This is a genomic window from Bacillus sp. 2D03 (assembly GCF_003946765.1).
Classification (GTDB): domain Bacteria; phylum Bacillota; class Bacilli; order Bacillales; family Bacillaceae_G; genus Bacillus_A; species Bacillus_A cereus.
On the sequence record NZ_RPSJ01000015.1, the window covers coordinates 57,672 to 115,342 of the forward strand.

The window sequence follows — 57,671 nt, forward strand, 5'->3', positions numbered from 1 at the left end:
AAAAGACCACCATTTGTGAAGTGCACCCCAATTGTTAGACACATAATTAACAATTGGGGTACAATTTCATATTGGTAGTCTTTTTTGGGTAGTTTTAGAAATTTTAATTATAACATCTAAATATATTATTTTCAACATACTATATTTTTTATAATTCTTGATTTCTCACTCTTCATTGCATGATAACTTTCCCTATAACGAGTAACAAGTAACATTAAAAAAACAATCTACATCTGCAGTTTTTACATGATAGCTGTGTAGAATGGGCATCCATTTCTAGAAAATCACGGATTGCAGTAAATCGATAACTTTTCCCTCTAAAGCATCTCTCCAATAAAAAAGGAAATCTCGTATACATCCATTGAAATAGACATGATACAAATAGATTCCCCCTTTTTTATTTGTATACCTAAATCTAAAGACCTTTTTACAAATGATTCCTAACTTGAAGACAATACAAAAAGGGCTTCTTCAAGTCGATTAAAAATGTGCATAGCAAAATAAGCTATATATACACTAATCGACTCAAAAAGCCCTTTCATAAATGAAACAAGACGCAACTTGCTTCTACAACTCAACCACAAAACAATAAGGTGTGGGAATAAACGGAATCAATTAAACAATAAATATAATTCCATATTAATGAATTCATACAAAAATTTCAATAATTTTATGTTTTCTTAAGATACCCTGCTCATTTTTTTAAATTCATATGCTTTATCACTACCTTGTTTTCTTCATCAAATGATATAACTCCCTCCACGATAATATTTAATTTAATATTGAAATTCTCTAAAACTCGATGTATTATATTTTTGTGTTTTTCTCAGTTCCCAAGCCGAGAATACATCATCACTTCTGAAAGGGCCCGAACTCCAGCTTGTTCTTTTTATTTACTTGAACTCATTTTCGAATTATTATATTATATTTTCGGGTCTTGCTCCATAAATCATTATCAGGAGAATCTGCAGGTTTGCAGGTTTTTTTTATAAAATAAAAAAGCAGCTGTTAGGCTACTTAAAGTTTGTCTTATCACCAAATAAAATGATATATATATTCTCCCGTTATACTTTCATCAACTCCTGCAACTCTAGCAAATCTCACTATGTCCGCCCCATGAATGAAATACATTGTTAGCATGACTGGCACCCGCGACCACATAACACGATAAAGCTCATTCACTCTTTGCCTAGTCGTAACAATTAAATCATTTGCAGGTCCATTAATCCATGCAGTTGTTCTAACTGAAGTAAACGGAAGATCTATCCCATTAACAACTATTCTTGCAATACTTTGCGTTATATCCACATCGATCCCCTCATTCCAAGAATTAAATATGTTTCCCATATTTACATAAGTATTCTTAGTTATAAGAAATGTTTAAAGTGAATTCTTTATAAAATAAAAAAGAGTGCTATTAAGATATGCACTCCTTCAAAAGACTTTACCAATCTCGATGTTCACCATGATCATGATCACGATTGCGGTCATGATCACGTCTACGACGACACTCATCACAATCGCAATCGCGTCTACAATGACAGTCGTTAAAATCGTTTCTTCTACGTCTACGACCGCATCCACAAAATACTAAATCATCCCAAAATCTATTACAATCTCGAGAATGTCCAAAATTATTATTCCATCCCATAGATATGATTCCCTCCTCTAAAAATAGAATTCATCATATTCTATGATTAAAAGGTGAAAACAGCTTGTTTATTAGTCTATATTTTATGTTTTAGACTAATAATATTTCAATTTGCAAGTCTATTTCATCCTTTATCTTTCCTTAACAACAAACAAGACGCTACCCAGATCACGGCAGCGCCTACGATAATTGCTATTGGTTTAATCATTAACAAGTATATCTGGTCCCTTCTTCAACATGTACGAGAAACCCGAAATAAATACAACACTAAATATAATAATAGAAGACCACATATTAAATTGATATTCTTTACCTGCAACTAAATTATATATGTTATGTACCAAGAAATTAGCACCTATGATAATCCCACCTAAAAATGCACTAATTAATATGCTCATTAAATAAAATTTAAGTTTCTGAAACATTTTTCCTCTACCCCTTTTCTAAAATAAACTTTATTTAAGTTTATTTAGAAAATTATACCATTTAGTTTTCAGGTATTATTAAATCCATGGTTAAATTAAGGTTATTTTAAGGATATGTTTTCTATTCAAATGTCCATTTTGTTCAATAAAAAAAGAACACTATAAAGTGCCCTAAGCTTCTGAGTATAAAATATACGACAATGCCTTGCCCGTTCTAATGGCGCAACCTAAAAGAGCTTTATAGCGGAATATATATAGCTCTCGGAAAAGGAATAAGTTGGTTGGCATTGACTCAATATTGTATGATGAAAGCCTCCTTATGTGCAAGCAAAAGAGAGCACTCCCCCTATAAGTGCTCTCGCTTAAAAAAATATAGGGAAACATGTTGGACACCGTTCAGTATCATTATATGATCTCATTCCCAACTATGCCTAAGTCATGTATTAAAGGGGCTAATGTGTAATTTCTATATAACAAAGAAAAAAGCACCCGCATGGATGCTTAAATTAAACTTATTCATTATCAATATCTCTACTTTCATCATTAACTGATTTCGGGTCTAACATGATTCCTATATCCGGCGGCAAAATTAACTCTATACCAGCTACTGGTTGATTGTCCTTATTAAAATAATACTTCTTTATCTTATTCAATTCTTCCTTTTTCTTATTTTCACTCATATTATCCCGCCTTTTATGTATGATATTAAAAACTTTTCTTAATATGTACATTGAGAAAGATAATATACTATTTATCAACTCTCACACAACTTTTGAACTATCCCCACTTTCACTTCGTTTAGAAGTGAGGGATTCCTAAGTAAAGAGTTCTACTGAACTCTAATTGATTAGGCTAACCCCGCAGTCCTTGCGGTTAGAAGCCTTATCGCTTCATTCTTTATATTGATACTTGCGTTAATATCCCTATCATGGTGTGTACGACAAGAAGGACAGTCCCATTCACATAGGCTTAGATTTTTAACGTCTTTATTTTGATATCCACAACAAGAACATAATTGGCTGGAAGCAAATGTTTTCGATACGACAATGACTTGTTTGCCATACCATTTTGCTTTATATTCCAACATTGTTCGAAACTGTGACCAAGATACCTCACTAATTGCTTTTGCTAACTTATGATTCTTTAACATATTCGATACTTGCAAATCCTCTATACCGATAACATCGTGGTTTTTGATGATTTCAGTTGAGATTTTGTCCAAGTAATCTTTTCTAGCATTTGAGATGTATTCATGAATTCTAGCTACCTTGACTCGTTGTTTATTCCAGCGAGAAGATCCTTTCATTCTTCTAGAAAGAACATGCTGTGCTTTCGCTAACTTATCTTCTAATGCTCGGAAAAACTTCAGATTTTTATAAGGTGTTCCATCTGACAAAATGGCGAAATCTTTTAGTCCTACATCTATTCCAATGTAAGAATGTGTTTTCGGAAGTTCTTGTACTTCTGTTTCAACTAATAGTGACACAAAATATCTGCCAGAAGGGTTCCGTCTAACTGTAGCATTTACAATACGTCCCTCTACTTCACGACTTTTGGCAAATCGAACAAGGCCTAATTTCGGCAACTTTATTTTGTTCCCTACAACGACAATGTTTTCATTTGTTTGTTTTGTGGTGTAAGATTGTACGTTGTTCTTCTTAGATTTAAAGCGCGGTGCGCTGTTTTGTTTTTTTAAAAAGCGCGTATAAGCATCGGCAAGGTTGCGAACAGACGACTGAATCGCAATACTATCCACTTCTTTTAGCCAAGCAAACTCTTTCTTCATGGCAGGGAGTTTGGCAGAGCATGTACCATAGGTCAAGCCTTTTCCTGTCTCTTTGTATGCGTGATCCCATAAGGATAGGAAATGATTGAATACAAAGCGAGAACAACCAATCGTTTTGTTAATTAGAATTGCTTGTGCTTGATTTGGATAGACACGAAACTTATAGGCTTTATTAATCATCATTTGATTCACCTCCATTTCGTATATGACTATTATACACAAAACGTACGTTCTATAGATAGTGGAGTAACACTTTCTGTATGCCGAACAATTAAGATGGTTTCCTGCCATCCCATGTTCGAAGCCAATCCATCTCCCACCTACTCACTAAGCTTTGGTCCTTCACGCTCCTTGAGGAAGAAGTCTTCTTGGCTAAAATGTTAAAATGTTTACATAATAAAAGAACACCCATAATTGATAGGTGCTCTGATATATAAATTGGTTTCTATCCGCACATTCCAATATATGCTCGTCCATCTCGAAAGATGCAAACAAAAAGCACCTAAATAGGTGCCTTTTCGAAACGTATTAACGCGAGTAGCGAACACAATGAATTCTTCTCGGTGTCATTACCATCTTATGTTCGAAATTCTTAAATATGCCTAATCGTTAAAACCTTTATTATGAATTCACTACCTATCTACCCTTTATTTTTTTACTAGTTTTAACAATAGGAACTTTTTTTGCTGGTATGAAAGGATTTTCTAAAATAAATAATTGGGTTGCGATGCTTAGAAACATAGCAACCGTTCTACTAATACTTTTATTATCAGTGTTTTTAACACTAACTTTGACCGTTGGCTATGCATTAAGTTAAACGTAATTCTTCACGAATAAAAACCAATATTCCGTCAATACTGTAGACAACCCATTTCGAACCATATTCCATTACCTGAGCAGTTAGCTTTTGCTAGCTGCTCTTTATTTGTACAAGTTACTCAATTGACTGCGCACATATAATATTCTGAGTTCATTTCTTTATAAAATAGTCGTTATAAAATGAGGCTCGTCACGAGAGCACATTACTAAGTACTCTTTTTATATTCCAACTTAATACAAATTGAAATTTTTGTGATGTTTCTCTACAATCCAATACACTTTTTCCTATCTACTATCCTTAGTGAAAAACTTAAACCTTACTAACTATATTTGAAAGTGTTATAATTTAAACATTTCCAACATTTCGATTACGGAGGATTAGAGAATGAAAATTTCAATAGTCTGTTTCGATAACTTTACTGATATAGATGTTTTTTTACCATGGGATTTATTAAATCGTGTACGTCTAGTTGGTGGTATTTCTGATTGGGAGGTCCAACTATTAGGAACAGAAAAGACTCATGTATCCATGTCTGGTTTACGTATACCCATGACAGGAAGCATATCCGATATCCCTTCTGCTGACGCTGTAATATTTGCAAGTGGTAAGGGTGTACAAGATTTATATAAAAATCAACAATATCTTAATAAAATCCATGTAGATCCTCAAAGACAATTAATAGGCTCTATGTGTTCTGGTTCACTACTACTAGGAGCTAAAAAATTGTTAACTGGCAAAAAAGCAACTACATATCCATCCGTAGTTGAACAACTTAAAGAGTTTGATGTAGACGTTATTGAAAAAAGTTTCGTAAACGAAGGCAATATTTCGACTGCTGCAGGTTGCTTTGCTGCACAAGACCTCTCAGCTTGGATTATAAGAACATTAATTAATGACGAAATGGTTGATACTGTGCTAGAAACTGTTCAGCCAGTAGGCAAAGGTTTATATTTTTAATTTCAAATCAAATCAGATATTTATTTCTGACTTGATTTTTTTATACAATAGCGTTTTTGTTGCATTTTTATTGAGTTCACGTTGACCTTTTGTTGATTTTTTCTTCACATTTAAAGGAAACAAACATACGCTTTTGTATGTAGTCTCTCCGCTCATAGAGATCTACCTTTCTTATCGAAGAGCATACTTACATGTATGCTCTTTTTGCTTACTACGAGATAACGGTTTTGTCTAAACCTACACATATCTAAAAGACATACATACAATGGAATCCTGAGCATCTTTATCAATATAGTTATTGGCCATAAAGCGCCTTAAAATCGCTCTTTTTGTTGAAAAACTACACAAAGAGAAAAAACACATACAATGTAAAATGTACCCTATAGAATAGACTTTTTTCTAGTGTCAATTCTATAGGGTACATTTTATTATTTTCTATCTTTTTTATTTACCTTAAAGTAATCCATTCATAGCTTGCCCACTCTTTTGGTTTCTTATCGTACTTAATACGACCAGTCGTACAAAATGAAGCAATCATCCATTGTATAAGGTTCATCTTGGCGTATGGATCAACACACTCCTCAATTTTTTTCAATTGATAACCGGTACTATTTTTCTGCCAAATTGTATATAAACGAAAATGAGTTGTCGTAACAAGTCTAGCTTTTGTTGTAACTTGCCATTTAGAAATTTTCGTTAAATCCTCTTTGACTTTTCTCTCATACTCTTGTTTTATCACTTTATAAGTCTTATCTTTTTTAATTAATCCATTAGAGATTGTAAAAGGCATTTGATGCACCTCATAAACTGTTCCTTCTTCATCTCCTAAAATATTTGATTCTACTAGAAACATATTTTTTAGTTTTAACTGTTCTGTTAATTCTTTTCCGCTCCGATAAAATGGCTTCTTTATCTTCTGCAACAAGATAACCTGCACAATTAATCCTATTAGTAAAGGATATGCTAATACAAACAATATATTAATAAACATGTTTAAAATAATAACGCCTATTAGAGCAAAAATTGTAAAGTAAATATAGGTTTCTCTTTGATGAATGATTCTACTGTTCAAGCCAAGATACCTCCATTTTGATAAATAGTCAAAGCAATATACACAATTGCTCCTAATAAAATAGAACAAGCCCCTGGAAAGCTCTGTATCAGCTGTATTTCTTTCTTTGGTAGTTTTGCCCCAAATATAGAAGCAGCATGCTCCAATTGGTCTTTAATCGCTCCTACAAACCCTAGAATTTTAATTAAACGATACACGCTAGCAATCCAAAAGAATAGTAAATGGAAAGCTGTTAATGTAATAGCGGTAAGCATAGCCGATTCCTCTGCTACATCGCTAACATATAGAGCTGCCACCACAAGCATTTTCGTATCACCGGGTGAAGAAAATTTAAATGTCTCTAACAATAAGCCACATACTAAGGCCATAGTTAGTACAATTACAATCTCTTTTCCCGTTCGTATTCCAGCAAAATACGTGATACCTAAACCTACTACTAAAAAAATGAAATGCCATATATTTTTTGTTTTTCTATACTTTAAGTCGGTAAATACATTAAGTACCATATAACTTAGAAATAATCCCATGATATACAGGCTCATTTTCTTTACTCCCCTCTTAATTTCATATAAAAATACTGTGTAAAAAAGGGAACCACTTTTAGAGTAGCCCCCTCGTTTATTTTTATATTTATTTTTTGTTCCAAGAATCAACATCTGCATTGCTTGATGCTTTTGTGAATCGAGCTAGAATTGTATCATAACCACCTTGGATTGCTTTCCATACGAACGGGCCAATTACTAATACAATAATCACCGCTAACGCGATTAACATACCGTTTTCTGATGATAATTGTGAGTCTTCGTTTTTTAACCAACTTTTCATTTTTGCTAACATTTCATTTCGTCTCCTTTATATATCAATTTTAAGTATCTACTAAAATTAGAACTTATCTATTTAAATCTTTAATTACTTATTCCAAGAATTTACGTCTGCATTACTTGATGCTTTTGTGAATCTTGCCAGGATCGTATCATAACCACCTTGGATTGCTTTCCATACAAACGGGCCAATTGCTAATACGATAATCACCGCCAAGGCAATTAACATACCGTTTTCTGATGATAACTGTGAATCCTCATTTTTTAACCAATTTTTCATTTTTGCTAACATGATTGAATCTCCCTTCTCCATTTATTTGAGCTATACGTAAAAAACATCATTAATTTAAAACTTTTATTACTTGTTCCAAGAATTCACATCTGCATTGCTTGATGCTTTTGTGAATCGAGCTAGAATCGTATCATAACCACCTTGGATTGCTTTCCATACAAACGGGCCAATCACTAATACGATAATGACCGCCAAGGCGATTAACATACCGTTTTCTGATGATAATTGTGAGTCTTCGTTTTTTAACCAATTCTTCATTTTTGTTAACATGTGTATTACTCCTTTTCCTATTCCATTTTTAGTAATGTCTTCTATAAACTTGCAAATCCTTGCATTAAAGATTGAATAACAATCACCATCGGATAAATAACAATACAACCAATAACAGCAACGTTAAATTTATTCATTTCCATCGGCTTATTTTGAATGAGACGGTTATAGTTCTCATGTTTTAACTCGCGCATCATTTTAATTTGTGCGTCCATAATGCGAAGACTCTGTACCTTGTCTGTTTTTTGTGCTTGTTGCAATGCAATCGTAAAGGTATTTACTTCTGGACTATTTAAAGCAGCAGCAAAGTTTCGAAATGGTTGATCCGAGCCCGCATACATTTCTAATTCCGCAGTAAGTGTAGATACATACGGACGAAGATGTCTTCCAGCATATATCTCTGCCTTTTTTACTGCTTCTAATGTTGTATGTGTTTTTAACAACTGCAACATTGGAATTAGATACTCTGGTAATTCGAACTTCCTAGCTTCAATCGCCTGTTTGCTTCTTTTCTTTAATAGATAATCAGGATAGAAATAAAGCAATGGTGACATTAGAGCACCTACTTTAAATAAATAGTAATCATGAAATACAGTACATATTAAGAAAACAGAGGTAAAAATGATGGGATATGCTACCTTCATTTTCAGATATTCTTCTGGTCCCGTATCCAAGCCAGCTTCTTCTAACTTGTTCTGGATCTGCTCTTTTTTTTCTTCTGTCAGATACTTATGTGATAACGACTGGAAGGGAGCAAGCATCATTTGATTTAAATTCTTCTTTTCAATTCGTTTTGCATTTTCTACATAGTTCGTAAGTAAGCTACCGCTGTCTTTTTTACTTTGTAGAAAGGTAGAGAATATCCAGTACATGACAACGAATACCACTACAGCTAAAATCGTAGACACCTTATTCCCCTCTTTCTGTTGGGTTATAATTTGCAATCTTTTCTACACGGGTTGCTAGAAAAAATACAATCAACATATTTACCGCTAACGCAATTTTCCCCATCATAGAACCTGCTAAAAATCCATATGCTTCTTTTGACATCAGCACAATAACAATCGGCATAGCGATGACGATTAAGCAGTTCTGTACAAAAGCACGTTGTGCTTGCGACAAACTAGAACGCAATCTTGCCAGGTATAGTTTTTGTTTTTCAAAATCTTCTGCAATATCCAGTAAGACTTGTACTGAATTTGTTCCACCTTCTCGACTGCACACTTCCAACATTTCATGGAAGAAAACCAATTCTCTAAAGTTAAACGTTTCATTGAATTCTCTAAATGCACGATGCATTGTGGTTCCACCTTCTAATAAAAGAGAAACTTTTTCTATTTCTTCTTGAATGCTTTCATGCATCATTGGTTTCACCTGAACTAACACCCGTTTTGCATTGTTACTAATTTGAAGTGCATTTGCTACTGCCTTCATGTAAATAGAAAGACGGTCAATGACAATCAAGTAGTAACGTTTTTTTCTTTGATAAAGAAGAAACCTTGGAACTAAAAATCCAGATAAAACAGTAATCAGTGTAAAAGGATCTCTACCAAAGGAAAAATAGAATACTGCTGCAATACTCATTCCGGAAAGAATCGTATATACCCAGTACATGCTTTTTGTCAATTTCCACTCGTACTTTTGGGCTTCTTGGATAACGGATTGTGGCAAATACATCCGTATCCCTTTAATATTCCTTAATTCCAAGCGCCTTTCTTCTTTCTCGTTTTCTTGTACAAATTGAGAGAGAGCAGAACCCTTAGATTTTGCAAAAAGTAAAACGAGCAATACTACACTAATAAATATCAAGAATATGCATCCATAGGCTAATAAACTACGCATATTGCACCTCCTGTTTTGAAAGGAATGGTGCATAAAGAGCTGGATTTACAGTAGAAGAACGGAATTTCTTCTCCATATCAGCTGATATTCTTCCTGTAATAATATGTTGGCCATGAATTTTCCCTATTCTTTCATTCATTTCATCTTGTTTCTCATATGTTGGCATAAACTGAGACAATGGATTAAACTGTATATCTTCCTGATAATCCAATAGTTCAATCATCTCTGTAATATAACGATTTCCATCATCTTTCTTTTCCAAAAAGACAATTACATCAAATGTCTGTGAAATCAATTCATATAAATACTGGGCATCAATATTCGCACCACTTTGCAGACACATAAGCATTAAACGCCTAACTGCTTCTTTTGCACTTCTTGCATGGACAGAGGTGAAACCAGGATGTCCTGTTTGGAAAAAGTTAATCATTTTTAACGCTTCTTTCCCCCTCGATTCCCCTACAATTAATCGCTTGGGCCCTTGACGTAAAGCATTTGTTAACAATCTATCAAAGTCGATTGCATTTTCTTCTACTTCCGATGCCCTACACTGCATCGGAACAAAATGATGTTCTGGAAAAATGCGATGCAAATATAATTCAGGGTTATCTTCTACTACAAGAGTACGTTCTTTTTTCTTTCCTTTCGGAATGTGAGAAGCAAGATATTTCATAAACTCTGATTTCCCTGTACCCGTAGCTCCAGCAACTAAAATATTCATTTTGGCTTTCACAGCTGCAGCCAAAAAGTTCAACATTTCTTTCGATGCTTGATTGGTAGATAACATCCGCTCTTCAGAAGCACGAAGGTGATCCGCATTCTTACGAATCGTTATCGTTGTTCCGAGTCCCCCAAGTTCATCTAACGCAATATTGATACGTATATACGGAAATACGCAGTCAACATATGGCTTTGCTGTATTTAATGACTCTGATGTACTGTTTACCATCTTATAAGCTAGGGCTTTCACTTCTACTTCTGTCTCAAATCGGTAAGGAAATGTACATTCTCCCTCTCCGATTTTTTCGTAAATGATTTCTTTTGTGCCATTGATATAAATATCAGTTACATCCTTATCTTCTTTTAAAGGTTCTATAATCCCAAATCCAACAATTTCATCACACACCATATTTAGTAACTGTTCTGAAGGTACATCTGAAACGACGACTTGATTGCTTAGTAAAAAGCCTTTAATAATTTGCTCCACAGCTGTTCTCTTCTCTTTATTCATAAAGGATTCGCTTAAGATATCACGATGTTCTTTTACTAAAAATGCACGAATTTCATCTGTAATATCTTTAATTTGTTGAGCTGTAGTTGTTCCTAACTTTCGCACCGATTTAGAACGAATCCTATAACCAAAGTGATATAAATCCACTCGATTTCGCTTTAAGGATACTTGTTTTCCCTGTAAATAGCCCCACATACTACTTGCCACCTTTTTAATTTCGTAAACCAAAGAGACCCTTTTTCATAGAGGAGTGCTGGGATGGAATATTAAGACCAGCTGCTTCCATAATATGATGGACCTTTGCATTAATTTGCGGGGAACCAAATTGCATCCCCCATTCATAACTCGTACGATCTCTGTCATACGGAATTGTCACTGCAATGTTTTGGGAAGAAAGCTTTTCAATATCTTCTACATAGTCCTCGTCTCCCATATTCAAAACATGAATCATACGAGGCAATGTTAGCTTTGCTTCTTCTATTAGTTGTAATTCTCTTTTAATTGCTAACGCACCACGAGGGTTGCCATTTAGCACATGAACAACAAGGTCTGATTGGTATAGAATTGGGTAACTAAGCACCTCGGATAATTCAGTTGGTACCGATAGAATGATGTAGTCATATTCTGTATCTACAAGTGATTCGATAAATGTCGTTACAAACAATTCTTTGTTTTGAATCTCTGGGAATTGATTTAAGCTATAACCTGATGGAAACACCAGAAAATCCATCTTATCGTGTAATTTTTGCGTCAGCCTTGGATTCACTTTTTTTTCTAGTAAATCTTGCTTGGTACAAATATATTGCAAGAGATTGTATTCATTTTCTTTTCTTACAAGCCCTAGCATGTTTTTACTCTCATGGCTAAGACCTGTTCCAACCGCGAAGTTTGGTCTTACTTGGTCCGCTTCTACATAAAGCACCTTTTTCCCTAAATGAGCTAACTCATTTGCCATCGCAATACTTAACGTACTTTTTCCTACGTTTTCGTTTGTCGCATAAAAGGCAACCATTCTTACTTGCCGGTCCATCTTAAAAGCCCCTTCCTTATTTGGATTCGTTCAGATACTGTGCAACATATTCTTTTACACTTTTAGATATGGGATTGGTTGAATGCTTCTCTACATAGTCTAAAATATTTTTCTGGTCAGATATTTGCGAGAATCCTTCTGCTGGTTCTAATTCTTTCCCTGTTTGTTCTACCTTTTGTCCAACTGCAACAGGAATTACATCTCCAAGTGTTTTCGCACGGTTTAGATATTGAAGTTGTTCTGGTGAAACAGCCAATGTATATAATCGCGTTACCTTTGGCTTTTGTTTTCCTTCTTGTTCCTCTTTTGATTCTTTCTTTTCTAGTACAAATGCATCTTCTGTATTGCTATCCTTTGCAGCCGTAACACGTACACCTTGGAAAAGACCACCGAATACTACCTTCTCATTGTCCCCGTCCTTCACAACCTGCTTGAAATACAAGTCCACATAAGTGTTAGGGATGATACTATTACCTGAACTTGTTTCCAAATCAACGAGTAACGGGAATGCAACTTCTCCATCTTTCAAATTTAAAATTGCAGAGTCAGGTAACTCCTCTTTCTTTACTACTTTATTTTTAAAAAGATAGCTATTTTCGGTGATGGGCTGTCCATCATTTGTCCACTTACCTATAACCTCTTTTTTACTTACGCGTAATGCATTTGGAGGAATCCCATCACCAGGTAATGTTCGTTCCACTAGCATTTCTTCTTTAATCTCTGTATGCGCAGGTATATCCTTTGCAGCTACAACAACTTTCGTTGGCTTTACTGCATTTTCTACTGCAAAATGATTGTATCCATAGATACCCGCTACTGTTATAGCAGCTAAACCTACCGCTGTAATCTGCTTCTTTTGAAACTTAGACGGCTTCAATGTTTATATTCCTCCTTATGTAGCCTTTAAACGCAAAAAAGGACACACCTATGGCGTAAAACGCCTTAGGTGTGTCCTTTTAGCTAATCTAAAGTCTATATGAAAATGTTGGATTTATTTTCTTTAATATTACAATCTCAATATTATGATATATATAGTTTCATGTCAATCATTTCTAAAAAATATCTGTTTTTTCTATTTTAAAACACGTAATCGATAATTAACCTCGCTCCAAAAACCCTGTTATAACAAGGTTTCTAACCTATTAAGCGTCCCAAAAATATGTTGTAATTAATCTAACACAACTGAATATTCCAAGGTGGTCGGTTGCTATCCTTTCTCTTTCATTTTATGGAGAAAAGAAGAGATCATTTGGAAATACTGTTCACAATAGTTGATGCAAGAGGCAAAATTATTATTAAAATGAAATCAATTTTGTTCCTGTTTCAAAATACTTTGCAGGAGCATAACTTTTCCCATTCCGATCCTGAAATTCACTTCCAATATATAACGATGCAATCATTACGATAATTCCAATGAAAATTACACGTTTCATACGTTGTTTTTTCTTTTTATCCATTCAATATTCCCCTTTCTACAAAAAAAAGACACATCCCATTAAGGGATGTGCCTTTGGTTTATCCATTCAGCTACTAGTTTAAGAAGGATATCTTATTGTGTCGATTCATCTAATTATACTATATTTTATTCTCATTTCCTATTTCTCATGTAATACCAATCTTTTAATTTATAAAGTACGTCTTCCTTACCAACCCAATTCCAACCAACTCCACTTCCTCCAGGGAATGGATCGTCAGGAAATACTCTTCTTTTTATGAAATCATCATACGCAACACCCTTAATCTCTACTTGCTCAGTTAAACATAAACTCATTTCATTGATACCTGCTGGAGCTGTTTCTACATTAAAAGTGTATACACCATCTTTTGTCTTCAGTGGTGAATACCATTTTTGGCCACCATCAATGATTTTCTCTTGTCCATCCCAATATAAAGACTTAGTTGGTCTTTTACTATCAAAAACATGTCCTGTTGCTTCAGATAAATACATATTTTTAGGTAGGAATTTTGCTGTAGTATCTTTAAGTTCTTTCTTCTCTAAATCTTGAGTAGACTTTAATCCTTCGTCTGCAAATGGGTATTGTGCCTTAGCAGCAGTAAATACACCAGAGTAATTCGCATTCCAATCATTTTTGTACTTACCGTTTACTTCATACGAAAATCCATAACCAGAATGTAGCTTAGAAGGAGCTAAATTACCAATACTCCCTGTCAAAGTTTCATAATACATTTCCCCAGTTATATCTTCTTTTGATACACGTTCACTTACTGTTTCTACTACACCTTTTACACTCGTTACACCACACATTGCCTTTTCTTTTGAAGGCTCATAGATTGCTGTTTTAATAGGATTATTTTTGTACGTAGTTTCCTCAATGTCTATACGATTACCAGCAGGGTTAATTTCCGCTTGAATTGTTCCTTTACCTTTATGTTGCCAGTCAAGGTTCAGGGTTTTCTTTTCTCCCTCAGTTAATCTTACCTTTTGTAAAGCTACTTGTTGTCCGTTATGTTTTAACACAACTACTGTTTCAGGATTCATATATTTTTCTTCTAATACATCTAACTTTTTAATTTTATTCTTCTCTTTTTCTAGTTTCTGCCTTGCATTATCTAGCCTACTTGCCGCACTATCTAGTTTATTTTCTTCCCAAGAGCAGTCTCTATCATAATAGTGGTCCTTTCCCTCGGCATCTACTTCATGAATTGGATTACGACGACAATAACTTAAGCTGGATTGTGCACTATCTCTATCAGATTCAGCGCTGTTTATTTCTTGCTGGGACTTATTAATATTATTATTTACCTTTGCTCTATATTGATCACGCTCTAGTTTAAAATTATTACGTGATACATCTACTCTTGTTTTGATATTCTTTCCTTCTCTTGCTGTTGCTCCTTCAATTCTATCACTAGAAAAGTCAATTTTATATTTAAAGTCGCCTTCATCTCCTGGATTCGGGTTAGGTGTAACCTCTGTACCACAGTTACCTTCTACAGTAAAGTTTACAGTCTTCTCATTTGACTCTCTTTGAACACCATCAAGCACCTTAATTTTCGCAGTATACCGACCACACAAATGTGGTTGCCATCTTACATCTTCTTTTGAAAATCTACCGGCATCGCCTTCATTTGATTTTTGATTATCTTTTTGTGGATTCGAACGAAGATAATTCTCTTGATGATGCACTATTTCGCCATCTTTTATAATATCTAGCATCCATTTCACACGATTTCGTTCACCAGCTGCTGCTTGATATGGATTTACTGTTGTTCCATCTGGATCTCTATCGTTGTATCCTTTTCCTTTACTTACATATTCAAAACCGTTAAATGTAAAATTCACAGAATTATCCTTTGTATCACTAGAGGCTTTAATGTCTTTTATTTCAGGTTTACTTGTACGTACATACCACAAGCTATACTTATTAACACCTTCTACACCACCAGCACCAGCATAACCACCCGAAAGGTAGGCTATATCTCGAATCCAATAAAACTGACCATACATCTCATTTGTTTTAATATTTTTAATAACATGCTCCTTTATGTTTCCCAATACAAATTCAGGGTTTCCCCAATACTTATTAGAAACTATTGGCTCTGTTACACGTTCTATTTCTGTTATCATTCTATCACCAACTGCCACAGATCTATTAAAGTATCCTTCATTTGAGATACGGATATACGGTTCAGAATTGTCATTTCCCTGTATCAAGTTTTCTTTGGGATTACCCCAATTAAATGAACCATTATAAACTGCAGGATAATGTATATCTCCTTTATACGCTAAGTCAGTACCTGGTGGTGAATAACTACCAGGTCTAAGATATTTTCCTGGCATTTGTAATTGGGGAGATTTCAGAAAAGTATCGTCGTTTCCATTATAAAATGGAACATCGTTATTTTTTGCATTTACAATACTGGGTGTCGATAATAAAACTGAAGTACAAAGGATGAATATCCTCTTCTTAAATTTCATTTCTTTTCCTCCTTAAACAAAAAAGGACACACCTGTACCGTTAGAATGGTACGTAAGGTGTGTCCTTTACGTAAATTTTAATTTATATATTCATTTAAACACATCACAAAAACCAATATATTTAAATCAAATGATATTATTTTTTCTTCACTTGAACGTACATCATTTTATCAGCAGTGGAATGCCCCACACGAACTTTATGGTTCTCTTTCACATAATTATTAATAACTTGCGCGTCAACTGTTTCTTGAATCTCTTTATCCAAATTCAATGTAGGATTTAATAAAGCCACCCATCTTTTAGCTAATTCTACTGTTGCCTCATTGTTATATAAGAAAACAATTTCAAAATTATTCTCATCTATTGCATCAACATAAAATTGAGATTTTAAAGAACCAGCAGGTAAATACATGTTTTTATCCACTAGACTAATAGTCCCACTTAAATCAGAATACTTTAATTCTGTGCCATATTTATTATTTACAGAGTGGAGCACATTTTGTGCTTCAGGCGAAATAGAGTTTTTCGCAATCGGAGTATTATCCATCGCCACTTTATTGTACTCAACATCTTCTGCAACTAGCTTCTTATCTATTTCCACTGGTAATTTTTCCTCTGGTTTTGTTTCAGGTTTTGGATCTGGCTTCACTTCTGGTTTTTCCTCTGGTTTTGTTTCAGGCTTTGGATCTGGCTTCACTTCTGGTTTTTCTTCTGGTTTTGTTTCAGGCTTTGGATCTGGCTTCACTTCTGGTTTTTCTTCTGGTTTTGTTTCAGGCTTTGGATCTGGCTTCACTTCTGGTTTTGTTTCTTTTTCAACTGCATTAATAGAGTTATATAGGAACTGACTATACGCTTCACGTGTTACAAACATTTTTGGAGAATACATATTACCTCCTGTACCAATAGTAACGCCATTTTCTTCTAATGCGCTGATTGCTTTTAGTGCCCATGAGTTTTTATCAACATCTGTAAATGTTGTTGTTTTCGTTGCCTTAAATTTAAAAGCATTTGTAAGTACTTGTGCCATTTGTTCACGAGTTAAAATATCATCTGGACCATACTTCCCATCACCAAATCCATTCACAAGTCCTGCTTTAGCAAGTGCTAAGATTTCTTTTTCAAACAAATGTCCTTTAATATCAGTAAACGGATTTTTGAAGCTAGCATCTGCATCTGCTGGTTTTAGGTACATATAAATCATTCGAGCAACTTGCCCACGAGTTACATTGTCACCAAAGCCAAAGATATTATTTCCGTACCCTTGCACTACTTTACGATTTGTTAAATCATAAATTGCTTTTGTAGACCAGTGATTTGCTGGAACATCATTGAATTTTAATGAGTCTGTGTTATCAGCCTTAGCAGTAAATGCTCCTGCTCCTAGTAATGATGTACCCATAATTGTTAGTGCTGTTGCTGTTTTTAAAAATTTGTTAGCCATTGATTGTTCCTCCAAATATATTAATTTTTCATAGATTCTTTTATTGTACCTAATTTAAACATAAAATCCAGATAATTTAACATACAAATTAATTAATTAACATTTTTTATAACTTCTGTTCTATATAGGTATATTTTCCTGGCAAAAAACTATACTTTTCAGCATAGTCTTTTATAGTACAAATCTTAGAATTTTCATTATTTAAAATATACTTGTCCCAATCCCTCTTTACTCGCCCATATCGGAGCTTTTATGCCATCTACACCAATCAGCTTAAATATGAAGAAATGGTGTTCTGCTTTCACCTTAAAAGAAAGGGATTGATTATGATCGATGCGTCCCTTTGTATACTCATACTTCCATCCATCCATCTTTTCTTCTTTCATTCTTTTCTCTATCCCAGGGACTAAATCCACCCTTTTTCCATTGTAATCATATTGAAATCCACCCCTATTTTCTGCGATTTCTACTATATCAGCAGCAAAGTTATGTGCTTTCACTAACTGTATTCCATACAAAACGCCTTCGGGTAAAAGGCTAATTAATAATAAAGAAAAGGTAAGGAATAGAGCCGTAGTTACTGTATTTTGCATTTTTAATGCACCTACTCTTTTTCTTTATTTTACGTTTCCACCTAATTGTTTTTCTTTTCCATTCGCATCATAAATAATAATACTTCTCGCTTTACTCTTTATCATTTCTTTTTTTTCATCAAATTGCTTAAAATAACTAGCAGCTTCTGCATCACCTTCGACAGCAATCATTGCTGGTTTTTCCTGTACATCATGTACAGTGAAGTTACGTTTTGAAGCGGGATCTTTAAAATCCGCATTACCGTTATACGCCTTTTCAAACTCTTGTTTCGCTTTTTCTGGATCAATAGCTATTTCTTCTTCTGCACGCAGAGTACCTACTTTTACAGACTTAGCCACAGCTATCTCGCCTCCCCTTTCTAAAGACGATTTATTATCAGTATGTGTTGTATCTCCAATCACCATATCAGTTACAAAGAATAGACAACCTACAAATAACAGCAACATACTTGCTGCAACAATAAACTTTTGCATTCCTCTTCAGCCTCCTTAACTTTCAGACTTTCGAAATCGAAATCCACTTAAAATGGAACTTTTTTTGGAATTCAACAATTGATTTGGTAGCAATAACTCTGCTATTTCCTTCATTATTCCTTCTAACTCTTTATAATAGTTGCGACTTGATAGTAACGTACTACTATTCAATTGTGACTCGAACACCTCTTCTATTTCATATGGTGGTAAAGCAGTTAATACCTTATCTCCAAAGCATTCTTCTACTATTTCATGCTTTAAAAGTACAGGAGAAAACTTATTCCCAATGATCCTCACTTTCTCTAAACCTAAGTAAGAAACGAGCTTTCTCTCTTTTTGTGTAAGAGGATGCGCTATCTTTAGCAATTGATGCAGATCTGGTTCCGCTACAAAGAATATGTAATCCGCCATTTCACATATCTCATGGTATAAATCTTTATCCCAATCGCTCCCTGCATCAATAATAGATATAGGTGCTTCTTGGTTGGCCAATAAAACCTTAATAAAATGGTCGAAGTCCTGCTCTGTTTCATTTTGAAGCTCTTGGTCAACTATAGGATTCTTTACAATATAATTTATTCTTCCTTGCTTCCATTTTGGAATTAATAATATATCAGATTCCTTCTGTAGCATCTCTTTATATCGCTGCAACATAAATTCACTACGATAGTTTTCTGGCGCTTCTGTATATCCCTTTAATAACGGATACGTATAACCATCATCATATAGATTCTCTATATAATTCACATCAATCTGTAGTTCATTTAAGTAAGCGGCTAAAAGATGTGAAACAAAAGTGGCACCACTTCTCCTATTCATGTTGGCCACAACAATTGTTCTTCTTGGAATAACAATACCAATTTGTTTCTCATATACTGGCTCAAAAGCCAATTTATACTGTTTTTTTATAATTGGCGCTTTTGGCGTTTCTTCCTGAATAGACTTACGCTTTTGTTTGTTTTTAAATAATTTTAAAGTAGAGTGTGATTCACTGTTGTTACCTTCCTCTAATTCACTTGATACTTTCTCTTCTTCCTCATCAAAAGGAACTTCAGGCAATTTCGTATGTTGCGGTGCTTGACTTGCTCCTACAATTTCCACCACATTTTTAATATCCGATTCCTGTAGCAGCTGCGGGATGACTTTATTATCAATATCAATTTTACGAGAGTTAAAAATGTCATAGATACCTAGATAAATCAGTTTCGCTAAAAATTCATCATTATTTTCACACTCTGTAAATACTACAATGCGAATATCCCGCTGAAAGCGAATGTCTCTTAACTTCTGTAAAATAATTAATTCTCGCTTATCTTCGTGTCCCGCATCAATATTTAATCGTTTGTCATTAATACATAGAATATCAGGTTGCTCCGTATCTAGAATTTCATCTAAATACTTTATGTGCATGACATCACTATCAGCTACTTCAAATCCTGCACTAACAAAATCCTCACGTAAATATGCCGTATACACAGTATCACTAATAGCTAATACAATCTTTTTCATTATGAAAAACTCCTCTTTGATAGAAAATCACTTTAAAGTAATAGCATGTTTTCAAAAGGCACTTTTGTTGCGTTTTGTATTTTTGTTAATAGTTCGGTGAGAAGTGATTCTATTTCAAACCCCTCCAAATTACATGGCATATTATCAATAAGGTTATATTTGACTCTAACCTCTAAACGATCCTCTATTTCTTCTAACGGTATCGCACTAAATAAACTTTGTTCATATATAAATCCATCCCGAAGATTTTTTTGTATTTCTGTCTTGTCTTTGTAAACAATGGTTACTTGCGCTAATTCAATAAAAGGATTATCTAAAGTTAATTTTGTATTCCAGTTTAGACTCCAGATTTCACAGCGGCCGTCCGCATGCACAACATTAGCAGCTACAGATGGAGTAATTGTAAATAAACGATCTACTGGAACATTTGTAAAAGTAGTTGTTTTTCCTTCAACTACTTTCAGTCCTCTTTCCTCACGTTCATGCTCAAGCGAAATTTCCGCACCAAACAATGCAATTTCACAAAATACTTGCTCCATTATGGGTTTAATGCCTTCATACGTTCGAACAGCAAATACACTAAATTCTTGTGTTTCATCCGTTCGAACTAATTCATAAATGCTAAATTCCGCTGCATTTACAATCGCAAAAGGAATATCTTGTACAAAATTAGGATTTATAAATAGAGAATCCGGAATCACTGTCTCTGGATGTTTGAAAAACTCTAAACCAAGCTGATATCCTTTTAGAAATGCATTCTTAGCAGCAGCTGGAAATAATGTTTCAAATCTTTTGAGATTGCTTTTAAATTGCTTCTCTTCGACCTCGTTATTAAATTCTCTATCTTGTAAAATGTTTACACGATCAGCAAGCAGTAAAAAATAGTAGTTAATAAGAGAATTAATTCTCTCCTCAAAAACTTGATTATCTTTACAATATTTATCAAATCTTCTTTTGCTTTCACTAATAATTTCATTCATTCTTTAATACTCTCCTTATCATTTTCTAGTTATTAAATAAAAAAAGACACACCAATGGCAGGTATATGCCCTCGGTGTGTCCGTTTAGCAAGAATTAAATATCTCTCGATTCATATATTAATTTTAATCAATAAAACTTATGTATAAGATTATCTCTATAATATCTAAATGTCAATACTACTTCGCAATTATTAATTAAAGTCACAAAAATAATGCTTCTAATTGATTAACCTTTTTCTTTTTTTGCATATGTCATTTAATCACCTAATTCAGGTAATACTATTGGTATATTTAAATAAAGGATTTTTATACCAAAATTTCATTTTTTTATTTACAACTGAATTTCAAAAGTAAAAAACAATCATTTAATATATTCCTCGCCTTAGGGAACTTAAGATATAAAACAATCTTTATAGTACTCATAGCATAACTAACAGTAAACGACTAAAACATATTAATGTTATGTAAACAATCAGGCGACATAAACGTGTTCAGTTGATATTAACATATCAACTGACATTGACATGAAATTTCATATTGAGAGATGAATACAAGTTAAACTAACCCATCCAGTTCATACCTAAGCTAATTTATTAATTACATTATTTCGCAAACAAATATTATAAAATAGCTTGTAAGTTCCTATTTTAGTTATTAGACAAAAAAGCACGCTAATGATGAATATACATCCACAACATATTTTTCTTGTAACAATTAAAATGACTTCTAGTTAGTACATACTTATATTTGAATGATGCACAAAATCATTTCTTCTACTCAAATACTATAAAAACTACAATCTATAATTATAGATTGTAAAGATATTAGCTGCACTTTTTTTATCATAGAAAAGAACTCATACTTATAGTATGCCCAAATAAATAAGTCGTATACCTAAGTATTACAACTGCTATTTATAACTAAAACTCCCAATATGCTACACCGTTCTTTTTATAAACCTCCTTGATCAAGAAGGTTTCAAAGAAAGTCTATCTCCATTTAATTTTTAACACAATTTGAAGTACACAACCCGAATTTGTTAATGTCATATAAACAATTAACTAACACTAATACCCTTGAATGAAATTAACATATCAACCGACATTGATATGAAACGAAACAAAAAATGTGTAGATGTTAATTTCAGATTGATATTTTACATGTTATATCAATCTGATGATACTCAGATATAAATTAACGTAAAACCAATTAGTAGATCTACATTTATTATCATTAGTTACTGGAATGTAATAACTAACAAACCAGCGCATGCTATATTTTATTACTAATTACTTTTATTAACTTTTTAATGGGTATCTAAGTCATAAACACCCATTAGAATAACTAATATCTCTAAATGTAAATGGCAGTTTCTATTTCTGATCAACATGACATTAACAATTAGGATGATTTATCCTTTGTTTGGGTGTTTTTTGTTAATGTCGTATCAATCTCATAGCAATCCCTCATTTCATGTCAATGTTATCTTTATGGATATTCGAAGTATGCTTATCTAATTTTCGTTAACATATCAATCTCATTGTCTTATTTATGAACTTATTAATATATACAAACATATACTGGAAATCGGATATCTACAAAATACATCACTTGGATTATTCTAGTATTCTAAGTCGAACCTTAGTATCTTAAAAACTTCCTCAAAATTATCTATAAAATCCTTCGTTTATGGTTCGCATTTCATGTTAAAAGGTAATCTTTTTAAATCAACATGTATACAAAGCATTGATCTATATCTATTATAGTTAACAAAACATTAACAATAGGTGGTTGTAGTGTTAATTTTATGTTAATTTCATGTTTCATGTTAATGCCAACTCACAGGCTCAATCTGTTCTTTAATGCTGATAAAGATCATTTTGTTGATACTGACTACATAAATTTCTATCATGACATGCAATATACAACTTAAATTGTACATTCTATACTAAATTAATATACATAAGTAGATCCTAACTTGTATGTAGCGAGTAAATAGGGAGTAGGACGAACCTCTTCGAAGTATTATGATTGTGCTCCTATATCCTTAAATACCGTTTTGTTTATTGAACAATACTAACTCTACATTAATATTATTTACTTTTTACTAGTTTTTATACGTGATAATTAGATTTTGGGCGTTACTTTGTGTATTTTCCGTTATATACCCGGATTATATCCTTATAACTTATTTACAAAATAGCTTTATTTCCTTATCATTAATATTAAGTAGCCTAATTTGTTAATCTCATAGCAACTATCAGTAACGCTACTACAATAATATATATATTCCCATTAACAAAACATTACCAATTATATATTTCAAATTGGTAATAAAGTTACTGATTCACCGAATTCTATACTAAACGTTAATGTTTTGTTAACAAGTATATGTTTACATGTTAATTCTATATTTCATGTAATTCACTGGATTGGTAGGGATTTTTACAAATATTATCGAAATACTAGCTAACATGTTAATCTCAGCTCACATGTTAATTATAATTAGTTATTTATGAGTTGATTTTTGAGGAGGTAGTTACAATGATTGAGCAAAAAAATGAAAAACAAGACCATCAAATTAACGATGATGATATATTAGATGATAATGTTTTCGAAAAAGCATGGCGGATAACAGAATTCTCAAAACTAGTAGGACGTCATCATAATACAGTTTATAATTGGTTCAATATCCTAGAAGAAAAGGGACTTCATGAAACTTTAAGAACTCAAAATACAAATGAAAAACTCTATAATGCTTTAGATCTTGAAATTGCTCTATTTATAAAGCAGAAAAGGGATGAGAAATGGTCTCTAGATGCAATTATTGACCTTTTACCACACCAATTTGATTTAAGACCAGTTTCACCAGAACATCAAACAAATGAGGTATCCACTGAATTAAACCTTCAAGCTACTGCTGAAATTATTGAAAAAATGGTAACTAAACAGTTAGAAGAAAAAATAAAACATATTGAATCTCATTATGAAGAGAGGGTAGAAAGTATATTAAAGCAGTTACCACAACCAGAAGATGTAGAAACGCTAAAATTACGCCAACGCCAAGATAGGCTTGATAATTTTATTATTGAGCATAGGGCACGTCAGGAATTAAGAAAACAAGCAGAGAGCTTATGGAATAATAAACCTGAGGAAGAGCGCACTAGAAAAGCAGGCTGGTTTAAAAAAGAGGAAGACTTGAGTAAAAAACAACTCTTCATAGAGCAGTACATACAAGATAATATTATTGAGTATATAAAATCTCTTATGGATTCAGTGGAATAATAAAAAAGTCTGGAACTTAGTCCAGACTTTTTTATTATTTTGTAGTACCAAACATCTTATCTGGATCTAGAAAATCTGCTAGATCTTCATCTTCATTTGCTCCAGCATTATTATTTTCTTCGTCACTACCCATATCAATAAAATCTCCAAATGCAAAACCTAAATCCTCATCCTCATCTATACTTTCAATCGTACTAATTTGAGACTTTTTATACTGAATTTGGCTTTGTCTTTCTTTAAATTCATTAAATTCTTCAACTAAACCTTTAGATAATCTCGATGGTAATGCATCGGTTTTATAGAAGGTATATACAGTTCCTAAGAAATCATTCTTACTTACCAAATATCCATTAAAAACTGTACCATTTATAGGTAAATTATTTGAAACTTCTACCTTAGCATCATCCATAAAGGAATCATTAATATTCTTTTGCTCATCTAGGATAGCAAGCATACCAAAATGATGTACTTTTGATGCTTCAACAGAACCATCATCGTTCTTCTTCATCAAATCAATCGGGGGATGGAAAGAGCTTCCTCTTAATGATTCTTGGAACATTTCTATAATTGCATGGCTATTTTCTATTTGATTCATATTACGTGAAACCTTATTAATTACTAAACAGCCCGTTTTCTCAAGTAAAATACGTTTAAAATCTTGAGAATCCAGTATTACAGATGTACCAGATCCATTAGCAGCGGTATTTAACTCATGAATAATTTCACTAATACGTTGATTTGCATAATCTCGTGAATTAGCGATACCTTTTTTCTCATTTTCATTCAATTCCTTAAATTCATCATAAAAATGCTGGTTATCAGCAAACACAACAAATGCTACACCTTTTGATTTATCATTTGCTAATTTCCAAATTTCCTGTGAAAATTTATTTACTTGTCGTAATACATCAGGCCCATCTGCTCGGACGGGAAGAGTTACAACAATCCCCATTTTAATAAAGTCTTTGCGCTCAATAGCATTTTCAAAGGCTATTCTCGCAAACTTCGCTTGATTCGCCTTGATTTCAGACATTGGATATAGCTGCGCAACTTTTTGTAATTCTTGTCTGATTACTGGCTTGTTATGAAAAGCCGAAAATTCTTCAATAGCCTTAATGATTGTAGAAGTTCCAGTTCCTCCACCTAAACCTGCAAAAAATAAAACAAGTTCATCCGAAGGTCTTACTCGTTCAGTAATAAATTCTTTTAGCTTTTCTTTTGCTTCCTCATTTGAATCAAGGACTTTTACTGCACGCTCAGGATTCTTACCTAAACCACCTAATTTCAGTGAAACTTGATTACTTTTGGGTACATTTTTTAATTCAGCTAGATCTCCATCATTACTGTTTAGTGCTAAGCAATTATATACTGCTGTACCATCTGTATGTGTATATTCCGCAAATTTATCTACCATTCTAGTACCAGCTTGACCAAAACCGACCATCGTCATTTTAACTGCCACTTCATTCTTCAAGAAGTTTTTTGCCATTATTTTATCTCTCCTTATTTATCTTTTTTCTTTTCCCTAACTCAATCAGTACTTGTTGCCCTCTATAAGTTGAGATCAAAAATTTATATGGGTGCATGGTTTTTTCATAGATTAAAGACATTGATGATAGTGTACTCACACTTATTTCAGCTGAACGTCTAGATATATTCGTACGTTCAACCTCTAAAGAATAGGATTTTCCCTTTTTTTTCTTTACTCTCCTATCAATAACTACATTTTCCACTATTTCATTAATAGATATGCCCCTCATGTACTTCGTCTCTTGAAATTGTTTATTTACTATGTTTCCTATGTATAGAAATACACTATAGAGTATCTCATCTTGTTCAAGTATATCAGCAAACATGTTTACTACTTCATCTGCAAACTTGATTGTTTGATATTTTTCACTTAAAACTTCGTTCAAGTCGTCCCCCCCTTAAAACACTGGTTAATTATTCCTAGAAACATAGTACATCATTACACGTCGTATATCAAGTCATTATAAATAAAACTTATATACAGGACTTGTATATAAGACTTATAAAATTAAAAATAGAATTAATATATATTTTATAAGGGTTTATGTATACGCCTTATATATAATGCGTATACATGTTATATCAATCTTAAATTTCATGTGATTGACATTTCAAAAAAGATTATTAAAAAAACCAAATCAAAATTCTAAAAAACAGATAAAAAACCACCAATTTTTTCAGCATAAAAATTCCAGAAAAACTTATACACCTTATATATAAGCTTTATATATAAAATGTATAAAATAATACTTTTATATCGTAGTTAAATCAAAAAAACAAATTATCTAGTTTACATACAAGTTTTATATAAGACCCTTATATAAAACTTGTATGTAAACTGTATTTATAAAGCTTATATAATTCAACTAAACTTTTTTTAATATTCCAACAATAAATATTGTTCGAGTATATTTATATTACTAGGGAGATTTCAAGACATTCTTATAGCAATTCACACTAAGTTTTTCTTTGTTACCTAGCTGTTTTAACGGGATTTATCACTTATAAGACCGCTCATTGTTAATGTTATGTTAATGTACTGTTCTTCACTTAGTACTTGTTAGTTCACATTATTATATATGTTATAAGAAAAATCATCCTCTTTTCCTCATTTGAATTCAATTCCTTGTCAATTTCATTCATTCCTCAAAAGCCAGTAGAAGAGGTTGTTAATTTCATATGAACAGCATCAATACCCTTGATATTCAACATATTAAAAAGGGAGTACTAGGATAAATCAACTTTGACATTCTAAAAGTAGTAGGCTAACAACCACATCTCTATTATAAAAAAGATACATTTGTTCAAACTAGATTATTAAAAGTGAAATCTCATCTTATTAACATCAAAGTGATACTTACATTATAATAAATTTTTTTGTAATGCAGGAGGAATGATGATAGCAATTACAACCTCACATAAAATTAACAACTGTTCAATTTTATTATTTCAGTTAAGATAACTCCTTGTTTAACGAAGAAAAAGTGAAGGTAATTCAATTGACTAAAACCAATATGTTAAGTATCTATAGACATATTGTTAACTTATTTATGATTTGGTATAAACAATTAATATTATTTGTCTAAGTGAATTTATGATTCTATACAAGAAAAAAACATAAAAGAAAAAGTTGGAATTTTACATTGAGCAAATAGTAGAAGTTGAAAAGAGCGTTTCATCACTAATAAAAAGTTGAATTTCGAATTAAGGATAGAAAAAATTATTCTTTATTATCAATAAACCTTTTTATAAATCTTGAATAATTTTAATCAATTAAAATAGTAGTTTGGCTATCTAATAAATGTTAGGACGTCATAACATTATTTTATAAATAGAATTTCATTATAACTATTGTTAGGTATCTAGTAGTAGCTCGTCCTAACAAAACAAACGATTTAATAGAGCCTTATAAATCAATAATTTATAAGAGATTTATAAGAGTAGTTTTCATCTCAACTTCAACGTACAAAATGAAGTACCTCTAAAAATTAAAATGTCTTATTAATTTTTTCAGGTTTTACAACCACCACATCAATGTAATAGTATATTAAAAATAATAAGTATTTAATTTAGTTTAATTCAATATAAGAGGTGTATGCATTGTCCGAAAAAGTGTATAAATATAGAAGATCAGGTACCCAAAAACATTTTCACTTAAAAGAAGCTGACATATTTGTCTTTACAGTTTTATATTACAAAAGAGCACTTACAACAAGGCAAATCACGCAGTTATATAGTGCATTTGAGGGAAGAGAATGTTCTGAAGCTAGCATATTTACAAAGCTTGACCGGTACTCACAATATGGAGCTATGTTAACTAAAAGAATAGATAAAAGGGCTGACAGTATTACGAAACGCGCTTTATTCTCCTTAAAAGAAAAGACAATTGAATTCTTATTGGAAATAGGAAGAATTCCCAAAAAAAGTTCAAAAAGACGGTACTCAAGAACAACTTCTCTTCACACTATGTGTTCACGTGAAGTCATGATCCGTACTCTTTTAGCGACTACAAAGAAGACACAAACCAATGAAGTATTATATGAATTGGATATTCGTTCTTTTTACCAGAAAAAAAATATAAAAATTGAGGACAACCAATTGGCCTTGATTCCTGATGAACATATTTCATACCAAGATAAAAATATCCATATTGAGATGGACATGTGCAAAGAGACAAATTCTATCTTAGTTGAAAAAGTAGAGAAGTACATAGAATATGCAAAAAAAACAAATGAGGATGTAACGGTTGTCTTTGTTATGTACGACAAATCAATGTTCCTTGCTGAAGATGCAGAACCGCCATACATACGTATGAAAAATCTATTATTTTCTATGCGGAAGCATCATGAATTATTAATGAATATACCAAATCTAAATGTACACATTTGCTCATTGAAAGATGCTGGGGATGTTATTTCAGATATCATTCTAGGAACAAATGATAATCAAAACTTGGAACAAGATATTCTTTTTCCTTTATCTCAACGTACAGTAGGAGATGTCAATTGGCGTTACACTTTTGTCGAAAAAATTCAAACGTTTAAAGAATCAATAGATGGTGGCCTTCGACGCACATACAAGAGAGATAAAGCTTCTATTCAAGATTTCTTTTTTATTTTTGGAAATGAAAATGATTACCGAATGATTGCAAGATTAGATGATGTCGTGTTTTCAAGAAGGGATGGAGATGAAGGCGTTCCGCTTGTAGTTATCTATCCTAAACGTGAAAATCCTAGAGATATTCTACTGATGGACACTTATAATAATGTACTACTTCTATCCATTCAAAATACAAATATAGCAATCGATGAACAGATCATGGTACATGCTGCAAATAACGTTAATCCGAAAAGACGTAAACTTGTAGAATTATATTAATCGTTTATTTTTTATATACTTTTATATAACTTTATTGATTTTTATTATTTAAGGTGATAGAATAACGTTTGAACTAAACACTCAAAACTACAATCAAATCAGAACATATGAAATTAAGGCAAGCGACACACGCTGTTTTTACAGTGGGTGTCGCTTGCCTTTTTTTGTATGGAGAAAGGTGGAAGTGGAAAATGACAATGAACTTACAATTTGCAACAACTGCTGGGGGAGTGCTCTCAGCAAGAGAAGCATTTAAAACTCCAGAACTAGTCCTTAAACATATTACAGAAGGGGGAGCTAAATTTTGCGTTTCCCTACAAGATATCAAAATTCCAGGGAAACCTAATTATTATTGGTACGATGTAATAATTGAAACTGCGGCGAATAACAAACTAGAGATAAATATTGCAGTACTTTCTCAAGAAGAATATAACCAATTGTGTGAAGGAGATAGTATTGACTTATATTTAAAACAAACTGAAGATGCAGCGAAGTTCTTTCTAAAAAAATCAAAGGAACAATTCAAGCCAGAACTTCATAATCGTTTTACATTACACCATAAAGCTCAACTATGTCTTTAAAAAGTAGGTGAACCCTTATGGAGACATCTAAGCAAAGATTACCATTATACACTACAATCGCCTTAATTAGCGGATTTATCCTTTCATTTGGATTTGGTGTAGCAAACTACATCCAGTTACTCTACTATGCATTTGAACCACCGTCTTATCCTATAGAAATTACATATGTACCACTATTTTTAATGTTCTTCTCTTTGCTATTAGGAGAATTTAGTTTTAGGTTCTACAGCCGTATCCCAGCTTTACAATTTCAAAATGGCAAGTTATTAATTTTAATTGCTTCTCATATTGCAGTAGATATTCAGTTTTTATGGTTTGCAACTACTCCTATCCATGCGAAAGTTATTCCTTATCTTATGAATAAAGCAAAACATGTTAATTTTGGTGAATATCAAGCAATAGGGGATGTATTAACAGGAAATTTCCATACACTCACCATGATATTTGTATTCTTACCGACCGTATTTATGATTTTGTTTACTCTTTGGTATAGTGGCCATATTATCCGTTACAGAGAAGAAATCTTAAAGTGGGTACAAAAATACGAATATAAAAATCATAAGTTGCAAAAGTGGTTTAATAGCCAAGAGGAACAAATATATCCTGATGTTGATATAGGTCCTCATATTAAGCACAAAGAAATGATTCGAATCAAGGGGAAAGATAGAACCCTAAATGGAATTATTATTGGTCCTATTGGTTCTGGTAAGACATCTAGTTTAATTATTCCAATGATTAATCAAGATTTACACTGGATGGTACGTTTTATAAATAAGTTTGAAAATACGTATAAAAAGAATAATTATGATACAGAAGAAGTAAAAGGAACATTTTTAAATGGGATAACTGTTATTGAACCGAGTAATGATTTATGTCAAAAGGTATTTAAGTTAGTACAAGCACACAAGATTCCTGAAAGTTCAATTTATTATATTGATCCCACAAACCCTGATACCAAAAACATTAATATTTTACGTGGACCAGTTGATAAAGTAGCCGAGGTTTTTGCAATGGTTATCCAGGGTCTGTCGGAATCTAATAATGCATTCTTTGAACAAGCACAACGGAACCACCTTAAGCAACATATTTATTTATTAAAACTACATAACCCACAAAAAGATGTGACCTTTGATGACTTAATAGATATGTACGTGCGCCCATAAGGGTAGATTTAGAATTGATTAAATAGCACTAATCTAGGTTAGCTCACGAAAGACCTATTACCAATCACCTCACCTAGAAGGGAAACCTAAAGGGGAAAACAGCATGGTGATAAAGTCATAAGTTGGTCAACTACTAAGATCACGACTGAATGGCAAGGTAAAACTCATAAATAAGGATGAAGGCTACACTGCTTGAATGATAGACCAAGGGTGGTCAGCAATACGAGTAATGAAAGGTAGTTGATACATTACTAGGGAACAAGGTTATAAAGAGGATAGTTTAGGTCGTACATATAAGCTATCAGTGAGCCTCTCCCTCCCAGCCACAGTAAGTGGAAAAGGTCGAACGTCACATCCGACATTATGAAAGCTATTCTTTATCTATCTAAATGGGGATTGCCTAAGTTGGGATGCCACCGGCATACATGCGAATTTGGCTATGAAGAATGACACCAAGTTACTAACAAGGTGTGTGACTTCTGAATACCCAATAAGGCAACGGAGCCTTCATAGTAGTCCGAGCTAGGGAAAGCCTAGTACATGGCGAAGGAAGGCAACTTATCCGGTCTAAAACAAAATTGGAAGGTGTGTGAGACACAATGAGAAATCCAAAAGCAGTATTAGACAATCTGAATAAAAAAACAATTAACCCAGCTTATAAATTTGAACGTCTGTATCGAAATCTATATAACCAGGAGTTCTACTTTGCAGCATATCAAAAAATATATGCAAAAGAAGGGAACATGACTAGAGGAACAGATGGGCATACCATTGATGGTATGAGTTTGGAACGTATCGATAAAATTATTGAAAGAATTAAAAATCAAAGTTATCAACCAGCTCCATCTCGCAGAGTATATATCAGTAAGGGGCAAAATAGGGGGAAGAGGCCTTTAGGGATACCCTCTATAGATGATAAATTAGTTCAAGAAATCGTAAGAAACATCCTAGAAGCTGTTTTCGAACCGACCTTTTCTAACAATTCTCATGGATTTAGACGTAATCGCAGTTGTCATACAGCACTAACACAAGCAACTAAAATCTTCAAAGGAGTTAAGTGGTGGGTAGAAGGTGATATCAAAGGCTTCTTTGATAATATTGACCATCATATTTTGATCAAACTGCTAAAAAGAAAAATTAAAGATGAAAAATTCATTAATTTAATCTGGAAATTTCTTAGAGCGGGGTATTTAGAGGATTGGAAATTCAATAATACTTATAGTGGCACTCCACAAGGAGGAATAATTAGCCCAATTCTATCAAATATTTATCTAAATGAACTTGATAAGTATATCGAAGAGTATAAAACACTATTTGATAAAGGCACACGCCGACAAAACAACATAGTATATACCCAAAAATATAAGAGACTTTGGTATTTAAAAAAGAAATTCGCAGATAGAAAAGCACTGGCTCCACACAATGAATTAACTGAGATTACAAGTGAAGTGAAAAGGCTTCAAAAAGATATACGTACAATGAGTTCAGTAGAATTAATGGATTCTAGCTTTAAGAGAATTCAATATGTACGATATGCCGATGATTTCCTAATAGGGATAATCGGTTCAAAACAGGCTGCAGAAGAAGTAAAGAAAGACCTTACGGCTTTTCTAAAGAATAAACTAAATCTTGAACTATCATCAGAGAAAACACTCATTACACACGGTAAAATGAAAGCGAGATTCCTTGGATACGATGTAACTATAAGTAACCTTCAAGCTGTATACAAAGGCTCAAACAGTAGAATAGCCAAAAGGTATGCATCAAACAAGTGCGAAATTTACATGCCTAAGGAAAAATGGATTGGAAAACTTAAGGAGCTCAAAGTTCTTAAAATCGAAAAAGATAGTAGCTGGAAGTCTATTCATAGGGCCGAATTAATAAACTCCGACAATTTAGAAATTCTAAGTATATACAATAGTGAAATTAGAGGTTTATATAATTACTATAAACTAGCAAAAAATGTACACAGCCTACAGAAGTTTCGCTACATTATGAAATTCAGCATGGTAAAAACTTTTGCAAGCAAATACAAACTATCAGTCAGCAAAATAATGGAAAAGTTTAATCATGAAGGCAATTTTAGAATTTCTTACACGACTAAAACTGGTCAGAAGCATAGATATTTCTATAATGAACCTTTGAAAAGGGTTTATGAAAATCCAACTACTAATAGAGAAATAGATATTGTTCCAAATACTATGATATATGCAGGACGCAATAGTCTAATCAAACGCCTTAAGGCTAGTAAATGTGAGTGGTGTCAAACTGAAAACACCGCTATCGAAATGCATCATGTTAAAAAACTCAAAGAACTAAAAGGAAAACAACTTTGGGAAAAAATCATGATAGCTCGCAACCGCAAGACACTAGCATTGTGTAAAAAGTGTCATGTTGACCTGCACGCTGGAAGATTAGATTGAAATTCAGAGGATAAGTGGAGAGCCGTATACATGGAAACATGTACGTACGGTTCGGAGGGGAGCGTTTGAAAACCTATCACAGTAATGTGAAAAGGCGTTGGGCGCTTACCCTACGACGATGTAGAACGTGTACACCGTATGCACAAACTATTAAAAGTACAGGTAGAAAAATTATATGATTTTGTTCAAAGTGGTGTTGCTTCACGTGATCAAAAAAACGAATATAAGATTATAAAAGGTATCGATGAATGGTTCGATAATACCATTCGTGAAAAAACGGGTTTCCAAGGGGAACCGGCCGTTTATAAATCTGGAAAATATCGTGGAAAACCAATGCATTATGACCGGGAAGAAGAATATGTAAAAGGTTTGCGTAACATCTTAAAAGATTTAGCCTCAAATGTTTTAATACGACGTGTTTTATTTGGAAAATCAGATTTTGATTTTGATGTTCACCTAGAGCAAGGTGGTATTTTACTAGTAAATACAGCCAAAGGAGAACTTGCAGATCTTTCTAATGTACTAGGAAAATTCGTATTACTAAGTATGCAAAATGCTGTATTCCGAAGAGAACCAAATATTTCACCATACCATCATATTATTGTGGATGAATTCCCTGATTATGTTGTGCGCCCGTTCAAAGAATTCCCTGCACAATCTCGTAAATATAAAGTCATTCTGACAATTGCAAGTCAAACACTATCTCAATTAGCTTTGGATTTCACAGAGCAGTATATGTTTACTTTACTAGGTTCGTTCCGTAACAAGATGATATTTGGTGATGTAACACCATATGATGCGAAAATTTTCTCTGACATGTTTGGTGAAACAGAGGAATTTAAAGAATCCGAATCCGAACAAGGGATTTCTCCTATGCAAGAGAATCCCGTTAGTCGCTTAGGTTCGACATATCAAAAATTAAAAGAAGTCGTTATGTCACCAGGAGATATTATGGCACAAGGTGCCTTCATTTGTGCTGCGCGTATTGTACAAGACAATCATGTGCAACCTGTACAACAAATTACTAGTAACTTTGTACCCAAAGAGGAATTTACTCAAGCAATCATTCAAGTAGAGATCAAGTCTGGACAATATTGGGAAACTGAACGTCTTCGACTCATTGAAGAATCTATCGCAAAATCAAATCCTATGAAACATGTAGATGCAAATAATAAAAAACAGATAGAATCATTTCCACCTATGCATGGTGATAAAATAGAACAAAATAATTCCATAGAAACAAACACTGTAGAAAATGTAACTTTTCCTGATTATTTTAAGGATGTCAGTCAACAGGGAAATGTTATTGAAGAAACTGAAAATAAGTTGTATGAAGAAATTAAGGCATTCGTTATTGAATCACAACAAATCTCACCATCTCTTTTGCAAAGAAAATTCAGAATCAGCCATATAAAGGCTGTAAAATTTATTGAGAAGTTAGAACACAATCACATTGTGAGCACTTACACCGGGAATAGCCCTCGTAAAGTTTTAATTTCAAACAATAATAATACGTTGATATTATCAAAGGATTCTCAAATCAATACTACTCCTTCATCTAATACAGATTTAGATAATACGACTTCACGAGAAAATAGCATTCCAAACGAAAAATCAGAAGCAAAGCAAGAGGAAACAGGCTTCTTTAAAGACATCCTATATGATGATGTAGTAGCCTTTGTTAAGGCATCAGGGAATTCTTCTATACATGCACTACAGAACGCATTTAAAATTGATTATACACGTGCTTCAAGATTACAAGATGCCCTACAACGGAATGGCGAGCTGCCGAATATAACAAAAGAGACACATAGGGAAATAGTAGGTCCTAAAAAAAATATGGAGCTAGCAGAACGGAAGAAAGAGGTATCTAATACTATGCTGGAACCAAAAAGGGATATAGATTACCCAATTCATTTAGGAATTCCTGTAGAAACTGATCCATTGCAAAAAAAGCTTCTAACAGAGGGACTTATAACCACAGTATTAGAGGAAACAAAAACAGATATGAAAACTAATTTGAAACCAGCTACAAAAACAGTTAATCCCACTAAAGAAAATAAACTTGATGAAGAGGTTGCAAAAGTTTACGAATCTATTAGCATTACTGTTCATCAAAACTTAGAAAAGAATATGGTAGAGAACACTAGAAATAATGAAGAGCAGCATGAAGATAAACATATCGACTATAAAGAACGCAAAAAAAACTTAAAAGCCAAACAAAAGAATACGTATAACAATACAAATTCACTACTTAATAAAAACCAGCAACAAAAGAAAAATACATCTAATGTAATGAGTAAGGAATTAGATGATTTTTTTGATTAATACCTATAGAAACCTAAAATAACTTTTTATTCAAGATTATATTTTTAGGGAAAATCTAACTTAAATTAGGAGGAAAGGTTAGATATAGTATTTTAACTTTTCCCTTTTCAAAAAATAATACTTGCACAAATTACATAAAAACGTTATATTTTAATTAATAATTATACAAATAAAACATGACTTACGTGAAGGACACACCTTACGTACCATTCCAACGGTACAGGTGTGTCCTTTTTTACGTTCAAGGAGGAAAATATAATGGTTGAAGATAAGGTAAATACTCATATTACAAAAGAACTAGGGATGGCATTTGAACCGGATAACACGCTAGAGGACATCTTTATAGAATCAACTTTCAATCAATTTGAAAGAATACGTGAACATGAATTAGAAGAATTAGCTCGTATGAAACGTGAACGTACTGTAGGGAAAGGCTTAATTACAATAGTATCTGAAAAATTATTCCCAACTAAAAACGGGACATCTGAGCGGATACAAGTGCTCACAATGCAAATTGGTACTCATACGACAGCATATTGTCCACTTACAGAGGCAGGTATAAATATTCCTAAAAATCCTCAATGGCTGATAGGTAAAACAAAACCCGTTATTATTGAGCATTTCCAAAGAACTGAGGAAGGGAACTTTGCTGTTGTATCTATCACTGCAGGAGAACTTGCACTGCAAAGAAAATTATATGAAGAAATAGTAGAGCAAGAGGGGAATAAAGTATACACAGGAACAGTTTCTGGACATATTCCATCTGCACAAACTATTCTGGTTGAAGTTCATGGTGTAACAGTAGGAGTAAGATACTCGCAATGGTCTCATTCATTCGTTCGTTCGGCGGATATTATTATTGGCGATGTTGTAGAGCTTATCATCGATAAAGTAGTGGAAAAGGATGGGCGCTATGAGTTTAGAGGAAATAAAAAGAAACTTGAAACGGATCCAATGGAAAAACTATTAGAATTAAACAAACGACGTGACCGCTTTGTAGGTAAAATTGTAGGTGTAGATGCTATTGCTGGGATTTTCGTAGAAGTTGCACCAGGTATTCAATTTAAAGGGTTAAAGGGTCGTAATCTGGCAAATCCAACCGTGGATGACGCAATAAACCAAACAATTGTTACATGTGAGCTGCTTAATATTGATGCTAAAAATAGAAGAGGAACTGTACGTATTCTAAATTATCCGCAAGGCCAAAGTAAAAAATCTAATTCGTCAATTTACCAATTTTAATAGATGATTATGCGTACAATAAAGAAACAAATGTCTACTTATATTCCTTCTATTCCTCATTTATCAAGTGAGGATGTACAAGGACTTCAAATATATCGGATACATGACTTGGATAAAACCTATGTATTCCACTCTTATGACGAATTAGTTAAGTTTAAGCAGCTTTTAACAGTGGAACAATATGCTATACTCAATTTCATTGGTGTTCATACATCTGTTCGGTTTAATCATTTATTATATCTATTCAAGAATAAATTTTCACGGAAGAAAATTAATAATGCACTTCAAGGATTACTTTACTATCAATTTATAGAAAAATGGCAAGTAGAAATTTTTGATATGGAAATCTTTGAAGAAACATATACCTTATCCAATAATGGATTTAAACTACTAAAATACTGGCAAGGGAATATGTTCTTCTTTGCCCCAGAGCGTCTTGACAATCATGGTAAATATGTTCACCTACGTTATTGGCATGACATAGACCTACTTTGTCATTTACGCTACGCTCCTTCATTTTTAGGTCATATTATGCATCCATCTATTAGTAAAGGGGTTTTTACCCCTTCTTTAAGTTTTATAGTAAATGGAGGAAAAGAACGTAAATTTAACTTTGTTGTATACTCCACCTTATTATCTGATCAAAAGGATCGATTAAAACGAATAATTGCTAGATGGCAGACTTTTGTAGAGTCAGGAAAAGATGTTATTATGCAGGACTTAGGGAATAACCCTACAATCTTAGTTATTTATGTTTCTACTAAAAAACAAGCAAAGAAAATTAATAATGAACTATTACTTGATTTAATTCCTGGTAAAGTATTGTTATGCATAGGGGAATCTTTACATTTTCAAGGATTACAACACGCTTTTTATCAACCTCTTGCAGAAGGGGAGATTAAACAATTAGATACAAAGCTATTTAAAGAAAACTAATCCACCTTACAAGCTTTCGCTTCAAGGGTGGCTTGTTTATTTTATAATTAGCTTGAAATATTCAAAAAAACTTAACAAAATTAATAATCCTGTATCTACCTCTATACAAAGCAAGGATTTTGCGAAATAATATTCTTTGACACCTGTTAATAAAATAACATTATATACAAATATAGTTATTTCATTGGAGGAATATACAAGAAAGGAGTACTATATTGCTACGTATACAAAGAGGGTACATGTACGATCCTGATAATAATGAGGTAATAGTAAATGAAATTTTCTATGATGGTACATCAGAAAAAAAGTTAGGCAGTAAAATGGGGATATTTGATCCAGTTAAAGTACCTATTGCTATTTTTGAAAAGGTCCAGGAAAACGAAAGTATGACCTATATGGAAAATGTTGAAGTAGAAGAAAAAAATATTAAGGAAATACTTTGTTATTTAGTTCAAAATCAAAAGCCCGAAAAACTATATTTTGAAATACAGTACATGAAGTAACACCAGGGCCTGAATATAAGAGGGGATTTATAGCAGGGGAATCAGGGGCATTATTATACAATACATGTGGGATCTGCATATAAACTTCCTTCTTATCTCTGTTCTATTGAAAACAATTGAATATAATATAAAAATGGTTTAATATAAATCTATATTTATTGTTTAATTGATTCCGTCTATTCCCACGCCCTATGTGTTGTGGTTGAGTTTTAGAAACAAGTTATATTTTTGTTTCAATTATGAAAGGGCTTCTTTGAGCCGATTAGTGTATATATAGCTTATTTTGCTATGCACATTTTAATCGACTTGAAGAAGTCCTTTTTGTGTTGTCTTCAAGTTAGGAATCACTTATACATAAACCTTTAGGACTAAAAGTATGCTAAATGAGAAAGTACAAATTTTGTGCTTTTTGTTTAATTTAGGGGAGAGATTATATGAATTTTTACAGAGTATAGCATAAAAAAATATGGATAAAACGCACATATTTCGTGCTTTTTATTTAGAAAAGAGGATATTTATGATGAAATATGAACATGCAATTACTTTAGATAAGCCAATCTTATCAATAGGGGAAATCATTTAAAATTTTCAAAAGAAAAAAATAATTAACACGTTAAAAGTTATGAACTTACTATCTATAAAATCAAAACTTTATATTGTTGGAAATTCCAAAATTTCACTATGAAGTAAGATAATAAGTATCAATTCATAATGGCATTCGAAAGAGAAGAACAAGGGAATCTAAATATGTAAAGACTTGTTGCAATGCTAAAAGCACAAGGAATTAGAATATGAAACTTGAGAGGAGTTATATAATATGATTACAGTTAATCGAGGATACATGTATGTTCCAGATGATAATGAAGTCTTAATTACCGAAATTTATTATGAAGCTGCTACAGATACTAAACTAGGAAGTAAAATGAATAACTTATCTTATTCAGCCATTCCTAATGAGATTAAAGAAAAAATAGAAGCAACTGCTTCATTATCCTATGTGGAAAGCATTGAGATGTCTCAGCCATTAGCTGTCCTATATCAAAATGAAATTAACATATATGGAAAACCAGAAAAACTATACTTTGAGTATACAAACATTTAAAAAGAAAAAAGACATTGAAACAAACTGTTCAATGTCTTTTTTCTTTTTAAACTATAGAGGAACAAATGGTTAAGGCTTTGTTTGGCATCCTATAGTGTTTTAGGTGTGTTATACTTATATTTGTTAATTATAATATTACGTAGAAAGTTAGGTTTGTTTACTACTATTCGATATATATAACTGGAGGAAAAATTATGTTTTTTTTTAAAAAGGCAGTATGTGGTGTTTGTGATACAAAGGTTGGTTTAAATCGTTATAAAATACTAAAATCTGATGCATGGCTATGCCCAGATTGCTTTCATAAAGCAGGTGGCTTGGGTGTTGTAAGTGTAAGTACGGACACTATCGAAGAATTGAAAGCTACAATCGATGCAAAGGTAGCAAAACTTGCTGAGGATCCATTGTCATGCGCTGAAGGAATGTATCAATTCTGTATAGATAATACATTTGGTTCTGGCTTTAATGAAAAGTGGGGTGTAAAACACTTCAAGGTATTAGAAGATAACTTGATGAATGGCGAAAAAATTCATATGACTTATATCGGAATGCACGATTATCAATCTACAACAAAGCATGATGGTTATTATGCCTACGCCATAAGTAATAAACGCATTATGTTCGGACAAAAAACAATGACTGGTGAAAAATTCAAAGCAGTAGATCATGAAAAGATAAATGATATATCTTTTGAAATAGGGATGTGGTTAGGCTTTCTAACAATTGATACTCCGCAAGAAAAGATCAAAGTTGCGTTAGATAAAGATTCAGCAAAATCCATTAATAATCATATCCATCAAGTTCTAGATGCTTTAAAAAGCAAACCTACTGAAGCTCAACCACAAGCAGTATCTGCTCCAATATCAACAGCAGACGAATTAAAGAAATTCAAAGAGCTATGCGATATAGGGGTTATTACAGAAGATGAGTTTAACGCCAAAAAGAAGCAGTTACTTGGTATATAAATACAAGATAAACAAGGCAAGTATATTAGAGGGAAAAAGACATTAAACGTATTTGTTCAATGTCTTTTTTATTACACTGCAGAGAAGCATGTATAATAAATATTGTAAATGAAATAGAAACTGCACCCTATACGAATTATTGACTAACCTAGAGTTTCTTTTTAGATGACAGTTTATTAAATTTTTAGCGATAAAAGCCAATAATTTAAAATTGAGACATCCTATTTCTTATAATCTGAATAATAATTTTTGTTACCTAGGACAAGGATACCAAGGTGCTGAGGAGGTACTAAGAAAAGTACGAATTTTCCCAAAGTCATCATAAATATTGCGTGGAATAGTCCACGTGTGCGTGACAGTATAGTTCTTTAACCTACAATCAGGTGATACAATATCCCGCCATTCAGTAAGGAACCCTCCATCTTTGGTTAAATAAAGAATCTTAAAAACCGGATTCCACACTACTTCCCCCAAGAGGGTCCTGTTGTTATTTAGGATGTATGAAAAACTAACTTGACTACTCTTATCAGAATTTAGCATAACTGTACCAGTAACGTTAGATATAGACATAAAAACATCGCTTTTATCCCCAGTACTACTGTTGAATACAATCCAGCCTGGGGCAAAGTATATTTTAGTTAAGCGGATATTATCCAATTCAGCAATTTTTAAGACTGTGTCTTTTGGTTCAAATCCCATAAAATATCCCCTCTCATCCAAAAATATATTCATTGTATGAATGTATTTTTGTCCTAGTAAATTGGATTTAACTATTTTTAAAAATTAGGTAGTATTACTACTTTACTTAAATCTAAAATACATAAGTTGTCATGAACGAATTATTATTTTGAAGGAGATGAAATATTAATGCATATAGTTCCGTGTTGTCATCTACAGGTATATACATCATTTACACCAAATCCTATGCAGTATATTCCATATGGGTCATGGAATACTTTTGTACAGCTCAACCCGCAACCACTACCTCCTGGTACTTTTGTAGAACTCAATCCACAGCCACTACCTCCAAGATATCATTATTAAAAACAAAGGCTTTCTAAAAAACTTAAATTGCGGAGTACATCTAAAGACCACTGGGAAGGTAATCTTTAGATGTATTTACATACAGAACATTGCTTCATATACAACTACAGAGGAACAAAGCATTCTATTACAAGTAACCCCTAATTTAACTTTCACTTACCTTTAGACTTTCGTCCTTCATCAAGTTAAGGAATAAGGTATCTGTGATGATGGGTTCTAACAAGACTTCAAGAAGGTTTACAAATGTTATTAAGCATTGAAGGACGTTGGGAAATAAGGGCACAATATGAAAATAAATATGTAATAGTAAGGAGAAGAGAAGCGCATATATAATATACTTAAACGTCAATATAATTCTATTTTCCAAGGGGTGATTTGGATTAACGAGGAAGTACAAAGAGAGCTAAACCTATTAGTACAAAAAATTTGTGAGACCGTGTCTTCTGTCCAAAAAATTATCCTTTTTGGCTCTCATGCTTATGGTACACCAAATAAAGATCGTGATTTTGATCTTTGTATTATTGTGGATGGTGTAGGAACAAGAAAGAGAGAAGTGATTAATCTTATCAATTGGGGTATTTACGATGTGATGGAAACACCAGTTGATATTTTAGTATATGGACCTGAAGAGTTTCAAGAACGTGCTAACCGTAATGTAACCATGGAATACAAAATTGCACTAGGGGGGCAAGTTTTATATGAAAAATACTGAGGATCTAGAAGAGTTGCTATTCATTGCAAAATCTAATTTAGATTCTGCTAGGTACTTAACTCACATGAAACCTTTCCCTGCCTCAGTTATTTGTTACCATAGTCAACAATGTGTTGGGAAACCTCTAAAAGGATTTCTTACACTAAACATTAGAACAGCCCCTAAAACTCATAACCTTTTAATGCTGCACAAATTTTGTCGTAAATTAGATGAGGAGTTCTCATTGATTTTAGAACAATACGTGCAGCTGAATGGTTATGTTACAAACATTCGTTATCCGTATTTTGAAGCACTTACTGTCCAAGATGGATTAATGGCTCAACATGCTCAAAAAGTAATGAGTTTCTATAATGAAAAATTAAACAAGCTAAATATACATGAAATTGTGATTGATTAAAAATAGAGGATATGCATAAGAGAGGGTTCCTATAGCAAGGGACTCTCTTTTTCTATGTAAAAAAGAAGGGGCAAGTTTTATAATGATGAATACTTATAGAGAAATTAAAGAGGAAATGAAAAAAGTCAATTTATCTCGAGATTGTTGTTTTGTAGGTTAAAGTGGGGAAAAGATAGTCCGTTGTCACTATTATGTAATACAATTGCTGAGATTCTGCTAGAGAACCGTACAAAACCTATTGATATCTTGGCTTCCTAGGTTGGAGTAGAAACACTTCTATGATTGCTGATATCTCACTGACATTACAAAATATCTAGGCTAATACAGATATATAAGCAGCTAATCGCTTGTTTATACACTTCTAAACCTCTCGTGATAACAGTAATTAAGAGCCTTGCCTAATAAGACAAACAATGAATGTATTTCGCATTTGCTGCGCCAAGATATGTCTATTCAACCCTTCACGTTTTAATTCAAGTCGTATCATCTTTTGTATTGCAACCTCAGACAAAGCCTTTGGCGCATCTTTTTCGTAAACTCAACGATATGTTCCCTGATTAAAATTAAATGCTATAAACAAAGGATTATCTGTATACCGTCTAAGCCTTACATGTTCAGGAATAGTTATATAGTATTTGTAAAGATGCTTTGTATCTTCCTTGGTTAAGGAAACAGACCTAGTTACACCATTTTCTCCTGGAACAATTAAAGAGCAAGCTGTATATGGCTCATATTAAGCGATACAAGCCCTTGTAAGGACAACCCATAGTTTACTACTAAATTTATTATAGAAGCGTTTCTATCCATAATAAGAGGGCGATATTCAACGTGTCTTTCTGTTAATCCTTTTGTTGAAAGGGTAGTTTGTTTTAATAGTTTTTCTTCTGCTTCGGTAATAAAATCCTTATCACTTAGTGATTGATCAGGAATTAATGAGAGGTGAAAATCATCTACTGAAGTATCTATCGCTAAAGACATGTTCAATTTATTTAAGAACGGCCATATTCTGTGCCTTGTTTTCTAGCGCATAGAAATACTCCTAATAATTTTCTTTAGGTAGTTCACTTCATGATTTGATATCTAGGAGCTTCTCATTTGCTCTTAGTCACTTATAAAAACCAGTAATATCGTAATTATAAAGTTCAATCCTAGATTGTTTACGTCCATTTTCTGCTAAATAAGCAGAAAATGCTTCTAATACTACTTCTATACTAATACCCTTGTTCATTATAATCACCTAAATTCTTATCATATATTATAACAAAAAATAAGTGAAAAACCTGCTACCGCCCTTTGCTACGCTCGGTTGTTGGCATATCAAAAAGGAAAACGGACAAACAACCCTTTTCCTTTTTGATATGTTGTTTTTTATTTTCAATGAAAAAAAAGACAAATCTCGTCCTAATAAGGATTCGTAGATTTGTCCTTTTACATGGGAGTAATGATATGTTTAATTACCATTATTATAACGGATTTTACAAATATTTTCAATTAGGTCGGACATCTTATTAACAAGCATACTAGCTGTATTAAAAATCTATTATAAATATGTATCTTATATATTAAAAAGAAATAAAGATAAAACTATTATAGGTTATCAAAAATAGGGGAAAGATCTACTCCCACAAGGGAAAATTTGATGTTGGAACGTAAAAAATCATAAATAGTAGAAAATGTATCCGGAAATTCAATAATTATTAGACTATCACTTCTATAAAAAAGCATAAAGGGAATCACATATTTCTACATGAAATCGGAAAGGAATTGATGCAAATCACTTTATATTTATCCAACTGTGGAAATAGGCTTTATTTTCTTTATTTTGGTAAATAAGCAGTATCTAGCGTTCAATTACCCACATTTTATCCAGATTAGGCTGCTATTTGCTAACATAACTCAGTATTTACACATAACTCACATTATTATTGATGATTTTTATTAGATAAATGCAACAACATTAGTAATTACAATGGTTTTAGAAAGATTATATTCACAATGAACCATATTTGTCCGCATATCCACTATTTTTATAATTTTCCTTTTGATTTTTTGTAGGTATTATAAGATAGGTTTTAATACATTAGAAGAATACTCCCTAGTATTATGTGGAGAGTTATATATTGCTAGAATTGAATTTGTATAGAAGTGCATAAAAAATGACTCCATTTTATATGAAGTCATTTCGATTTAGTATTTATAAGTAGAGTAGCAGAAATGGATTACTAATTATACAAACACGAATAGCCCTCTACTTTCGATTTTTTCAAAAATAGAGAGCTCATTACTATTATTTTATTTCCATTGCGGTTAGCACCTGATCTGGAGTTGTTATTGTTATTCCAGCACGTACTAAACGTTCGAAGGTACGCATAAACTCTAGTAAATTAAACTGCTTTGGTAGTTCAATAACACGAAGTTTTTCTTGTGGCAGCTTATCAATTGCCTCGATAAACCATTCACGTACATCACTTGGAATCGTGCGTTCTTTATGGCCACGAACTTTTAGTTTTTCACGTATTTCAATTTCTAAAGCGATATATGCATGGAGATTAACGCCCTGATCATATGCATATTTTCTAAATAACGTTTCTTCCTGGTATTTTAGATAATTACGGTGATAAGACTCTTCCGTCACTGGTACCGCAAACTTCTGCTTCAGTAGTGCATGTACATTTCTAAATATCTTCTTAATGTTATGAAGAGAATACATAGAATAATGTAGACCGAAATTAAAGACAGCTTGCTCACGGTCACTATTTCTCTCTTTTGGTATGTGCTGCGCAATAAGAGGGTAGAGACCTTCTTTCGCTGCTGTATCAAGAATTTGATATTGAGATGTCTGATGCAATAGTTTCTTCAATGTATATACAATTTTCGTTGGATATCCTTCTTTTCGATCAACCATATCACGAAGCCCACGAATGACACTGCGAATTTGACGATGACAAGTATGCTTTAATACATGAATGAATTTATTCATGTCTGCAGACAATTCACCGATATTCATCTCTTGTAGGACTGCTTCGATAAATTTCGCTTTTCGAGCATAGGTAGCTTTTGGTGTAAATGGATCCCTATGTTGTTCTTCTCCAGCTTCTTTCGAACATAAGAAGTCTGGATCGATAGACAGATATAATGTCGTATATCGTTTTGTATGCTTTACACCTTTTTGCATTTTGCAAATTTTGAATAGGGGATTCCCCGTACATGGTAATGCAGCTGTTAATTCCTCGATAACCGCACGAATCTGATGCGGATATTTTTTATGTAAGAAACGATACATCCCACCGAAGTGAGTTTTGTTTCCTCTTTCGTCCTGCTTGTCTAAAGAACGCTTTAATGTTGTTTCCGTATGTTGTTGCATTGCGATGTCTAAGAATAGTTTCTTAGCTGCTACAGATAGCTTAAAGAAATCCTTTGTAAATACAACAGGACTAATATATACGTACGGATTTGCTTTTTCTGTTTCCTCATTCATAAAATGAGTGAGTTTGATTGTATAACGGCCATCTACTCCATTTTCGATGGAGATAATGTTATGTAAGTTTAATTTCTTTAATGCGATATAGAATTGAGAGTGTTGGATATAAGCAAATTCTTCTTTATATTGCTTGTAATCTTCCCACATCATATGTATGGTTACATTTGGAATGACGCCGTTTGTATAGCATTTTTTATGTAAGTACAAGAACACTTCAAGATCAGCATTCGTAATACCGTATAATTTATGCTTTCTTCCCGTTTTTTCTGCAAGTGCAGACATTGCGCGACGTGAAAAAGATGGTTTGGCTTTTTCGACAAAGCCTTCTACGTCAGCAATACGTTCTTCGTATGTCATGTGCTGCAAAATATCTTCTAAATATGTATCTTTATAGCTGTAGTATTTCTCCTCAAATGCTTCCACAAGCTTTTGCCAAGATTTGAGTGTTACTAAAACTGCATTTGTTGTTTTTCCATTTAAGCTACGTTGATTTCGTATTACAAATGACTTTCCCATCTTTTTCACCTCCGTTCTACAAATTCAGAAATATATGTCAAAATACTATAAAATATACCAATTTTGATTATAGCAAATCGAATTTTGTAAAAATGTCCTCCTTTAAGGCGAAATATGAAAAGATGAAAACCTCCCTGAAGCTTAGTGCCCCAAGGGATTTCATGAATATGCTAAAAAAAATAAAGGACATGATACCGCTGTAGATTTTCATCTTTCTAGAAAGAAAAGAACTAGAAGTGATAACCTTTATAATGCTTGATTTAATAATGGTTTTAATGAATTTAGATTATCTCAAAAGGGACATGATACCGCTGTAGATTTTCATCTTTTTTGTTCTATGGATTTTAGGAGGATAGCTTTAAATCGTTGATGTGATAGGCTTCATATCAAATGTTAGAGTTTTCGAAAGGGACACCATATAGCTATTTTGTATTTCATGTTTTTGAAATAAGGGGACATGATATAGCTACAAGTTTTCATGTAGGGGAAAGAACTTTTAAAATGAAAAATAGCATTCTAAACATTGATATATAGGTAGTTTTAAGCCTTTCAAGATAAATTCGAAAGGGACATGATATAGCTATAAGTTTTCATATCGAATATTAAGAGGATTGAACAAATCCTTTTATATCAGGGATGTAGGGGTTAATGAAAAAAATTTTTCGTTTATTATTTTTAATAAAGATATTGATACAATTTTCATCTTTATCTCGAAAGGGACATGATACCGCTATAGATTTTCATGTTTATATGAAAATAATCTTATTTAATGGTGCTAATGTTATTATAAAGTAGGCTATACAATAGCTATGTTTTACAAATTGTTGTTGTTCTATATAATAAATAAAAGAAAAAACTTCAATGCTACGTGATGAAACATCATTAATAGCGAGGTTAAAAGAATGAAAATTCTGATATTTTTTCATGTTTTTATATAAGGGAATTCATATAGCTATATTATTTCAACTTGAAATAATAAGATTTTAAAAATTTAAGGAAGAAGGAGGGGGACATATGGATAATGTTCTACAATTGTTTCGTGATGCATTATTAATATCGGAACCACTTTATAAAGATAACGAGACATTATGGGATAAATGGAATGCTTATTATAAGGATGTGAAAGAAGATAACAGCAAAATAGTAACTTCTGCATATCTTTCTCCTTCTTTTTCAATGCTAGTACAATGGCTTGAAAAGCAGCAAAAAAGAGGAGTTTCTTCATTACAAATATTCACAGAGATAGATCAATATAAAGATGAAATACAAGAAGCAATAGATTTATTTATTCACCAGGAGTTCTTAAGGTCCATAAAGAGTAACAATGAAATGGAAACTATTCCGTTAGAGGATGATAAACGAGTAAAACCAAATGATTATTATGAGGTTAATAACTCTGCTGTTTATTATAAATTAAGAGATGGAATTGCGAAAAATCAATTTGAAGAGGATGAAGAAACGAAAATAAAGTCATATCCAATTGAAACAAAGGATAGTAATGGACTGGCTCAACTTTCTTCTCATAAAGATGAAGATTTAAGGTTAACAAACATAGAGGAAGCAGCTCGGTGGAATACACTCGTGGATGGTGTTATGAGTAATATGGATGACTTAACAGCAGATTGTCTGGATTCTATCACTATTCAATGGTTGAATGAGGCTAAATCACCAGATGAGTTCATTGATTTCTCATATGAACAAGTTTTAGAAATGTGTAGTATTCCTAAGGCAAAAGCTAATGGAATTGAATATTATCGAGCTGAAGATAAGATTAAAGTTGCTAAAAGAATTGCTGCTTTAGCAAGTATTTTTATATATCTTAATGATGAAAATGAGGTTGTAGTTTTAAGTGATCGTGCAGAACCGGGTAAACATTACGAAGTAAAACGTGAAATCATAAAAAGGCTTTTTGTGCTTGATTCAGTGGTGCTTTGGAGAGATAAAAATACAAATGAATACATGGGAATAGAATCATGCCGAATTAAACCAGGTAGTTTCTTGTCAAGCTACTTATATGGTTCAAATAGTACAAACGCATTACTTTCTAAAAAAGCACTGGAATACAATAGTTATAGGCATAAGTATCACAAAAGACTAATTCGTTATTTAACATGGCAGTGGAGAATTCGACAAATGTTTTCTAGTTTAAGCAGGCCTTATTCTATAGGTGGGGATAAAGGACTATTAGCAGTAATGGATATTAAACAAAATCAAAAACCTAATAGAATCAGAGACCAATTAGAAAATGTCTTAATGGATCTAGAACGTGAAAAGGTTATTTCACATTGGGAGTATGAGAATGGATTAGATGAAGAGCAATTAACAAAAAAGAATTGGTTTAAAAATTATTATTCACAGTTAGGTATTAGGATATTTCCACCTAAAGAGTTAATGAATGCAATGGAGGATCTACCTAAAAAGAATAATACCAATGTGATACAAGTGGAAAAAGCTGTTACCAAGAAAGAAAGTAAGCCCATAAGTGTGGATGAAAGTGAATATGTAATCCGTGAAAAGATTATATTTTTGCATACGAAGAAGAATATAACAATGAGGGAGCTTTCAGAAGAGATAGGCATATCACAACCTACTCTTTCTAGGTTCTACAATCAAAAAACTAAGCGTCTTTCAGGTGTTGCTAAAGAGAAGTTGAACCGTTGGTATAAAAGGCAAGTTATAATCGATAAAATGTAATGAATAAGCTTACAAATTATGTATAAGAAGAGTAAAGTGAAGGGATGTCCTAGATATGGTACTAGGACATCTTTTTTTGCTTTAATGGGGTTTAATCTATAAATAATAATCGATAATACTCTTAATAGATTAGTGAAATCATAGTAAAAAATTCTTCTATAGACAAGAAGTTTTTTTAGTAAGTCTATCCTATTCTGAATCTAGTACTGTTTGGTTCAATTTTATGGATCACTTCGTTTATGAATATGTAATTTTACATATTCATATAAAGTACATATATACATAAAAAACCATAAAATTATATTGAAATCATTTTTTAGAAAGATATACATTAAGATTGAATTATATCATTAAATTTTTCATTTAATTATCGTAGTATAATTATTTCACCTAGTGAATTTAAAGTTACACTTAAATTTTTTAAGTATAACTTTAATGAAACAAAACATTTAATATCAGAAAAATCAAATATAACATATGCGATTTTCTAGTTTACTTATGAAAAAAATAGTGTTTAAATGATGGGGAAGTAAAGTCTTTACGCTCTATTAAAAAATCGAGTGTACGAGAGGAGAAATTCTAACGTTAGATTTTACAACATACACGATTAATATCGTAAAAAATAATAGTGAAGAGGTGTACGGAATGAAGAATAAAATTATGGCAGGATTTTTAATAACATCAATGGTTTCTGGTGCTACTATTCCTATCAATACACTCGCAATGCCAATCGTTCGGGCAGAAATGAAACAAGATAATATAGATATTTCCTCAGCATTAAGAAAAATAGGTGCACACTCCAAATTAACACAAACCTTTATAGATGGAGCCTTAGCAAGTCCGAATGTACAACTTGAAGAAGTTCCATCTTTAAATACAAATCAATTTCTAATTAAACAAGATATGAAAGAGTGGTCATCCGAACTTTATCCAAAATTTATTCTATTAAATTCAAAAAGTAAAGGATTTGTAACTAAATTTAATAGTTATTATCCAACATTAAAAGGGTTTGTAGATAATAAGGAAGATAAAGATGGGTTTACAGATAGACTGGAAGTCCTTCAAGACATGACCATAACAAACCAAGAAAGTGTGCAACGTCAAATTAATGAGTTAATAGATCTAAAACTACAGGTAAATAAAAAGTTGAAAAATCTTGATTCCGATGTGATAAAAGCACAGAGTATCCTTAGTTCAGAGGGAACAGGAAAAATAGATAAGTTAAAAACAGAAATGCTAGATACAAAAAAATCAATTCAAAATGATTTACAGCAAATAGCATTATTACCAGGAGCCTTAAATGAACAAGGGCTAAAGGTATTCCAAGAAATTTATAGTCTATCGAAAGATATCATTGAACCGGCTGCTCAAACAGCAGTAGTAGCGTATAACAAAGGAAAAGAAATAAACAATGCTATTGTAGACGCAGAGAAGAAAGCAGAGCAAGAAGCAAAAGAAAAGGGAAAATCAGCTATAGAAATTGAGGCTGCCAAAAAAGAAGCACGTGAAGCAATAGAGAGAAGTAAAAAAGGTGAAATTGCTGCAGCTGCAGTTACAAAAACGAAAGAGTATGATCTTATGAAAGTGATTGATCCTGAAAAAATAAAAAAAACATATAATACTTTTGCTGAAATTAATAAACTAACAGCAGAGCAACGTGCATATTTAAATGATTTAGAGAAACAAAATCAGAAATTATATGACTTAACAACTAAATTAACTGTAGTGGATTTACAAAAATCAATGATTCTTTTCATGCAAAATGATTTGCATACATTTGCTAACCAAGTAGATGGAGAAATTGAGCTAATGAAACGTTACAAAGAGGATTTGGATCTAATAAATAATAGTATTACAAAATTATCGACTGAAGTTGATGCCAATAACACTCAGTCTCAAAAAGATACATTAAGACGATTAAAAAGTGTAACAACTCAACTCGAAGAACAAGTTTATAAATTCTAATATTAAGAACATATGTTTATCAAAAAGATTATATTGCAACTGAAAATAAGGAGGAGATCAAATGATGAAATTTCCATTTAAGGTTATAACTTTAGCCACTTTAGCAACGGTTATAACTGCTACGAATGGTAGTACTATTCATGCACTTGCACAAGAACAGACAGCTCAGGAACAGAAAATAGAAAATTATGCGTTAGGACCTGATGGATTAAAGAAAGCGTTGGCTGAAACAGGCTCTCATATTCTTGTAATGGATTTGTACGCAAAAACTATGATTAAGCAACCGAATGTAAATTTATCCAATATTGATTTAGGTTCCGGAGGAGGAGAATTAATCAAAAATATTCACCTAAATCAGGAACTGTCACGAATCAATGCAAATTACTGGTTAGATACAGCGAAGCCAAACATTCAAAAAACAGCACGTAATATTGTAAATTATGATGAGCAATTTCAAAACTATTACGACACATTAGTAGACACTGTAAAAAAGAAAGATAAGGTGAGCCTCAAAGAAGGAATAGGGGATTTAATCGATACAATTCATACAAATTCAAATGATGTTACGGAAGTCATTAAGATGTTAGAGGCTTTTAAAACAAAGTTGTATACAAATACTGTAGATTTTAAAAATAATGTTGGTGGTCCAGATGGACAGGGCGGATTGACGGCTATATTAGCGGGAAAACAAGCACTAGTCCCACAACTTCAGGCCGAAATTGAGAATTTACGTTCTACACAGAAATCACATTTTGATAATGTATTAGCCTGGTCAATTGGTGGTGGATTAGGAGCTGCTATTTTAGTTATTGGAACGATTGCAGGAGCAGTAGTAATTGTTGTGACGGGTGGTACAGCTACACCAGCTGTTGTTGGTGGTCTTACAGCTCTAGGAGCCGCTGGTATCGGTTTAGGAACAGCAGCTGGTGTCGAGGCATCTAATCATATGAATTCTTATAATGAAATTTCGAATAAAATCGGAGAATTAAGTATGAAAGCTGATCTGGCTAATCAAGCGGTTATTTCACTTACTAATACCAAGGACACTCTAACATATTTGTATCAGACAGTGGACCAAGCAATCATGTCTCTAACAAGTATTCAGCAACAATGGAATAAAATGGGGGCTAATTATAAAGATTTATATGATAATATCGATCAAATGCAAGAACATAAACTTTCGTTAATACCTGACGATTTAAAAGCTGCTAAACAAAGTTGGAATGATATTCATAAGGACGCAGAATTCATTTCCAAAGACATTGCTTTTAAACAAGAAAAAACAAACTAAAAATCAATATATATTCATAGGAGGAATTAAAGTGAATAATAATTTTCCTTATAAACTACTTGCTGTATCGACGTTTTTAACCCTGACAACAACTACTGTAGTTTCACCAGTAGCTGCTTTTGCAAGTGAAAGTAAAATAGAACAAACCAGTACGGAAGATATATCTCTTTCTGTAAACAGTGAAAAGATGAAAAAAGCTTTGCAAGATGCTGGGGTATTTGCAAAATCCATGAATGATTACTCTTATTTGTTAATTAATAATCCAGATGTTAACTTTGAAGGAATTGATATTAAAGGATATACAAATCTACCTAGTCAAATTGCACAAGATCAAAAGAATGCAAGAGAGCATGCTACAAAATGGGATGCGCACATAAAAAAACAACTTTTAGATACCCTTACAGGAATTGTAGAGTATGATACCACATTTGACAATTATTACGATACATTAGTAGAAGCAATTAATGAAGGAGATGCAGATACATTAAAAGAAGGCATTACAGATTTACAAGGTGAGATTAAACAAAACCAAGCATATACACAGAATTTAATACAAGAACTAGCTAAGTTAAGAGATAGTATTGGAGAAGATGTCCGAGCATTTGGAGGTCATAAAGATATCTTGCAATCGATTTTAAAAAATCAAGCATCTGGAATAGATGAAGATGAAAAACGCCTAAATGATGTTTTAGAGCAAGTAAGACATTTTAAACAAGTAGAGTCGGATGGAATAATAACTGTATCAGTTCCCTCAATTCCTACATGGATTGCTGGCGGTGTAATGATTGGGGTTGCAAGAAATAATTTAGGTACGTTAGAGCCGTTATTAGCGCAATTACGGCAAACGGTAGACTATAAAATAACATTAAATCGTGTAGTTGGGGTTGCGTATAATAATATTGCTGAAATGCAAAATGCAATTGGATCAGCTATTAATGCTCTTACCTATATGTCAGCACAATGGCATGATTTAGATTCTCAATATTCAGGAGTACTTAATCATATTGATAAAGCATCCCAAAAGGCAGATCAAAATAAATTTAAATTTTTAAAACCTAACCTGAATGCAGCAAAAGATAGTTGGAAAACATTAAGAGCAGATGCATTTACATTAAAAGAAGGAATAAAAACATTAAAAATGGATCCTGTTTCTTCGAAAAAATAGGGAAGTATACTAAAAAGGTGGAGTTGTATCAAGAGCTTCACCTTTTTTTATTGTAGTTGAGTTGTATAAACAAGTTTCATCTTGTTTCAATTGTGAAAGGACTTCTTTGAGTCGATTAGTGTATATATAGCTTATTTTGCTATGCACATATTTAATCGACTTGAAGAAGTTCTTTTTGTGTTGCATTCAAGTTAGGAATCACTTGTATATAGAACATCGGAGGCTAATAGTACACTAAATGAAAAAGCACATAATTTGTGCTCGTTTTTCTCATGAAACAATAGGGGTTTATTTAAAGGAAACGATCTATGATTGCGATTGTATGGAATATCTAAATATTCAAAAGTTAAATACATCCGAACAAATTAAATTTATGCATAATGGACAAATGGTATTAAGAACATTACAAGACATATGTAATGAGAGAAAATTTACTATCATCGCTTGTACTGTAGTAAAGATATTAAAATAAATAGGCACGAGGGCTTATATTTAGATATTACAACTAAAAAATAATGTGAATAACTAGCACAGCTATTAGGCTTTTTTCATTTAGAAAAATACTATGGACATTATTAAAGATCCTTATTATTAAATTTTTTTGATTAGATCTGACATTTTATTAACACTCATACTACTAATAATAAAATCTATTATAAATATATATCTTATATATTAAAAAGAAATAAAGATAAAACTATTATAGGTTATCAAAAATAGGGGGAAACTCTACTCCCACAAGGGAAAATTTGATGTTAGCACGTAAAAAATCATAAATAGTAAAAAATGTATCCGTAGATTCAATAATTATAAGACTTTCAATTCTACAAAAAAGCAGAAAGAAAATCATATGTTTCTACATGAAATCGGAAAGAAATTGATACAAATTACTTTATATTTATTCAACTATGGAAATAAGCTTCATTTACTTTATTTTGGTAAATAAGCAGTATTTAACGTTCAATTATCCACATTTTGTTCAGAAAATGTAGTTATTTGTTAACATTACTCAGTATTTACACATAACTCACATTATTATTGATGATTTTTATTAGATATATACAACAACACTAGTAGTTACAATGATGTCAGAAAAATACTATTCACATTCGAGTATATTTGTCCTCATATCCACTATTTTTATAATTTTATTTTTGATTTTTTGTAGGTATTATGAGGTATGTTTTATTACATTAGAAGAATACTCCCTGGCACTATGTGGAGAGTTATATAGTGCTAGAAGAGAATTTGTATAGAAGTGCATAAAAAAAGACTTCATTTTACATGAAGTCCTTCTGATTTTGTATTTATAAATAGAGTAGTAGAAAAAGAGTATGAATGAAACAACTACGAATAGCCCTCTAATTTCGATTTTTTCAAAAATAGAGAGCTCGTTACTATTATTTTATTTCCATTGCGTGTAGCACCTGATCTGGAGCTGTTATTGTTACACCAGCACGTACTAAACGTTCGAAGGTACGCATAAACTCTAGTAAATTAAACTGCTTTGGTAGCTCAATCACACGAAGTTTTTCTTGTGGCAGCTTATCAATTGCCTCGATAAACCATTCGCGCACATCACTTGGAATTGTGCGTTCTTTATGGCCACGAACTTTTAGTTTTTCACGCATTTCAATTTCTAAAGCGATATATGCATGGAGATTCACTCCTTGATCATATGCATATTTTCTAAATAACGTTTCTTCCTGGTATTTTAGATAATTACGGTGATAAGACTCTTCTGTTACTGGTACCGCAAACTTCTGCTTCAATAATGCATGCACATTTTTAAACATCTTTTTAATGTTACGAAGAGAGTACATAGAATAATGTAGGCCGAAATTAAAGATAGCTTGCTCACGTTCGCTATTTCTCTCTTTTGGTATATGCTGCGCAATAAGAGGGTAGATACCTTCTTTTGCTGCTGTATCGAGAATTTGATATTGAGATGTCTGATGCAATAGTTTCTTCAATGTATATACAATTTTCGTTGGATATCCTTCTTTTCGATCAACCATGTCACGTAGTCCGTGAATTACACTGCGAATTTGACGATGACAAGTATGCTTTAATACATGAATGAATTTATTCATGTCTGCAGAAAGTTCACCGATATTCATCTCTTGTAGGATTGCTTCGATAAATTTCGCTTTTCGAGCATAGGTAGCTTTTGGTGTAAATGGATCCCTATGTTGTTCTTCTCCAGCTTCTTTCGAACATAAGAAGTCTGAATGGATAGACAGATATAATGTTGTATATCGTTTTGTATGCTTTACACCTTTTTGCATTTTGCAAATTTTGAATAGGGGATTCCCCGTACATGGTAATGCAGTTGTTAATTCATCGATAACCGCACGGATCTGATGCGGATATTTTTTATGTAAGAAACGATACATCCCACCGAAGTGAGTTTTGTTTCCTCTTTCGTCCTGCTTGTCTAAAGAACGCTTTAATGTTGTTTCCGTATGTTGTTGCATTGCGATGTCTAAGAATAGTTTCTTAGCTGCTACAGATAGCTTAAAGAAATCCTTTGTAAATACAACAGGACTAATATATACGTACGGATTTGCTTTTTCTGTTTCCTCATTCATAAAATGAGTGAGTTTGATTGTATAACGGCCATCTACTCCATTTTCAATGGAGATAATGTTATGTAAGTTTAATTTCTTTAATGCGATATAGAATTGAGAGTGTTGGATATAAGCAAATTCTTCTTTATATTGCTTGTAATCTTCCCACATCATATGTATGGTTACATTTGGAATGATGCCGTTTGTATAGCATTTTTTATGTAAGTACAAGAACACTTCAAGATCAGCATTCGTAATACCGTATAATTTATGTTTTCGTCCTGCTTTTTCTGCAAGTGTAGACATTGCCCGACGTGAAAAAGATGGTTTGGCTTTTTCAACAAAACCTTCTACATCCGCAATACGCTCTTCGTATGTCATGTGCTGCAAAATATCTTCTAAATATGTATCTTTATAGCTGTAGTATTTCTCCTCAAATGTTTCCACAAACTTTTGCCAAGATTTGAGTGTTACTAAAACTGCGTTTGTTGTTTTCCCATTTAAGCTACGTTGATTACGTATCACAAATGATTTTCCCATCTTTTTCACCTCCGTTCTACAAATTCAGAAATATATGTCAAAATACTATAAAATATACCAATTTTGATTATAGCAAATCGAAAAATGATGAAAGGTGCTCCTTTAAGAAGAAAATTAGCAACTTGCAACAGCTTATGAAGCTAGTTGTATCAAGGGATAAGAGAATTTCATGATTTTTTTTTGTGTTAAGGATACCGCAAACGTGTTGCAAGTTATGTGGTATGTATAAAAGTAAGCGAAAAAGCACCTAAACCCTTGGTATATAAAGGATTAGAGTGAAAATGGTAGGGAAGTTAGGGAAAGGATACCGCAAACATGTTGCAAGTTAGTGAACGCAATCATTAAAAATGAATTGTAATAAATACCCTTGATATAAAAGGATTGGTCGGCATTTATAGAATGAAAATAGGGAAAGGATACCGCAAACAGTGTTGCATCTTGTGAGGGAAATAAGGGCATGCATACCGCAAACGTGTTGCAAGTTGGGTAATATGTATAAAAGTAAATAGAAAAGCACCTAAACCCTTGGTATATAAAGGATTAGAGTGAAAATGGTAGGAAAGTTAGGGAAAGGATACCGCAAACATGTTGCATATTATGTATGTAACTTATTAAAAATATGAGATAAATAGCTTAAAAACTTTAAAATGACATGATTTTTTTTAGAATTACTTAGTTGAGAAATAAATTATACTGTTGCAAGTTGAAAGAGATAGGGAAAGGATACCG

Annotated in this window: 43 protein-coding genes and 6 pseudogenes; 20 read left to right on the plus strand and 29 right to left on the minus strand. The window is 32.6% G+C overall.

All coding sequences use genetic code 11. From position 1 onward, the window contains the following. Positions 1-216 precede the first annotated feature (216 nt). From EBQ15_RS31930 to tnpB, 6 genes and pseudogenes are all read right to left on the minus strand, one after another. Positions 217-411: pseudogene (locus EBQ15_RS31930) on the minus strand (hypothetical protein); the annotation flags it as partial. A 621-nt stretch (positions 412-1,032) separates the two neighbouring features. Further along, complete coding sequence (locus tag EBQ15_RS26475; RefSeq protein WP_001999512.1) at positions 1,033-1,347, minus strand: hypothetical protein; 315 nt, start codon at positions 1,345-1,347, stop codon at positions 1,033-1,035. A 97-nt stretch (positions 1,348-1,444) separates the two neighbouring features. Next, positions 1,445-1,651, minus strand: coding sequence for a hypothetical protein (locus tag EBQ15_RS26480; protein WP_016090324.1), 207 nt, complete (start codon positions 1,649-1,651; stop codon positions 1,445-1,447). A 200-nt stretch (positions 1,652-1,851) separates the two neighbouring features. Then, entirely contained in the window at positions 1,852-2,076 is a 225-nt protein-coding gene (locus tag EBQ15_RS26485; protein WP_000486797.1) for a hypothetical protein, read from the minus strand. Between the two features lie 512 nt (positions 2,077-2,588). After that, positions 2,589-2,756: a hypothetical protein gene (locus EBQ15_RS31315; RefSeq protein WP_001293562.1), complete on the minus strand. Its 168-nt coding sequence runs from the start codon at positions 2,754-2,756 to the stop codon at positions 2,589-2,591. A gap of 167 nt (positions 2,757-2,923) precedes the next feature. Then, positions 2,924-4,045, minus strand: a complete 1,122-nt coding sequence (gene tnpB, locus EBQ15_RS26490) for an IS200/IS605 family element RNA-guided endonuclease TnpB (protein ID WP_033693025.1) — start codon at positions 4,043-4,045, stop codon at positions 2,924-2,926. A gap of 434 nt (positions 4,046-4,479) precedes the next feature. On the opposite strand from tnpB, the pseudogene EBQ15_RS32135 reads away from it, so the two are divergent. Both EBQ15_RS32135 and EBQ15_RS26495 read left to right on the plus strand, forming a co-directional pair. Next, positions 4,480-4,679: pseudogene (locus tag EBQ15_RS32135) on the plus strand (hypothetical protein); the annotation flags it as partial. Between the two features lie 387 nt (positions 4,680-5,066). After that, positions 5,067-5,639 carry a DJ-1/PfpI family protein gene (locus EBQ15_RS26495; RefSeq protein WP_000703254.1) on the plus strand — a complete coding sequence of 191 codons (573 nt, stop codon included), beginning with the start codon at positions 5,067-5,069 and terminating at the stop codon, positions 5,637-5,639. Positions 5,640-6,087: 448 nt separating this feature from the next. On the opposite strand, the gene EBQ15_RS26500 is transcribed toward EBQ15_RS26495, so the two are convergent. From EBQ15_RS26500 to EBQ15_RS26575, 17 genes are all read right to left on the minus strand, one after another. Then, entirely contained in the window at positions 6,088-6,711 is a 624-nt protein-coding gene (locus tag EBQ15_RS26500) for a hypothetical protein (protein ID WP_001088462.1), read from the minus strand. Further along, positions 6,708-7,253, minus strand: a complete 546-nt coding sequence (locus tag EBQ15_RS26505) for a hypothetical protein (RefSeq protein WP_000061107.1) — start codon at positions 7,251-7,253, stop codon at positions 6,708-6,710. The genes EBQ15_RS26500 and EBQ15_RS26505 overlap by 4 nt, the downstream gene beginning before the upstream one ends. 88 nt (positions 7,254-7,341) lie before the next feature. Beyond that, the gene (locus EBQ15_RS26510) at positions 7,342-7,548 is read right to left on the minus strand and encodes a hypothetical protein (RefSeq protein WP_000879960.1); all 207 of its coding nucleotides are present in this window, start codon (positions 7,546-7,548) and stop codon (positions 7,342-7,344) included. Between the two features lie 72 nt (positions 7,549-7,620). After that, positions 7,621-7,824 (minus strand): hypothetical protein, encoded by a 204-nt coding sequence (locus tag EBQ15_RS26515; RefSeq protein WP_000879948.1) that lies wholly within the window; start codon positions 7,822-7,824, stop codon positions 7,621-7,623. Between the two features lie 66 nt (positions 7,825-7,890). Beyond that, positions 7,891-8,094 (minus strand): hypothetical protein, encoded by a 204-nt coding sequence (locus EBQ15_RS26520; RefSeq protein WP_000956353.1) that lies wholly within the window; start codon positions 8,092-8,094, stop codon positions 7,891-7,893. Positions 8,095-8,135: 41 nt separating this feature from the next. Then, complete coding sequence (locus EBQ15_RS26525) at positions 8,136-9,002, minus strand: hypothetical protein (RefSeq protein ID WP_000104078.1); 867 nt, start codon at positions 9,000-9,002, stop codon at positions 8,136-8,138. Position 9,003: 1 nt separating this feature from the next. After that, entirely contained in the window at positions 9,004-9,936 is a 933-nt protein-coding gene (locus tag EBQ15_RS26530) for a type II secretion system F family protein (RefSeq protein WP_001257157.1), read from the minus strand. Beyond that, positions 9,929-11,362: a TadA family conjugal transfer-associated ATPase gene (locus EBQ15_RS26535; RefSeq protein ID WP_000264625.1), complete on the minus strand. Its 1,434-nt coding sequence runs from the start codon at positions 11,360-11,362 to the stop codon at positions 9,929-9,931. The genes EBQ15_RS26530 and EBQ15_RS26535 overlap by 8 nt, the downstream gene beginning before the upstream one ends. Positions 11,363-11,378: 16 nt before the next feature. Next, positions 11,379-12,197, minus strand: a complete 819-nt coding sequence (locus EBQ15_RS26540) for an AAA family ATPase (protein ID WP_000375875.1) — start codon at positions 12,195-12,197, stop codon at positions 11,379-11,381. Positions 12,198-12,213: 16 nt separating this feature from the next. Next, positions 12,214-13,074, minus strand: a complete 861-nt coding sequence (gene cpaB, locus EBQ15_RS26545) for a Flp pilus assembly protein CpaB (protein ID WP_000804787.1) — start codon at positions 13,072-13,074, stop codon at positions 12,214-12,216. 418 nt (positions 13,075-13,492) lie between these two features. Next, positions 13,493-13,654, minus strand: a complete 162-nt coding sequence (locus EBQ15_RS31320; RefSeq protein WP_000358416.1) for a hypothetical protein — start codon at positions 13,652-13,654, stop codon at positions 13,493-13,495. A gap of 131 nt (positions 13,655-13,785) precedes the next feature. Next, the gene (locus tag EBQ15_RS26550; protein ID WP_000669506.1) at positions 13,786-16,137 is read right to left on the minus strand and encodes a hypothetical protein; all 2,352 of its coding nucleotides are present in this window, start codon (positions 16,135-16,137) and stop codon (positions 13,786-13,788) included. A gap of 136 nt (positions 16,138-16,273) precedes the next feature. Continuing rightward, a complete protein-coding gene (locus tag EBQ15_RS26555; protein WP_033693024.1) occupies positions 16,274-17,578 on the minus strand; it encodes an S-layer homology domain-containing protein in 1,305 nt (434 codons plus the stop codon). Between the two features lie 197 nt (positions 17,579-17,775). Beyond that, positions 17,776-18,171 carry a DUF4320 family protein gene (locus tag EBQ15_RS26560; protein ID WP_001181727.1) on the minus strand — a complete coding sequence of 132 codons (396 nt, stop codon included), beginning with the start codon at positions 18,169-18,171 and terminating at the stop codon, positions 17,776-17,778. A 24-nt stretch (positions 18,172-18,195) separates the two neighbouring features. Then, on the minus strand, positions 18,196-18,645 hold the full coding sequence (locus tag EBQ15_RS26565; RefSeq protein ID WP_001168895.1) for a hypothetical protein: 450 nt from the start codon (positions 18,643-18,645) through the stop codon (positions 18,196-18,198). A gap of 15 nt (positions 18,646-18,660) precedes the next feature. Then, positions 18,661-20,154, minus strand: coding sequence for a hypothetical protein (locus EBQ15_RS26570; protein ID WP_000724989.1), 1,494 nt, complete (start codon positions 20,152-20,154; stop codon positions 18,661-18,663). Between the two features lie 32 nt (positions 20,155-20,186). Beyond that, entirely contained in the window at positions 20,187-21,134 is a 948-nt protein-coding gene (locus EBQ15_RS26575; protein ID WP_001002555.1) for a hypothetical protein, read from the minus strand. 2,544 nt (positions 21,135-23,678) lie between these two features. Between EBQ15_RS26575 and EBQ15_RS26580 the strand changes: the two genes are divergently transcribed. Next, complete coding sequence (locus tag EBQ15_RS26580; protein ID WP_000572539.1) at positions 23,679-24,419, plus strand: MerR family transcriptional regulator; 741 nt, start codon at positions 23,679-23,681, stop codon at positions 24,417-24,419. 34 nt (positions 24,420-24,453) lie between these two features. Here EBQ15_RS26580 and EBQ15_RS26585 read toward each other — a convergent pair whose 3' ends face one another. Continuing rightward, the gene (locus EBQ15_RS26585) at positions 24,454-25,908 is read right to left on the minus strand and encodes an FtsZ/tubulin family protein (RefSeq protein ID WP_001097031.1); all 1,455 of its coding nucleotides are present in this window, start codon (positions 25,906-25,908) and stop codon (positions 24,454-24,456) included. Between the two features lie 4 nt (positions 25,909-25,912). Continuing rightward, entirely contained in the window at positions 25,913-26,335 is a 423-nt protein-coding gene (locus tag EBQ15_RS26590) for a hypothetical protein (protein ID WP_001006726.1), read from the minus strand. A 1,714-nt stretch (positions 26,336-28,049) separates the two neighbouring features. Between EBQ15_RS26590 and EBQ15_RS26595 the strand changes: the two genes are divergently transcribed. The 10 genes and pseudogenes from EBQ15_RS26595 (at position 28,050) to EBQ15_RS26645 (ending at position 40,567) form a co-directional block, all read left to right on the plus strand. Then, entirely contained in the window at positions 28,050-29,327 is a 1,278-nt protein-coding gene (locus tag EBQ15_RS26595) for a replication-relaxation family protein (protein WP_001291942.1), read from the plus strand. A 107-nt stretch (positions 29,328-29,434) separates the two neighbouring features. Further along, positions 29,435-29,908: a hypothetical protein gene (locus tag EBQ15_RS26600; RefSeq protein ID WP_002001865.1), complete on the plus strand. Its 474-nt coding sequence runs from the start codon at positions 29,435-29,437 to the stop codon at positions 29,906-29,908. A gap of 17 nt (positions 29,909-29,925) precedes the next feature. Next, complete coding sequence (locus EBQ15_RS26605; protein WP_000450209.1) at positions 29,926-31,071, plus strand: type IV secretory system conjugative DNA transfer family protein; 1,146 nt, start codon at positions 29,926-29,928, stop codon at positions 31,069-31,071. A gap of 599 nt (positions 31,072-31,670) precedes the next feature. After that, entirely contained in the window at positions 31,671-33,494 is a 1,824-nt protein-coding gene (locus EBQ15_RS26610; RefSeq protein WP_001245656.1) for a reverse transcriptase/maturase family protein, read from the plus strand. A 111-nt stretch (positions 33,495-33,605) separates the two neighbouring features. Further along, positions 33,606-35,822, plus strand: a pseudogene (locus tag EBQ15_RS26620) (DNA translocase FtsK); the annotation flags it as partial. A gap of 258 nt (positions 35,823-36,080) precedes the next feature. Continuing rightward, positions 36,081-37,064 carry a hypothetical protein gene (locus tag EBQ15_RS26625; protein ID WP_000228952.1) on the plus strand — a complete coding sequence of 328 codons (984 nt, stop codon included), beginning with the start codon at positions 36,081-36,083 and terminating at the stop codon, positions 37,062-37,064. 9 nt (positions 37,065-37,073) lie between these two features. After that, the gene (locus tag EBQ15_RS26630; RefSeq protein WP_001259170.1) at positions 37,074-38,000 is read left to right on the plus strand and encodes a hypothetical protein; all 927 of its coding nucleotides are present in this window, start codon (positions 37,074-37,076) and stop codon (positions 37,998-38,000) included. 215 nt (positions 38,001-38,215) lie between these two features. After that, positions 38,216-38,503 carry a hypothetical protein gene (locus EBQ15_RS26635; protein WP_002183131.1) on the plus strand — a complete coding sequence of 96 codons (288 nt, stop codon included), beginning with the start codon at positions 38,216-38,218 and terminating at the stop codon, positions 38,501-38,503. A gap of 817 nt (positions 38,504-39,320) precedes the next feature. Next, a complete protein-coding gene (locus tag EBQ15_RS26640; RefSeq protein ID WP_000633829.1) occupies positions 39,321-39,605 on the plus strand; it encodes a hypothetical protein in 285 nt (94 codons plus the stop codon). Between the two features lie 194 nt (positions 39,606-39,799). Further along, positions 39,800-40,567, plus strand: coding sequence for a PH domain-containing protein (locus tag EBQ15_RS26645; protein ID WP_000464745.1), 768 nt, complete (start codon positions 39,800-39,802; stop codon positions 40,565-40,567). Between the two features lie 252 nt (positions 40,568-40,819). Here the strand turns inward: EBQ15_RS26645 and EBQ15_RS26655 are convergent, their stop codons facing one another. Further along, positions 40,820-41,266 (minus strand): hypothetical protein, encoded by a 447-nt coding sequence (locus EBQ15_RS26655; protein WP_000505330.1) that lies wholly within the window; start codon positions 41,264-41,266, stop codon positions 40,820-40,822. Positions 41,267-41,936: 670 nt separating this feature from the next. Between EBQ15_RS26655 and EBQ15_RS26660 the strand changes: the two genes are divergently transcribed. After that, positions 41,937-42,323, plus strand: a complete 387-nt coding sequence (locus EBQ15_RS26660; RefSeq protein ID WP_033679413.1) for a nucleotidyltransferase domain-containing protein — start codon at positions 41,937-41,939, stop codon at positions 42,321-42,323. Next, positions 42,310-42,720, plus strand: coding sequence for a HEPN domain-containing protein (locus EBQ15_RS26665; protein ID WP_000798818.1), 411 nt, complete (start codon positions 42,310-42,312; stop codon positions 42,718-42,720). Before EBQ15_RS26660 ends, EBQ15_RS26665 begins: the two co-directional genes overlap by 14 nt. Positions 42,721-43,111: 391 nt before the next feature. On the opposite strand, the pseudogene EBQ15_RS31710 reads toward EBQ15_RS26665, so the two are convergent. Together EBQ15_RS31710 and EBQ15_RS26685 are read right to left on the minus strand one after the other, a co-directional pair. Continuing rightward, a pseudogene (locus EBQ15_RS31710) lies at positions 43,112-43,948 on the minus strand (integrase); the annotation flags it as partial. A gap of 1,059 nt (positions 43,949-45,007) precedes the next feature. Then, the gene (locus EBQ15_RS26685; protein ID WP_033693023.1) at positions 45,008-46,717 is read right to left on the minus strand and encodes a hypothetical protein; all 1,710 of its coding nucleotides are present in this window, start codon (positions 46,715-46,717) and stop codon (positions 45,008-45,010) included. Between the two features lie 1,014 nt (positions 46,718-47,731). Between EBQ15_RS26685 and EBQ15_RS32140 the strand changes: the two are divergent. From EBQ15_RS32140 to hblA, 5 genes and pseudogenes are all read left to right on the plus strand, one after another. Next, a pseudogene (locus EBQ15_RS32140) lies at positions 47,732-48,023 on the plus strand (hypothetical protein); the annotation flags it as partial. A 71-nt stretch (positions 48,024-48,094) separates the two neighbouring features. Beyond that, positions 48,095-49,411 (plus strand): annotated as a pseudogene (locus EBQ15_RS26695) (helix-turn-helix domain-containing protein); the annotation flags it as partial. A gap of 645 nt (positions 49,412-50,056) precedes the next feature. Continuing rightward, positions 50,057-51,376: a hemolysin BL lytic component L2 gene (hblC, locus tag EBQ15_RS26700; RefSeq protein ID WP_000790990.1), complete on the plus strand. Its 1,320-nt coding sequence runs from the start codon at positions 50,057-50,059 to the stop codon at positions 51,374-51,376. A 61-nt stretch (positions 51,377-51,437) separates the two neighbouring features. Then, on the plus strand, positions 51,438-52,667 hold the full coding sequence (gene hblD, locus EBQ15_RS26705; RefSeq protein ID WP_000975323.1) for a hemolysin BL lytic component L1: 1,230 nt from the start codon (positions 51,438-51,440) through the stop codon (positions 52,665-52,667). 31 nt (positions 52,668-52,698) lie between these two features. After that, entirely contained in the window at positions 52,699-53,832 is a 1,134-nt protein-coding gene (gene hblA, locus EBQ15_RS26710) for a hemolysin BL binding component B (RefSeq protein ID WP_001063470.1), read from the plus strand. A gap of 1,400 nt (positions 53,833-55,232) precedes the next feature. On the opposite strand, the gene EBQ15_RS26720 is transcribed toward hblA, so the two are convergent. Next, a complete protein-coding gene (locus EBQ15_RS26720) occupies positions 55,233-56,942 on the minus strand; it encodes a hypothetical protein (RefSeq protein WP_033693021.1) in 1,710 nt (569 codons plus the stop codon). Positions 56,943-57,671 lie beyond the last annotated feature (729 nt).

Coding starts and splice junctions, on each gene's coding strand:
- EBQ15_RS26475 (WP_001999512.1), bottom strand. CDS start 1,347: ATGGGAAACATATTTAATTCTTGGAATGAGGGGATCGATGTGGATATA.
- EBQ15_RS26480 (WP_016090324.1), bottom strand. CDS start 1,651: ATGGGATGGAATAATAATTTTGGACATTCTCGAGATTGTAATAGATTT.
- EBQ15_RS26485 (WP_000486797.1), bottom strand. CDS start 2,076: ATGTTTCAGAAACTTAAATTTTATTTAATGAGCATATTAATTAGTGCA.
- EBQ15_RS31315 (WP_001293562.1), bottom strand. CDS start 2,756: ATGAGTGAAAATAAGAAAAAGGAAGAATTGAATAAGATAAAGAAGTAT.
- tnpB (WP_033693025.1), bottom strand. CDS start 4,045: ATGATGATTAATAAAGCCTATAAGTTTCGTGTCTATCCAAATCAAGCA.
- EBQ15_RS26495 (WP_000703254.1), top strand. CDS start 5,067: ATGAAAATTTCAATAGTCTGTTTCGATAACTTTACTGATATAGATGTT.
- EBQ15_RS26505 (WP_000061107.1), bottom strand. CDS start 7,253: ATGAGCCTGTATATCATGGGATTATTTCTAAGTTATATGGTACTTAAT.
- EBQ15_RS26510 (WP_000879960.1), bottom strand. CDS start 7,548: ATGTTAGCAAAAATGAAAAGTTGGTTAAAAAACGAAGACTCACAATTA.
- EBQ15_RS26515 (WP_000879948.1), bottom strand. CDS start 7,824: ATGTTAGCAAAAATGAAAAATTGGTTAAAAAATGAGGATTCACAGTTA.
- EBQ15_RS26520 (WP_000956353.1), bottom strand. CDS start 8,094: ATGTTAACAAAAATGAAGAATTGGTTAAAAAACGAAGACTCACAATTA.
- EBQ15_RS26530 (WP_001257157.1), bottom strand. CDS start 9,936: ATGCGTAGTTTATTAGCCTATGGATGCATATTCTTGATATTTATTAGT.
- EBQ15_RS26535 (WP_000264625.1), bottom strand. CDS start 11,362: ATGTGGGGCTATTTACAGGGAAAACAAGTATCCTTAAAGCGAAATCGA.
- EBQ15_RS26540 (WP_000375875.1), bottom strand. CDS start 12,197: ATGGACCGGCAAGTAAGAATGGTTGCCTTTTATGCGACAAACGAAAAC.
- EBQ15_RS31320 (WP_000358416.1), bottom strand. CDS start 13,654: ATGGATAAAAAGAAAAAACAACGTATGAAACGTGTAATTTTCATTGGA.
- EBQ15_RS26550 (WP_000669506.1), bottom strand. CDS start 16,137: ATGAAATTTAAGAAGAGGATATTCATCCTTTGTACTTCAGTTTTATTA.
- EBQ15_RS26555 (WP_033693024.1), bottom strand. CDS start 17,578: ATGGCTAACAAATTTTTAAAAACAGCAACAGCACTAACAATTATGGGT.
- EBQ15_RS26560 (WP_001181727.1), bottom strand. CDS start 18,171: ATGCAAAATACAGTAACTACGGCTCTATTCCTTACCTTTTCTTTATTA.
- EBQ15_RS26565 (WP_001168895.1), bottom strand. CDS start 18,645: ATGCAAAAGTTTATTGTTGCAGCAAGTATGTTGCTGTTATTTGTAGGT.
- EBQ15_RS26570 (WP_000724989.1), bottom strand. CDS start 20,154: ATGAAAAAGATTGTATTAGCTATTAGTGATACTGTGTATACGGCATAT.
- EBQ15_RS26575 (WP_001002555.1), bottom strand. CDS start 21,134: ATGAATGAAATTATTAGTGAAAGCAAAAGAAGATTTGATAAATATTGT.
- EBQ15_RS26580 (WP_000572539.1), top strand. CDS start 23,679: ATGATTGAGCAAAAAAATGAAAAACAAGACCATCAAATTAACGATGAT.
- EBQ15_RS26585 (WP_001097031.1), bottom strand. CDS start 25,908: ATGGCAAAAAACTTCTTGAAGAATGAAGTGGCAGTTAAAATGACGATG.
- EBQ15_RS26600 (WP_002001865.1), top strand. CDS start 29,435: ATGAAATTAAGGCAAGCGACACACGCTGTTTTTACAGTGGGTGTCGCT.
- EBQ15_RS26605 (WP_000450209.1), top strand. CDS start 29,926: ATGGAGACATCTAAGCAAAGATTACCATTATACACTACAATCGCCTTA.
- EBQ15_RS26610 (WP_001245656.1), top strand. CDS start 31,671: ATGAGAAATCCAAAAGCAGTATTAGACAATCTGAATAAAAAAACAATT.
- EBQ15_RS26625 (WP_000228952.1), top strand. CDS start 36,081: ATGGTTGAAGATAAGGTAAATACTCATATTACAAAAGAACTAGGGATG.
- EBQ15_RS26630 (WP_001259170.1), top strand. CDS start 37,074: ATGCGTACAATAAAGAAACAAATGTCTACTTATATTCCTTCTATTCCT.
- EBQ15_RS26640 (WP_000633829.1), top strand. CDS start 39,321: ATGATTACAGTTAATCGAGGATACATGTATGTTCCAGATGATAATGAA.
- EBQ15_RS26645 (WP_000464745.1), top strand. CDS start 39,800: ATGTTTTTTTTTAAAAAGGCAGTATGTGGTGTTTGTGATACAAAGGTT.
- EBQ15_RS26655 (WP_000505330.1), bottom strand. CDS start 41,266: ATGGGATTTGAACCAAAAGACACAGTCTTAAAAATTGCTGAATTGGAT.
- EBQ15_RS26665 (WP_000798818.1), top strand. CDS start 42,310: ATGAAAAATACTGAGGATCTAGAAGAGTTGCTATTCATTGCAAAATCT.
- EBQ15_RS26685 (WP_033693023.1), bottom strand. CDS start 46,717: ATGGGAAAGTCATTTGTAATACGAAATCAACGTAGCTTAAATGGAAAA.
- hblC (WP_000790990.1), top strand. CDS start 50,057: ATGAAGAATAAAATTATGGCAGGATTTTTAATAACATCAATGGTTTCT.
- hblD (WP_000975323.1), top strand. CDS start 51,438: ATGATGAAATTTCCATTTAAGGTTATAACTTTAGCCACTTTAGCAACG.
- EBQ15_RS26720 (WP_033693021.1), bottom strand. CDS start 56,942: ATGGGAAAATCATTTGTGATACGTAATCAACGTAGCTTAAATGGGAAA.